This is a genomic window from Aristophania sp. ESL1142, assembly GCF_058107345.1.
Window position 1 is genome coordinate 1,395,857 of sequence record NZ_JBYLUH010000001.1, and the last position, 57,671, is coordinate 1,453,527.

Sequence of the window (57,671 nt, forward strand, 5' to 3'; positions counted from 1 at the left end):
GCGTCCGTGCAGGTGAGATCAGAGCCTTGGAGCTTAATGCCTCCGGGCGGATGTACGCAGAGGGTACCATAGAGCCACAATTTCAGCGCTTTATCCGTAAAGACAGTACGGCAACAATTAGACGGCGTTTTGTGGTAGCCGGAGCCAGCTATATTGAGATGACAAGAGGCTATCATGAAAACCTTGATTGGTCTTATGCTGTTCTTAATGCAAAAGTTGAAGCAAACCCCGCTGATCAGATTACCCAGATTGTTAGTGAGTTAAGGGCGCGTCTTGTTCCTGCCATGACGAATGTTCAGTCTATTACTGAGCAAATTGATGGTTTGGTCAAGGATATGAGAGCTGGAAAGGGAACGCTAGGTGCTTTTGTGACGCAGCGTGAAATTTATGACCGGGCCAATATGCTACTAGGCACATTGAATGACGCCATTAATGATATACAGCCAATCGAACAACAAATACATTCCACTCTCACGGAAGCGCATGGAACTGTGAAGAACATCCATCAGATATCTGGAGAATTAAAAAACTCAACGCCTGATGTGAAAAAAGTCATACATAATACGGCTCTTATGTCTGATGATTTGCCAAGCCTGATTATTGAGGCAGAGGCAAGTGCTACAAGTTTGAGAAAACTTATGGATCAATTACGTTCATTCTGGCTGTTTGGTGGAAGCGGTAAGGAACAGGTTAAACACCGTTTGCCAGCAAAAGAGGTGCGTCCATGAAGCGTATAGTTTTTTTTGGTCTCTCTTTACTTCTTGCTGGTTGTTCGAGTCATAAAACAGTTTGGGAGGACCAAGACTATACCAATGATATGGTGGTCGCGAAAACTGTTATGGGAAATGGTCGGGTAGCTCAGGCGGAGTTTAAATATCGGCAGGCTTTGGATAGAGCGTTTTTGGTAAATGATGCTCAGGCAATTCATGATGCAGGATTTAATCTGGCCACTACGCAGGTGCGGCAGAATCACGTTACCGATGCTCTGAAAACAGTAGATAAGATATTAGGCGCCCTAGAAAATAGAAATTATGCTCAAAATGATGATTTGCATCTGATAAAAGCTGCTGCCTTCTATCGGGTTAAAGATTACAATCATTCATTACAGGAAGCGCGGAAGGCACAATCTTCTCCAGACAGAGATATTTATGAGGAAGCTGTTGCTTTTGAGGGTTATAACGCGGCTTCTTTAAAAGATAATGCTCTTTTGTTGTTGTCTATCCAGAAATTGCAGCATGCTGATAAGGAAAGAAATAAGGCAAACCTTCTGGAATTGGAGACACTCTTGTTCTTGTCTCAAAACCAATGGCAGCCTGCACTGTTAGATGCTCAGAGCCTCGTTATTTCTCGTCGGGAAAATGGCGATAATCCTGCCATGAGGCGTGCTTTGGAGCTGGAAGCACAGGCCTATAGCGGGAATGGAATGAAAATGGATGCTGAGCGTATTCGTCAGCAGATCAAGGACAGCCTTGCTCAGGATGAAGAGATTCAATAATTTTTACTCCCCTCATCGATGATTTGGATTGATGAGGGGAACGTATATTTTATGCCTGTACCTGGCAGGATGGTACTGTGGCCGTCATTCCAAGGAGATCAAGTAGTTTCTGATCCTTGTTTTTAACCGGGTTTGGCGTTGTTAGGAGTTTCTCTCCCCAAAAGATAGAATTGGCACCAGCAAGAAAACAGAGTGCGTGATCTGATTCTGACATACTTTCACGGCCGGCTGCGAGGCGTACATGGCTGGCAGGCATTAAAATGCGTGCGGTGGCAATGACGCGAACAAAGCTAATAATATCAATCGCTTCGTGGTTCTCCAAAGGTGTTCCTTCTACGCGTACAAGAAGATTGATGGGTACGCTTTCAGGATGCTTGGGCAGGTTTGCTAATGTCATTAACAGGCCGACACGGTCAGAATCATCTTCGCCCATACCGATAATGCCACCGCAACAGACATTGATCCCCGAATTTCTTACATGAGAAAGCGTATCTAGACGATCCTGATAAGTGCGGGTTGAGATAATAGAACCGTAAAACTCTTCGGATGTATCAAGATTATGATTGTAATAATCCAGGCCAGCCTCTTTGAGTCGGTCTGATTGGGCCTGTGTTAGCATTCCGATAGTCAGGCAGGTTTCAAGCCCTAAATCCTTGACGGCTTTTACCATTTCACACACTGGATCAAGGTCACGGTCTTTAGGAGCTTTCCAGGCAGCCCCCATGCAGAATCGTTCAGCACCAGAGGCTTTTGCTGCTTTTGCTTCTCTGATAACCCTCTCTAAGGGGAGTAGAGCTTCACGCTCGACGGATTTTTCGTGATGTGCGCTTTGGGGGCAGTAAGCGCAATCTTCTGGGCATCCTCCTGACTTGATTGAAAGCAGTGTGGAAATTTGGATTTTCGTGGGGTCGAAATACTGGCGGTGAATCGTCTGTGCTCTGTAAATCAACTCGGGGAAAGGTAGAGCAAGCAAAGCTGCTACTTCATTGCGCTGCCAGTCATGGCGAAGAGGCGTTTTTGAAGTGGATAAAGCAGGGGAATTGTCAGTCATGAAAAGATTGTCTCCATTTGAGTGCCTACACTTACCCAAAATTGATGTATCATGTCACCCGAAACTCTATGCTAAGAAGAAAAGAGCTGCATCTTTTGTCACTTTAAGCGAGGGCGATATATGAAACACTGGCGTATAGATCAGATGAACTGGGAGGGTTTTGACCCTTCTAAAGTGAATCCAGACATCCTCCCGTTAATCAAAGCGGCCTCTGTGGTAGAGCGTAATGCCCGTGATTATACAGACTATCTCAAACATGTTTTTGTTGGTGATCCCGTATTCAGCCAGATTGCAGAAAATTGGGCAGAAGAGGAAGTGCAGCATGGTGACGCCCTGGGGAAATGGGCCATGCTCGCAGATCCTGAATGGAATTACAAAGAGGCTTTTGAACGCTATCGCGATGCTTACCGGATTGATACCGATGTTTCAGCTTCAATCCGCGGTTCCCGCACAGGTGAACTGATTGCTCGTTGTATGGTGGAAACAGGAACTTCTTCATTTTATACATCCTTAGCTGATGCAACGGATGAGCCGGTTTTAAAAGCGTTATGCAAGCAGATTGCAGCAGATGAATATCGTCACTTTAAATTATTTTATGACCATATGCATCGTTACCTGGAGCGTGAGAAACTCGGCAAGTGGACACGCTTAAAAATTGCCTTAAGTCGTGTAATGGAAAGTGAAGACGACGAGCTAGCTACAGCTTATTATATTACCAATGACGCCTCGACACTTCCTTATGACCATAAGCGCTGTATCGCTTCTTATATGAGCAGGGCAATGAAATTTTATCAGCAAAAACATCTGGATCGCGTTACGGCGATGATTTTCAAGACGTCAGGTATTACGCCTTATTCAAAAGTACAGAAGCTGATTGCACATATCGCTTTTCATCTCATGAAATGGCAACAAAAAGCCTATGCCCGAAAAATTGGTCTTCGTGCCTAAGTAATTCCTTTTATTATTTCGGAGTAATCTGATGAGTTTCTCGCGTTTTATGCGTGGTTTGAAATATAATTGCAGTTTTTTGGCTTTGGGGGCCGGATTTTCACTTTCTGTATCTCTGGCACAGGCTGCAACGAATGGAGCTCAAACGGTGGATATTGTAAAGCCATATCAAAATGGTTGGGGATTTGACCAACATGGTATGAATTTAACGGTGAAACCAGGTGATGATTTTTACCAGTTTGCTAATGGTAATTATGTCGATCATTTAAAGATTCCTGATGATATGAGCAGTTATGGTGCATTCCATATTCTGGCAGAATTATCCTTGGCCCGTCAGAGAACATTATTGGAGCAGATCTCTAAAACAGGCTCTGATGAGCATAGTGAAACGGGAAAGCTTGGGCTTTATTATGCAGGCTTTATAGATCAGGGAACTGTGGACAGGCTTGGAGCAAAACCGCTTCAGAAAGATCTGGATTATTTAAAATCACTCACATCCCAACGTGATATTGCCAAAGTATTTGGCCAGTCTGTACATTCAATGATGTTCAGCACATTCGTTGTTGATATAGAGCAGGATCAACGCGACCCCAGCCGCTATATGTTGCTTGTCGACCAGGGCATGAGCATTGGCGTTAGTGGGGGATTGGGGCTGCCGGATATTTCTTATTATACGGATCCGAAACTTCAGGATAAGAAAAAGGCTTATCAGGAATATATTACCCATATGCTCACTCTTGCTGGATGGGAAAATCCTGCTGCCAGTGCAGATGCTATTGTGGTGCTTGAAACAAATCTTGCGAAGGTGGAGTTGCCTCGCGACCAGACACGTGACCCTCTGAAAACTTTCAACCCAATGACAGTGGGGAAATTAAAACAGCTGGCTCCTGATTTTGATTGGGATATGATGCTGACAGAGATGCATATCCCCGCAAAATATCTTGATATGCGTGAGATTGATGTTCGGGAACCAGAAGCGATTATCGCCATGAGTCGCGTCCTGGCGCATACGGATCTTCCAACACTTAAGGCATGGCTTGCCTTCCATCTGATTGATAATGCGGCCCCTTATCTTTCACAGGATTTTTCAAAAGCCTCCTTCGGGTTTAACGGAAAGACGCTTCTCGGTGTTAAGGAAGAGCCAGCCAGATGGAAAAGGGCCGTAAGGGTTGTCAATCAAGCGATGGGATGGGCTTTAGGGCGCGTTTACGTACAGCATTACTTTCCCGAAGAGGCTAAAACGCAGATTACCTCTCTGGTTGATGATTTGAAAAAAGCTTTCAAAACCCGTCTGGAACAAAATCACTGGATGGATGAAAGCACCAGAAAAGCCGCATTAAACAAGCTCGACCGCTTTAATGTAAAAGTGGGCTACCCTTCAAAATGGTGGGATTATAGTACGCTCATTGTCCAGAAAGATGATGTTTATGGCAATGCGGTAAGAGCTTCAGCCTTTAACTGGAAACATCGTCTTGACCGTCTGGATCGGCCAGTCGACCGTGAAGAATGGGATATGACACCGCAGACAGTCAATGCCTATAATAATCCGACGATGAATGAGGTTGTTTTCCCAGCCGCTATTTTACAGCCGCCATTTTTTGACCCGAAGGGGGATGTGGCCGTTAATTATGGTGCAATCGGGGGCGTTATTGGCCATGAAATGAGTCATGGTTTTGACGATCAGGGTCGTCATTATGACGAGAAAGGTCGTTTGCATGACTGGTGGAGCAAGGCTTCCTCTGATGCTTTTGATCATTTGGCACAGCGTTTGGGAAAAGAATATGCAGAACCTGAAATCTTGCCAGGGCTGCATGTTAATCCGACCATGACAATGGGAGAAAATATTGCTGATTTAGGCGGGCTGAATCTGGCGCTCCAAGCTTATAAGGATTCAGGCCATCAGCATGATGTGGAAATGAAATACGGCTTGACCGGAGTGCAAAGGGTTTTCCTTGGCTGGGCACAGGTCTGGAGAGAGAAGGATCGCCCTGATGCACTTCGTCGCCAGGTGATCTCCAATGAGCACTCTCCTGCTGTAATGCGTGTCAATATACCCGTGCGGAATGTAGGGGACTGGTACACTTCATTTGGTGTCATATCTGGACAGAAACTTTACTTACCGCCGGAAGAACGTGTGACGATCTGGTAACTTTGAAGTGGTATAAAGAGAATGTGAAGCTTATCCGTTACGGTTAAGTGAGCTGAAAAATCACAGGAAGGCTTCACAAAAAGGGACGGGGCGTTTATGGCCTGTTCATTGTTTATTGTTAGGAGAGGCGGCTTTTATGTCCCATCTTTCAATTGGGCATTTATATACGGCCCTTCATGGCGCATGTGCCAGTGCAGTAGCCCGGATTATAGAGGCTCATGGTGTCGATGTATCTTATGTTGATCTGGGAGTAGATGAGCGGAAGGAAGCTTTTGAAACTGCAGAGATAGATTTGCTTGTTTCAGCATGGATGCCACGCGATGAAAATATATTGATTGAGGGATGTGAGGTTATTGGCGATATTTATCGCCCTCAAGCCGTTTTTGCTTCCATAGTGGGGGAAAAAGCTCCCCCCTCCTGCCACGGGAATAATTTTTCCAAAATTATTGCAACTGATGATGTTGAAGATCTAATGCAGTCAGTATGCAGTAAGCGGAGCGATCTGAAGGGGTTGCCACTTGAAATTGTGGGAGAAGCCGCTTTATTCCAGCATATACTGAAAGCAAAGGATATAGGCGACAATCCACTGATCGTTACATGGCAGCCTCATGCGGTCTTTCATACAGATCTGGTACAGATTATAGCCGATGATGAAGGACTTTTGGGAAATGCCCTCAAAGCACAATTTATTCTGCGCCCAGGTTTGCGCGAGGAAATAGATGAAGATCTCTATGACGAACTTGCCGGTATGATGCTGGGTAATCGCGTCATGAATGCGTTGGATTATGCTGTTTCTATCGATGGGAATGATCCAGAGAGTGCTGCTGAGGCATGGCAGAGAGGCCGTTTGATCGGACGTTAGAAGAAATTTTTGTTATTTTAAACTTTTAAGGCAAGGAACTGCATGTCACGTCACGCTTTTGTTTTTCCGGGGCAGGGAAGTCAATTTGTTGGTATGGGATTGGAACTTTACAAAGCCTTTCCTGTTGCCAGAGAAGTCTTTCAAGAAATTGATGATGCACTGGGTCAGAACCTGTCTCATATTATGTTTGAAGGAGATGCTGGGGAGCTGACAGCCACTGAGAATGCCCAGCCTGCACTCTTTGCCATGTCACTTGCGGTTGTCCGTGTGATGGAGTGTGAGGGAAATTTCTCTCTTGCAGATAAGGCAGACTGTGTTGCGGGTCATTCGCTTGGTGAATATTCGGCTCTGGCTGCTGCAGGTGTCTTAAGTCTGGTAGATGGAGCACGTTTGCTTCGTTTGAGAGGTCAGGCCATGCAGCGTGCTGTTCCAGCAGGACAGGGGGGAATGGCAGCGCTGATTGGGGTTGAGCCTGCAAAAGCACGCGAACTTTGCCAGGCAGCTGCATGGGACGGCATCCTTGAACTGGCCAATGATAATGGAGGTGGGCAGATCGTCGTTTCCGGCTCTATGGATGCTATTGATAGAGTGATTATTCTCGCTAAGGACGTAGGTGTAAAACGGGCTGTGAAACTCCCTGTTTCGGCTCCATTCCATTCATCCATGATGGCACCGGCAGCGCAGGAAATGGCGGAGGCTCTCGCTGATACCGTGCTCAATGATGCCCAGATTGATGTGTTCCCAAATGTTACAGTTCGGCCAACACGTGAGGCGGAAGCCTTCCGTAAAAATCTGATTGACCAGGTGACAGGGCAAGTTAGATGGCGTGAAACAGTGTTACATTTTGCAGAATTTGGTATAACACATCAGCATGAATTAGGGGCAGGAAAGGTTTTGACGGGTTTGGGTCGTCGGGTCGCCCCTGATTTGATTGCGGATTTTGCAGGAAATCCTGCAGAAATTGAAGCAATGTTAAAGACACTCTGAGGAATGACGACCATGTTTTCACTTTCCGGTAAACTCGCTCTGGTGACAGGCGCTACAGGAGGTATCGGAGCTGCTATCGCCCGTACATTGCACGCTCAGGGTGCTAGTGTTGTTGTGACGGGGACGAGAGAGTCAGTTTTAGAAGAGCTTGCTCAATCACTTGGTGGTGAGCGTGTTTTTTGTCTGACAGCTAATCTTTCTGAAGCAGAACAGTCTGATAAATTGATTGAACGCGCTGAGGAGCTTGTTGGTCAGCCTCTCGATATTCTGGTTAATAATGCTGGTTTAACGCGTGATACTCTGGCTATTCGCATGAAAGATAAAGATTGGGCGGATGTTATCGCGCTGGATCTTGAAAGCCCTTTCCGTTTGGCACGTTCTGCGCTCAAGGGGATGCTCCGCCGCCGTTCCGGGCGGATTATTTCCATTTCCTCTATTGTTGGTGTGACAGGAAACCCTGGACAGGCAAACTATGTTGCGGCTAAAGCAGGGCTTATTGGTATGAGTAAGGCTTTGGCACAGGAGGCAGGATCAAGGGGTGTGACGGTAAATGTCGTAGCCCCCGGCTTTGTTGAAACACCGATGACGGAAGTCCTTCCTGATTCGGTGAAACAGAAACTTTTAGGTTCAATTCCCCTGGGGCGTATGGGAGCCCCTGAGGATATAGCTTCAGCGGTACTTTATCTTGCTTCAGATGAAGCTGGATGGGTTACCGGTACCACACTCCATGTCAATGGTGGCATGGCGATGGTCTGAAAAACTTGGCTTTGAAGGGCAAAGCATGCTAAGCGCGTGCAGCTTTGTCTGATGGGTCACTTTATTGGTCTGTCACGCAGCGATATGCTATCATTGACAAATCGATAGCGGACAGAGTTTTTCTTAGAGCCCTTTGAGGGTAGAAGGATAAAAGGCAAATGAGCAACGAAATTGCTGATAAAGTTAAGAAAATCGTCGTAGAACATCTCGGCGTAGAAGAAAGTAAAGTTACACCTGAGGCTTCATTCATTGATGACCTTGGTGCAGACAGCCTTGATACCGTTGAACTGGTTATGGCTTTTGAAGAAGCTTTCTCTGTCGAGATTCCTGAAGATGCAGCTGAGAAAATTGCTACAGTTGCCGATGCGATTGATTATATCAGCAAGCAGAAAGCTGCTTGATTTTTAAAGGGGATCGGGGACCTGGTTCCCTTTGAGCTTACCAGCGGAGTCCTCCTTATATAATGGGCTCCGTTATTATTAGATGAGTGAGATGGTGCGTTGATGAGCGGGGCTGATACAAATAAGAAACGTGTTGTTGTCACAGGTATAGGGGTCGTAAGCCCTCTCGCTGTTGGGGCTGAACTTACTTGGAAACGTCTTATTGAGTCTCGTTCGGGTATAGACCGTATTACGCATTTTGATCCTGACAGCCCTTCAGACCTGCCTGCAAAAATTGCAGGACAGGTGCCTGATGGTCCTACAGCTGAAGGTGGTCTGACTCTTTCTGACTGGGTGCCTGTTAAGGATCAGAAAAAGATGGACCGTTTTATCCATCTTGGTCTTGCAGCAGCCATACAAGCTGTTGAGGATTCCGGGTGGAAGCCTGAAGGTGAAGAAGATCGTTGCGCCACTGGCGTCATGATCGGTTCTGGAATTGGCGGCCTGCAAACGATTTATGAAGGATCGCTGACTGTTTCAAGCGGGAAGGCCAGACGTCTTTCGCCATTTTTTATTCCTTCTTCGTTGATTAATTTGATTTCTGGACACTTATCCATCCGTTATGGTTTTAAGGGTCCAAACCATGCTGTTGTAACAGCTTGTGCAACAGGTGTGCATGCTATTGGTGATGCTTCTCGCTTGATACAGCATGGCGACGCCGATGTTATGATTGCCGGTGGTGCTGAGGCAGCGATCTGCGCTTTGGGTATTGCTGGTTTTTGCTCAGCGCGTGCGCTTTCAACAGGTTTCAATGACACACCGCAAAAAGCTTCCCGCCCATGGGATAAAGATCGTGACGGATTTGTCATGGGAGAGGGCGCTGGTGTTGTTGTTCTTGAGGAATATGAGCATGCCCGCAAACGCGGTGCTAAAATTTACGGTGAAATAGGGGGGTATGGCCTCTCTGGTGACGCTTATCACATCACAGCTCCGGCAGAAGGGCACCAAGGTGCTTATAGAGCCATGGTTGCTGCCCTGAAAGATGCGCGCGTCACTCCTGCTGATGTTCAATATGTCAATGCTCATGGTACTTCGACAATGGCCGATGATCTTGAGCTTGAAGCAACTGAGCGTCTTTTTGGTGATAGTGCCCGTAAGCTTGCAATGTCCTCCACAAAATCTGCCATTGGGCATTTATTGGGGGCTGCTGGAGCGGTAGAGGCAATTTTCTGCCTACAGGCAATTCGTGATGGTGTCGCGCCTCCTACATTGAATTTAGATAATCCGCAGACTGAAAGTGTGATTGACCGTGTGGCTCATGAAGCGCAACAGCGCAAGATTGACGTTGCATTATCTAACAGTTTTGGTTTTGGGGGTACGAACGCAAGTATCGTGCTAAAACGTTTCGTTCCTTGAGGTTATTAGAGGCAATGCCAGGAAGGAGGTGTAGCCTGTAATGGTTTCATCACCTTCCCATGAAACTGATACGAACGAAGAATCTCAGAGCAAGCAGGAGGTTCTGGGAAAAAGACGGTCTCTCAGACGGTTTTTGAGGCCGAGCTATGTCCTGTTTGCTTTTGTTTTTTTTATTATCTCTACTCTTATGGCAGGTTATGGGCATTATACTGACCCAGGCCCGTTATCTGAGAGTAAATTTGTCATGATCCCACATGGTGGGGTGAAAAAAGTCGCTACAGTTTTGCAAGAGAATGGGATTCTTAGCTCAGGCAGGATCTCTTCTTTCTTTTTCCAGTTGGTCGTGAAGATCACGGCTCGGGAAGGCGTACTTCAGGCAGCGGAGTTTTCCTTTCCGCAACGTGTTTCTATTGCTCACAGCCTTGAAATCTTACGTCATGGGAAAGCGGTGTCACATAATATCACGATTGCTGAAGGGCTGACAGCGTCTCAGATTGAGAAAGTTTTTCAAGAAACACCTTTTCTGGAAGGGATATTACCCTCAATGACTGAAGGGACGGTCTTTCCGCAGACCTTTTCCTATCAAAGGGGGACAAAGCGCTCCGTTTTGCTGAAACGGATGCAGGATCTTATGTCTGTTACGCTACAGAAAGTCTGGAATAATCGTGACAAGGGAGCTCTTGAAGGACTTGTCAAGACACCTCAGGAGCTGGTTGTTCTGGCATCTTTGATAGAGCGTGAGACCTCAATCGAGGCAGAAAGACCGCGTGTTGCGCGTGTTTTTTTAAATCGTTTGAGAAAGGGGATGAAATTACAGACTGATCCTACTGTTATTTACGCACTGACAGGTGGGAAAAATAATTTAGATCATCCGTTAACTCATGCCGATTTACAGATCGATAATCCCTATAATACGTATCAGATCACAGGACTACCCCCTGGTCCTATTTGTAGCCCTGGTTTGAGCTCGCTTGAAGCTGCAGCCCATCCGGCAGAAGGTGACGAGCTTTATTTCGTCGCGACTGGTCAGGGAGGGCACAATTTTGCCCGAACACTTGGGGAGCAGACACAGCATATTAAAGCATATCGCCGTGTCCTGAATGCATCTCCCCAATAAATTCAAACCTATTTAATATCTTCGCTGGAAATATCATCAGCGTTGGAATCCAGCTTTTTGCCATTTTCCATATGTGTATTATTTTGATTATCCTGAGTGCTGGTTTTACTTTCATCAGGAGCAGAATCGTTTGAGCCTGGATTCATCAAAATACGCCGTAAAGGGTCTGCGGCTGTGTTATTTACGCGCATATTGATGATAATATCTTCAGGCCCGACAATCTGGCCATAATAAGAGTGGTTGGCGGCACTATCGACGGCAAGTTTACTGCCTCCAAGGGCGGCTCCTGCAAAAACACCATTAGCACTTTGTACTGCATAAATGTCACTATGAGTTGCACTTGTGCCGCCTGCCAGAGCACTACTGCTCAGACTTGTAAATGAGGCGCCAGCATTAGCGTCAAACTTGAACTGATGATCCAGTAAAACCTGAATGCCTTTCTGGGTCATGATAAAGAAGATAATCTGAGAGCTTTGATAACCAAGCTGTAGGCCGAATGAACCTGCACTCAGGCTATAGAATGCAGGATCTGACCATGAATTGCGGGCGTCTTTACTGAGTAAGACGCATTTGCCTCCAGAACCTCCAAAGACCACGGACATATGGACGATGGAAGGACAGATCATAACAGCTTTTGAACGCTTCAGATAAGAATGAATCGCTGATGAGGATTTGGTTTTTCCAAACATGCTCTGGACAGTAACAGTAGCCTGATCAACCAGGATCTGCTGTTGGGCAGCTGTCGTCGTATCTTCTGAGGAAGAGCATGCAGATAAAAGAGGAAGCCCGGCAATAAGAAGGAAAGAGGTTTTTTGAAAACAGGAAAAACGGTCCAAGTTCGTGATCTCCACAGCTGGCATGTCGGCAAATGCCTTTATATTATACAAGTTTAACGTCAAAAGCTTGCGAAAGTTTTTCGGCAATTTCTGGTGCTGAAGCCAGAATCGTTGTTTTCTTTTTCAGTCCTCCCATCTTGATAAAAGGAGAGACGCGTGCCCCTGCTTCCTTGAGAATGATTAATGCTGCTGCAACATCCCAGATAAAAATGACTTTTTCAAGGTAACCATCAGAACGCCCACAGGCAACATCGGCTAGGGCCAACGCACCAGACCCAAGAGAGCGTGGCATAGAGCCAAGGTTTAAAAGGGCAGTCGTTTTTTCTTGCCACCATTCCAGGGGTACAAATGGAGACCAGCCTATTTCGACCATGGATTTATTAAGGTCAGTGCTTCTGGCAGCTTGAATGGGTTGACCATTTAAATAAGCTCCTTTTCCCTCAATGGCTGTAAAGACCTCTTTGAGGGCAGGAGCATTAATAATGCCAGCGACAGGATGCTCATTTTTCATAAGACCGAGGGAGATACACCACCGGTTGCGCCCGCGAGCAAAATTTGAAGTACCATCAATGGGGTCCAATACCCACCTGTAAGTTCCCTGAGCCTGTTCCCCTTGCTCTTCTCCAATAAAGCCATCTTCCGGGAAAATAGCTGCAAGACGTTGTGAAATCATTGCTTCAACTGCACGATCAGCTTCTGTGACATAATCCTGATGCCCTTTTAGAGAAGCAGAAGACTCGCCTGGTAGGGGACGCATGGATAATGCGAGCGCAGCAGCTTCTTCAACGATCGCTTTAGCAGCGTAGAAGCGAAGCGTAATTTCTCCTTCTTCTCTTGATGGGATGTTTTTCATTTATTTTCCGTTTTATTTACTAAAATGTTATAGTCACAGATGAAACTGTTTAGAGTATCATGAAGCTTATAAAGCATTTTGATATTCTCTGAAACGCTCAGCTATGAGGAGCTCTCAATGTCGTTTTATAAAGAAGAGAATTGGCACGCTGCTATCGTTCATGCTCCTATGAAAGAGATTATCTCCGACTATGGGTTTGGCTCTCATAATATTACGCTTTTGCCTTCAATAGATGATGGCTGTACCCTTTCTGATCCGTTTGGAATATGGCGTGATGACAAACTTTTTATATTTGTAAAATCTTATAATAAACAGAGTTTAAAAAGTAATATAAGAGTCCTTTCCTATAATAAACAATTTTCTTTGCTTTCTGATCTGCTTGCTTTGGAGGAAGAATGGGAATTATGCCATCCTTATGTTTTTGAACATAAAGGTGAGGTGTATATGCTACCCGGTGCACCTGAAGCAGATGGTTTATTTCTCTATCGTGCGGCAGAATTTCCGCACAAATGGGAGAGAGTAGAGTCTTTTAATTTTCCTTTAAGTGTTATGAATGGGACAATTTTTCCTTATGGCCGTCGTTGGTGGCTTTTTTGGGCGCCGACTGATTCTGTTCATAAAAAACAGGATACGCTTCATATCGCCGTTGCTGAGGAGCTTACCGGACAATGGGCGGATATGGGGCCATTTCTGACAGATCGTGGTGGGGCTGTCCCCGGAGGGACGCCTTTATCTCTTGATGGCGCTGTTTTTCTTCCTGTTCAGCAAAACCGGCGCACATCAGGAGGCGGCCTGAGGCTTCTTCGTTTTGAAAATTTCGGAACAGGACGGCCGCTGCTTATTGGGGAAAGATCTCTCGACTTTCCCTCCAGTCTGGCGATGAATTACCCCGATGGAATGCGGACGCTTTCTTCAGCAGGGCCAATCAGTCTGGTCGATATCAAGAAAGAAACATTATCATTGACGAAACCGATCAGCCTGTTGAAGAATTTTCTGGAAAATAGTGCTAAAATTTTCTCAGAAGCTGTTCAGCAAGTATCAAATCACTGACCTTATCAACGTCAACGGCGGCACGTCCGTCAGAAAGACAGATAAAACGAGCGGAGGCGCCTGTCAGCTGATAAAGGCGTTCTTCCACTCCTTTAAGGCTGAGACGCTTAATAAGCGCTTTAAAAAGGGTTGTTATTCCCAAGGTCAAAGCCATTTTAAGAGGTTTTTTGCGATTTTGCTGAAGCTTTTTCCAGAGAATAATGACATTGATGGCTTTCGATGAGTCCATCCAGAAAAGATTACATCCTGAAAAAGATATATCTGAAAGAGGGATGTAGGTACGTTTTGTACCAGGAACATCGCGTGTAATTGTTTCAGCAGATGCTATAGCCGCTGTCATATCCGCTTTACTGTCACGGCTTTTCTGTAAAAATTCGTGGATCCATTCTGGCTGTAATAAAGCGTGGTCTGCAGTTGTGATTAAACAGGGATTACCAATCTTCTGGACAGCTTGAAGAACGCTTTCGCTGGGTGTGGAAGCTGCCGGCAGAATTTTAATCCTTTCTCCAAGAAAAGATAGACAAGCTGGATTTTCAATTGAGACCCATAAAGGCCCAAGCCCTTCTGTCTTTTCGAGCGTTTCAACCACGCGCTCTATCATAGGCTTTTCTGCGACTGGAAGTAGCGCCTTGTGAGAAACATGACCATGAAGTGCCAAAGGTTCACGTTCTCCATAACGTGAACCTGCAAGGATAATAACTGGTAATGTCATGCTCTTTTTGAGATTTCTTCTTTGGTAGGTGTACGTGCAGGATCTGGTTTATCCCGAGGCGGCGCACCAGTTTTTTTCATTACCCAGGGATAACGTTCTGCTTCTTCAAGGGTATAACCAAGATTAAAGACAAATGGGCTTTTGGGGCGTTCCTTGGCCTCCCGATAGAATGTGTTGAAAAGGCGATCTAGAAGCAGGTAATTTGTAATACCGAAATTGCCTTTTTCATCGTGAAAATGATGAAGAACATGCAACTGTTTTATATAAACCACCCATTTTGAGCGCGGCTTATAGGCGAGATGCTGAATGCAATGAAAAAACTCATAAATGCAGGTCATGACCAAAGCCGTTGCTAGTGCAGACCAGGCCCCACTCCATCCTGAAATCAGGTACCCAATAGGCATGGTCACAATAGCCATTGTCGGGATCGTATTGAAGGGTGAGCCAAATAAAACCTCAAGAAGATGAGGGTCCTGATGGTGATCAAAATGGATACGTTTCCATAAAGAGGCTGTAACAGGATTACGGTAAAAAAGGCGTCCATGTAAAATGTAACGATGTAGCAGGTACCAGACGATAGGATAGATGAAGACCACCAAAGGAACAGGGATGATAGATAACCAGAAATTGCTCATATAATGAATGCTTAAGAAAGCACTTAAAAGAGTGAGAGCAAAATAGAGCAAAATCGTTGGATAAGTGAGATATGCCGCCCATAGCTGCATGAGGTTCATCTTGCCCAGGTCATAACTTCTTCCTTTGCGAAGTAACGTCGTATTTTGTAGGAAGGTCTTAATCGTATTCATCTTTCCTCCAGGCGCAAAATCCAGGCCAGACTAAAAAGGGTAGCAATTAAAGGTCCTGAACAGACCGCCAGAAAAATTGGCAATGTGCCTGCATTGCCAAGAGCAGAAATCATTCCCTGAAGAATGACGATCCCTAACCCGGAAGCCATAACATAGACTGGAAGAGGGTTTCTTAAACCGGCACGAGGCGGAATATAGGTCACAGGGAACGCAATTAAAAGCATAACAGCCATTTGAAATGGCAAAAAAAGTGTTGAGAAAAACGCCATCAGGTAATTGGAGGGGGGTAAATTACTGGGCGATTTCTGCGTTACAGCATGCCAGAGCTGTTTTGGTGTATAGTAAACGTCTTTCATGGTCATATTTAAGATCTGTTTCGGCGTAGCCAAAAGCGGCACGTCACCATCATAGCTTATAACATGGGCCTCTTTTTGATCATGATCAAGGAAAGTTAATAAACCTTTATCACTAGAGACCCAATGAGCAGTTTTCAATGTCAGATCGGTATAATGTAAGCTATTTAAAAGCGCTCCATCATTTGGGGATCGGCGGTAGATTGTCACGGATTTCAGAAATGTACCGTCCTCAAGGACCTGTTCAATATGTACGATATTGTCATGTTCCCTGTACCATAGGTTAGGAACATCACTGTGTGCTATATCAGTAACATTCCACCATTTATTCAAAGCCTGCTCGCAAGGTGGAACGACCCAGAACTGGGCTATGATTGTCAAAAAACTGACAAGAATAGGGGCTGGCAGGAAATGTTTATACATATCCCATGGGGAAAGTCCTGAAGAACGAAGGATCGCAATCTCATTGGATAATGCCATTTGAAGCAGCGTGAATAAAGCACCAATCATGACTGAAAGAGGCATGATTTCAGTCATCATGGCAGGCATATGTAGAATCAGAAATTTGATTAATCCATGGATTCCCAAATGACGTTCTAAAATGTCAGAAGCTTCTTCAAGTAAAGCCAGGATTTCTAGCAGCGCCGTTAATACGATTGCACAGAGTAAGATCCTTCCCAAAAGAGGCCTCAGAAAGGCGCGCGCGAGTACATAGTGGGGGAAGGAATTGCTCACGCTGTTGTCTTCTTTCTGGAGGTTTTTGGATCCCAGTGGATTAACTGTGATTTAGAAAGCAGGGCCAGGACGCAGCCGGTACAGAAAATCACTTCAGGGAGCCAGAGAGTCAACCAGACTGAAGCAGTTCCTTCAGATGCAAGACTGTGACCGAATAATAGAACTTCATCAAACCCAACCAATATAGCAGCCAGTAAGATCTGCCCTAAGGGAGAGCGTTTTCTTTTTTGCCCTATTGCAAAGGCCGCAGCGATTAAAGGGATAAAAGGAATGGCAAGAGCACGCGTTAGTCTGAAATCAAGTTCTGCACGTAATGTCCTGTGAGAAATTTTGTTGTTCCCATATTTCAGGTCATGGATCAGTTCAAATAATGTCAGTTCACGTTCATCCTGTCCTCTCAAACGGAAGGATTTCAGTTTTTTTGCGCGTTCAATGACCTTAGTCACATGTTCGAAATGGGTAACTGTTACAGGAGAATCAATGGTATCAGAGATCTTAATCGTAGTAATCTGGCCATCCCATAAATCAAGCTCTGTTGATTCCAATGCTTCAGAAATGGTTAATATCCCTTTTTTAGCTGTAATAAGCTGCGTGCTACCGTCATTTTTAAGGTCGCGAATAAAGACATGGTGAAGGTAAGACCCACCATGATCGACTATATCTGCCGTAAGCATTGTTTTATTTGAGGTAACAGCAAACATTTTTGACTGCAGATGAGGTGCCCACCCTGTGTGGCGGGCAAAATAAAAACCCTGACGGTAATCATAGCGCGCTATTGGTTGAATATAACCATATAGAAAGACACTCATGCTTCCGAGAATAATACCAACTTTTATATAAGGGAACGTAATACGTATAAGCGGTATTTGCGAGGCGGCAAGAGCATCGATTTCATTACCTTCACTCATTTTATGAATGGTCAGAAAAACGGCAATACAGAGTGCTGCTGGCAAGGCTAGTCCGATATAATGAGGTAAAAGATCAGTCAGGAGGCTGACTAATGTTGCAAGTGAACTGCCCGCACTTGCCAGATGGTTGAATAAAACCAGGAGCCGCTCCAGAAGAAGCGCAATCAGCATTGTAGCTAGAGCGACAATAAAAGGCGGGATAAGCTGTCGGTAAAGATACCGGTCTAGGCTTGGAAGACGCATCAAAAAGGTAATTCCTGTAACGGAGTGATCAACCTTCGGCTGGTGCTCCATTCATGCTCCCATAAAATATGCCCTGTTTCATCAATGCGGGAAAGATGTATCTTCCAACTTTGAGGGAGGGGTATACATTCAATCTTGTTCCATCCTGCTTTGCGCGAAACTCTCTTATCTTTCATAGAAACTGAACTGCTTCCCAGGAGTGGGACAGAGCAGCCTTCCACGTGGGTGAAGGTTGCCTTATGACTGTGGCCATGAAGAACAAGCTCAGCTCCCTTTTCCTTCAGAACAGTAGAGAACGCTTCAATATCCATTAAGGCCTTCACATCATCCATCAATCCGGTTTTTGGGGGATGGTGAATCATTATAATTCGGCAATAGCCAGCTTTTCCAAGATGCTCAAGAATAAAAGACAGTTTTTTTAGCTGTTCAGGGTCTAAACGGCCATAAGCTTTAAAGAGAGGCGTTGGTACAGCCGAGTTAAGCCCTATAATAGCAACATTTTTAATAAATTTCACAAAAGGAAACTGCGGACCAGTCCAAGGCTCCCAGAGAGCAATAGAATTTTCGAATTGCTCCGGCATCATCGTATCATGATTGCCGGGGACAATAATTGGTTTGATTGAAAAACTTTCCAGCCAGTTCCGGGCAGATTCAAATTCTTCCTTCGTGCCAAAATTAGTCAGATCACCGGTGATCAGGATTGAACTGATTTCTTTATGGTTTTCAATAGAATGAATGATCTTTTGCGTGATTTCAAAAAGATGGTGTTGCCGTCTTTTGCCAAGCCAGAGAGCAAGGCTAAAGGCTCGTTTATTAAAAAATTTTTTTGCATGAATCCTGGGAAAAGGTAGATGAGGATCTGAAATATGTGCCAGATTAACAGTAGTGTTTTCTTGAAAATCAGGAAAACTGTTGGGTGAAATTTCGGACATCATCAGAGATTCATGAACCATTAGGAAAATTTAATCCTCTTAATAAGGATGATCCTTTCTATCCTCTTAGGGCAGGTTATGATAGATCATAATGCCATGCTTTTAGAAATGAGGGAGCTTTGTGGCTCTCTTTCTTATTCGCTTTATAGAAAAAAGATTTGATGCTTCGTGAAGACAGCCTTTATTCATAATCCTAAGAGTCTCAGAAATCGCACTGATGGTGAGAAAATTTTCTCAAAGGCGAAAGCATTTTTTGGGGATTTCTGTATTCGTTCTCATCATGGTGAGCATCTTTTTGATGATATAGAACGCCTCTATAAGAATAATATCTCCACGATTGCCATTAATGGTGGAGATGGCTCAGTCAGTTCCTGCTTGACAGCCATTTCTGCCATTTATCCTAAAGAAGCTCTGCCAGATATCGCTGTCATTCCTTCTGGAAATACAAATCTTATTGCTGGGGATGTTGGTTTTGGAGAGCGGCATATCCGCTCATTACAGAAACTTAGGGAGCCTGAGAAACTTTCTTATAAAAGACGTTCTCCAATACGGCTTTCCTGGCCTGGCGATAAAAAACGTCTTCCTATTCTGGGAATGTTTGGTGGATGTGCAGGTTATGCGAGGGCCGTCAGAATTGCCCATTCTCCCACAGTTTTAAAATTTGCACCGCATGATTTGGCTGTGTTCCTGACGATTTTATCAAGTGTTGCGAGTCTTTGTATGGAAAAGACGCGCCATCAATGGTTAAACGGAGACCAGATGAGCTGGTCTGCCACAACGGCTGGTGGCAGTTTGCAACATGGTGACAGAAATTTTCTTTTTTTAGCAACAGGTTTGGAAAAAATACCGCATAATATCTGGCCCTTCTGGGATTCTGATAATGCGAGCAAGGGATTGCACTTTCTCAGTGTTGACTGTTTTCCAAAAAATTTAACCCGCGCTTTATTAAGCCTGTTACGAGGCAAGGCACCAACCTGGCTGCGGGAACATCCTGATTATATAAGCCAAAGAACAGAGTCGATCAGCATCGTGACTGAGAGTGATTTTGTCCTTGATGGTGAAGTTTTTACACCGCCTTTGGATTCACATTTGCTTTTGGAACAAGGGCCAAGTTTCAGGTTTCTCCATGTATGATTTCCTAAGCGAATGTCTTATTAGTGAGTTAACGTCGCCTGTTGATGATGCTGTAACTGCTTTTGCGGATTTTCTGGCAAGACAACTCCCAAAGGCGCCTTTAGGAATCTTGTTTTATGGTTCTCTTTTGAGGCAGACAGATCCTGATGGCATTCTGGATTTTTATATTATTACAGAAAGCTGCAAGGATTTTTCTGGTCCCTTTATGAGTCGCTTCATGAACAGGGTTCTGCCGCCAAATGTGCGTTACGCAGAGATGGATCATGAGGGAAAGATCTATAGGGCCAAGATCGCGACATTATCGTATCGGCAGTTCCTGTCCCGTGCTTCAATAGAAACGGTTGATACCACGATCTGGGCACGTTTCTGTCAGCCTGTAAGATTGATATGGGTCCGTGACACACATTCAGCCGACCAGGTTCTGGAGGCTGTCAGGCGTTGCGTGATCACAGCTTCAGTTTGGGCTGTTCTTTTGGGGCCGGAACAGGCACCCTCTGAGCATTATTGGCATTCCCTTTTTTCAAAAACATATAAGGCTGAGCTAAGGGTAGAGAAGGCTGGAAGAAGCCGTAATATCTTACAGGGGCAGGAAACCCGTTACACAGAATGCCTTTTGTCAGCATGGAAGGCGGCAGGAATTTCTGTCACATATAGTGATGGTATCCTGTATCCTCATATTACCAGTCAAAACCGTGAAAAAGCGGAGCTACGATGGCAGAGCGTTGAAAAATGGGGAAAACCATTAAATATAATACGCCTGGTTAAAGCAGCTTTTACATTTGAAAATGGTCTATCTTACCTCGTCTGGAAAATAGAGCGTCATACGGGCCACAAACCTTATGTCTCAGAGTTTGAGAAAAAACACCCGATTTTGTCTCTTCCAGTCATTTTATGGCATTTCAGGAGAGTACGCTCTTAGAGCCCATTCTCCTGAAAATAGGTCGTTATTTAATAACACTTAGTTCGCGAGCAACTTCACCGAAAGTCTCTACTGCCTGATCAATTTGCCCATAGCTATGGGCTGCCATGACAGAACAGCGAAGTAATGGACGTTCGTCAGGTGTTGCTGGAGGCAGGGAGAGATTTACATAAACACCTTTTTCTAAAAGCCTGTTCCAGAAAGCAACCCCGGTTGGAACGTCTTCAAGCGTGACGGCGATAACAGGAGAAACGAACTGACTTGTCGGAAGTCCCAACGCCTTAAAGCCAGCATGGAGACGTTTTGCATTATCCTGTAATTGCTGTCTGAGATGAGGGCGCGCCTGTATCTCTTCAAAATTTGCCAATGTTGCTGCAATCACTTCGGGAGGAAGAGACGCGGTAAACATATAAGGACGGCAGCACAGACGGATCAGGTCAATTTCGTCATAATCGGTGACGCAATATCCCCCCACTGTCCCAAGAGCTTTAGAGAAAGTTCCGACGATAAAATCGATGTCTTTCTCGCAATTCTGTAACTCCGCAACGCCTCGTCCATGTTCGCCAACAACGCCATAGGAATGTGCTTCATCAACGAGGATAGGCACGTCATGACGCTTTTTGACTTCTACAAATTCCTTGAGGGGCGCAATATTGCCTGTCATCGAATAAATGCCTTCAACGATGATAAGCTTGGCGCCCGGTGTGTTCTGCGCACGTGTCAGGCGACGGTCAAGGTCAGAAGGATCATTATGACGGAAACGAATAACCTGGGCACCAGAAAGCTTTGCCCCGTCATAGATGCTGGCATGACTGTCAGCATCTAAAAAGAGGGTATCATCTTTATTGACCAGGGCAGAGATTGTACCCAGATTAGCCTGGTACCCGGTTGAAAAGACCATGGCATGACGGCGATGGAAAACTTCTGCAAGTTTTTGCTCAAGTTTCTGATGCAGAGAAAGCGTACCATTAGCAATACGGGAGCCGGTTGTCCCGACCCCCATGGAGCGAACGGTTTCTATCGCAGCTTCTTCAGCTCTTTTCGACTGACTTAGGCCAAGATAATTGTTTGTTCCGAAAAGAAGTGTTTCGCGTCCCTCAATAATGCCTACAGACGCAGAGAGTGGCCGTTCTATGACAACAGAAAACGGATTACGTGGACTTAAAGCCTTCAACCCCTCAAATGAAGCTTTAAGGGTAGCCTGCTTATCAAAAAGTGAAGTCATGTTAGCCAGCTTTGATCTCATATAAACAGGTGGCAAGGTCGTTAATCGTACGAATATCAGCAAGTTTGTCCAAAGGAACCGAGACATCAAGCGTATCTTCGATTTCCATAACAAAATTCATGACAGCAAGACTGTCAAAAGCTAGATCTTCCACAATACGGCTATCACCGTTAATGTCACGAGGAACTTTCGGATTAGCAAGAAGTTTCTGTGTAATCATTTCGGCGATGTCAGAGACAGTTTCTGTCATTTTTAGACCTCTGGTTTCAAAACCTGTTTTGTATCAAACTATAATAAGGCTAATCCTGAAAATCGCCAAATTCACCGTTAAGCAACATCTTTTTTGCTTTAGCCCGGGTCAATTTTCCAGATGACGTTTGGGGAAGAGAACGGGGAGGTACCAGGATGACCTTGCATTCCACTCCATGAAGACGACGGAATAGACTTGTGATCTGGTCTGTAAGCGCCTTGCGCGGCTCTTCTTCAGTCAGACGACATTGTACGAGAGCGACAATTTCTTCATCGCTTCCTGCATGATTAAGTGAGAAAACAGCCACATCGCGAGACCGTAATCCTGCAATTTCATGCTCAGCCGACCATTCAAGATCTTGAGGCCATATGTTACGGCCATTGATGATAATCAGATCTTTAGCGCGACCTGTGACAACAATCTGCCCACGTAAGCTATAGCCGAGATCACCCGTATCAAGCCAGCCATCTTCAGAGAGGACAGCTTTTGTTTCTTCCGGGCGGTTAAAATAACCACACATCAAACTAGGGCCACTGACGAAAATCGTCCCAACTTCGCGTTCAGGCAGCACATTGCCTTCAGAATCACGGACTTCTATCTTGTGCCCTGGCAGTGCCTCGCCGCAAAGAACGAATGTGCGTGATATGTCATTTTCTGAAGAAACAGGGCGCGCCATGTTATTTTCTTCAAGATAGCGAAGATCAACAGTGTCTGTTTCAATGCCTGTATTGAGTGGAGCGAAGCTGATAGCCAAGGTTGTCTCAGCCATGCCGTAACTTGCGACGAAAGCGCGACGATCAAATCCCTTACATTCAAAGCAATCAGCAAATTGCTCAAGAATTTGAGGACGGATCATATCGCCGCCAATACCGGCAACTCTCCATGAAGAAAGGTCTATCTCTTCACGTGCCCCACGTTTTGCACATAGTTCAAAACCGAAGGAGGGGCTGTAAGCGAGTGTACCTTTATTGCGTGAAATTAGTTCGAGCCAGACATGAGGGCGTCGTGCAAATTCACGGGTAGGAAGAAGGTCGACCGATAGCTGACATGTCATAGGTGTAAGGAAGAAGCCAACCAACCCCATATCGTGATAAAGAGGCAGCCAGGAAACGCAGCGGTCATCATGAGGCGAATCAGCTGTAAAGACTTTCAGTCCGTCATGAGCAATACTATGGGCATTTGCCATGCCAGCTTTTTGCGTAACACTAACCCCCATAGGGAAACGTGTGCTCCCTGATGAGAATTGCAGATAAGAAAGATTATCTGTTTCTATGTCAGGAAGAGCAACATCGGCTTCAGAAACTTCAAATAGCTGAGCAGGAGAGCCTCCAAATACCAGGTCAATCCCTGCTATAATATCGCTTGTCCAGCTCCCGATAACATCAGGAACGATCACAGCTTTGGCGCCTGCGCTCGCAATCATGCCGCGCAGGGTCTCTATATAGCCGTCCTTACCACCAAAAGCGACGGGTAATGGAAGCGGAGCAGGGACTAAACCAGCATATTGGCAGCCAAAGAAAATTCGTGCGAAATCGCCATCGCTTTCAGCAATAAGGCATACTCTGTCGCCAGGCCGTAAGCCAAGCCCCAGAAGACGTTTTGCTACTGAATGAGCCTGTTTGCGTAAAAGGCTATAGGGAAGGGCTTCTAGCAAAGTCCCCTTACCGGAATAAATATTGAATCCCGTTTGTCCCTGAGCAGCATAATCTAATGCTTCTGGAAAACTGGCGAAATCCCCATAACGGCGTACCAGCCCTGAACGGCTTGGCGTTGCACAAAGAGGACTGGTGGAAGTTTGCTTAGCCTCTGTCAAACCTTGACTAGCTCCCAATTGAACCACTTGAATGGTGGCTCTCATACTGACTTAACTGACTGGACTTTCACCCTCTGGAGGAAAAAGCCAACAACTCATAAACAACGAAAAGTTTAAATTTCCGACACGTCTCTAATACATAACCCTATCAGACCTCAAGGTAGATTAGACGTTTTTCATATTATAAAGTGATGAATCAGTCGATTTAGTGGCTCTAAAGCTATATAAAAACTTTAACATTTTGCAATGTGCCCGGCATTGAAACACGCATATAAGGAAAAGAATTTATCGTGTCATATGACCTGTCTCCTAGAAAAGGCCTTTTAACAGTTAACCTTGCGGCCATACAGAGCAATTATGACATACTCGCACAGCTCTCTCGAAAGGCAGATTGCGCTCCTGTATTAAAGGCAGATGCTTACGGCCTCGGTCTTGAGTCTATAGCGATAACGCTTTCAGATAAAGGCGCTTCGAGTTTTTTTGTAGCGCTTCCTGAAGAAGGTGAGGCTTTAAGAAAAATTCTTCCTTCAGCACAGATCTTTGTTTTGCATGGCTTCATGCCGGGAGAGGCAGGCTGGCTTGCGCATAAGAAGCTTGTTCCGGTCATCAATACAGTTTTGCAGGCATATGAATGGCTGGAATATTGCCGTGTTACAAAAAGGCCTCATCCTGCGGCGCTCCAGCTTGATACAGGTATGTCTCGTTTTGGGTTGAGCGAAAAGGATATGGAGTGTGACTGGCTGAGAAATCTGCCTCTGTGCCTTATTATAAGCCATCTTGCCTGTGCAGATGAGCCGGATCATCCAGCCAATATGGCGCAATTATCTCTTTTTGAAAAAATGGCAGCACCATTTCAGGGTGTTTTGAGGTCACTCTCAGCTTCTTCAGGAATCTTCCTGGGAGAAAAATATCATTTTGATATGGTTAGGCCCGGTGCCGCTTTATATGGAATTGCGCCACAGAAAAACACTATAAATCCTTTATCTCAGGCAGTTTCTCTAGAAGTTCCAGTTTGTCAGATCCGAGAGATCGAAGCCGACTCTTATATAGGTTATGGCTATAGCTGCCAGGTTACTCGCAAAACGCGTCTTGCAATTGTTAGTTTGGGTTACGCTGACGGGTTTTTCAGGCAGTTAAGCGGGAAGGGGATGCTTTGGTTCAATAATGTGGCGCTACCGGTCATGGGGCGTGTCTCTATGGATAGTGTCAGTGTTGATATTACAGCGCTTGAAGAAGACTCATTAAAAGAAGGAGACTATCTCACCGTAATCGGAGCCAGGCAGTCAGTTGATGAAGTGGCGAAACAGGCAGATACTATCGGTTATGAAATCCTGACCGCTTTAGGTACACGTTATACTCGGCGTTATATAAAGCAATAGAAACGTCATCACGTTATAGTGGGGTGAAATAATCAAACTTGACGCATGATATAAAGCCTTGCTACGCCATGATACATGTTCCGGGGGGAGTCCTAATACAGGGCTGAGATGGCATGGTGCCGAACCCTTTGAACCTGATCCGGGTCAGGCCGGCGAAGGAACGGGAAAGCACAGATAGCGTGGCCTCACGCTGACTGGAATTCTTATAAGATCGTCAACCATTGTGCCGGGTCTTTTACTCACACCAGTGATGCGTGGAGGGAAGATCAATGCAGGAATTTACAATTACCACAGGTCCGATCTGTGGATCTCAGAAAATTTATAGTCAGGCTTTTGGGCGGGAAGATATCCTGGTTCCTTTCAGGGATGTTGCTCTGGAAGATGATGAGCAGCCCTTTCAGCGTTTATATGATACGTCAGGCCCCTATACAGAGATTAATGCCGCTCTCTCTCTTGAGGAAGGTCTGCCTAAAATACGGGGAAAGTGGCTTGAAAAACGTGGTTTTGCAAGCCGTATAGAAGAGACCTCTACTTCATATGAAGAGGTACCTTTCTGTCCAGCCCATCATGTGGTCAGGGCAGGTTTTTCGGGCAAAAACGTTACTCAACTCGATTATGCGCGTGCTGGCATTGTCACTGAAGAAATGATTTACGCGGCATGGCGTGAAAATCTTGGTAGGGAAGAAGCGCAGAAAAACGGGCAAAAAGCGTCTTTGCGTGGCGAACATGTTGGAAAGGCCATGCCTGCTTATATCACGCCTGAATATGTGCGTGATGAGATTGCGGCAGGGCGTGCCATTATTCCAGGAAATATCAATCATCCAGAACTGGAACCCATGGTTATAGGGCGTAATTTTCTGGTAAAGATCAACGCGAATATTGGCAATTCAGCCGTTACATCGGGCGTTGCCTCTGAGGTGGAAAAAATGGTCTGGGCAACCCGTTGGGGAGCCGATACAGTTATGGACCTCTCTACCGGCAAGCATATCAGACAGGTGCGTTCATGGATTTTGAGAAATTCCCCAGTGCCGATTGGGACTGTGCCTATTTATGAAGCACTGGAACGTGTCGGCAATGATCCTCTTGCTCTGAACTGGGAAATTTTTCGTAGTGTTTTGATTCATCAGGCTGAGCAGGGCGTCGATTATTTTACAATCCATGCAGGCTTGCGTCTTGCACATATTCCTCTGACAGCCAGGCGTGTGACAGGGATTGTTAGTCGAGGAGGGTCGATTATGGCGCGCTGGTGTCTTGATGGGCACCGTGAGAGCTTTCTGTATGAGCATTTCGACGAAATCTGTGAAATCTGTCATCGATATGACATCGCCCTTTCCTTGGGGGATGGTTTGCGACCGGGCAGTATTGCAGATGCGAATGATGAGGCACAGTTTGCAGAGCTGAAAACATTGGGAGAATTAACCCATATTGCCTGGAAACATGGTTGTCAGGTCATGATTGAAGGACCAGGCCATGTTCCCATGAATCTCATTCGTGAAAACATGGAGAAACAGATAGAATTCTGTGCAGAAGCACCTTTTTATACTCTAGGGCCGCTTACGACAGATATTGCCCCCGGTTACGACCATATTACCTCTGCGATTGGGGCAGCAATGATCGGGTGGTTTGGTACAGCCATGCTCTGCTACGTTACACCGAAAGAACATCTGGGACTGCCAGATCGTAATGACGTCAAAACAGGTGTTATTACCTATAAATTGGCAGCCCATGCGGCTGATCTCGCCAAAGGTCATCCGGCAGCGCAACAGCATGATAATGCCCTTTCAAGAGCGCGTTTCGCCTTCAGATGGGAAGATCAGTTCAATCTTGCGCTTGATCCAGATACTGCACGGGCATTTCATGATGAGACCATGCCAAAAACTGCTCATAAAACAGCCCATTTCTGCTCTATGTGCGGGCCAAAATTCTGCTCTATGAAAATTTCTCAGGATATTCGTGATGATACGGTCCGGCTGGAGGGGATGAAGGAAAAATCTGAAGAGTTCCGGAAGCAGGGAGGGGCTCTTTATGTCGAAGCTGTATGAAGGATCGCCTTCAATAGGAATTATAGGCGGCGGAGTCGCAGGATTTGTCACGGCATTGAGTCTACAGGATGCCGGTTATGGTTCTGTCCACCTTTATGAAAAGACCGAGGCCCTGGGAAAAGATACCTGTTCCTGGTTTGCCGGAGGGATGATTGCGCCATGGTGTGAGCGTGATGGGGCAGATGACCTTGTTCGAGACAGGGGTGTTGAATCCCTGTCATGGTGGGAACGCCATTATAAAGGTTTGAAACAATGCGGGAGTCTTGTCCTTTCAGCAGCACGGGACAGGAGTGAAATCATTCGTTTTGCACGTCGGACGCAGGCGCATGAATCTGTTGATGAAACAGCGATCGGGCAGTTGGAACCAGCTCTCGCAGGTTGTTTCCGAGAAGGGCTTTTTTATCCTGAAGAGGCGCATCTCGATCCGCGTTTTGCCTTGCCTGCTCTGGAAGAGACTTTCCTGAAAAGCGGTGGGAAGGTGACGCGGGGGCACGCAGTGACAGCAGATGACCTCAAAGAAGAGGTGGTTATTGATTGTCGCGGTTTATCAGCGCGAAACGATCTGCCCCGACTGCGTGGGGTAAGAGGAGAAATGATCCGTATCCACTCGACAGAAATAAATTTTACGCGTCCGATTCGACTTCTTCATCCACGGCAGCCTGTTTATGTGGTTCCGCGGTCTGAAGGGATCATTATGATTGGGGCAACGAGTATTGAAAGTGACAGCCAGGTGCCTGTTACTGTCCGCTCAGCCTATGATATGCTTGAAGCTGTTCAGCGTCTTCACCCGGCATTGGGGGAGGCGGATATCATTGAAATGAGTGCTGGCGTTCGTCCAGCCTACCCAGATAATCTTCCTGAGATTGAGAAAAAAGGCCGTATTATTTACGCCAATGGTTTGTACCGCCATGGCTTCCTCCTTTCTCCCTGGTGTGCCCGGAAAGTCGTGGCATGTGTGGATCAACAGATGGGAAGAACGATATGAACACAATTCTCGTCAATGGTGAGCCTTATGCTTTAAGTTCCTCTATCCTCACGCTTCTGGAAGAATTGGAGCTGCGTGATGCTATCGTTGTTACTGCTCTGAATGGTGTTTTTGTACCTGTTACAGAACGGGAAAAAGCTTTTCTGAAAAGAGGGGATGAAGTAGAGATTCTTGCCCCCATGCAGGGAGGATAATATGACGCTAAGCTTGTATGGTGTTGAAGTTTCGTCACGTTTCCTGCTGGGTACAGCCCGGTATCCATCCCCTGCCATGCTGGAAGATGCCATAAAAACTGCAAAGGTCGATATTGTCACGGTTTCATTGAGGCGTGAAAGCCTGGGGCTTAACAACACACCCAAAGGAAGTGGCCAGGCTTTCTGGTCTCTGGTCCGTCAGATGGGAGTACGGGTTTTACCTAATACTGCTGGATGCCAGTCTGTCAGGGAAGCCATTACGACTGCTCATATGGCTCGTGAGATTATGCAGACTGACTGGATCAAGCTTGAGGTCATTGCTGATGATATGGCCTTAAATCCCGATGTGTTCGGACTGGTTGAAGCGGCGCGTATCCTTATAGAAGAGGGATTCTCTGTGTTTCCCTACACTACCTCGGATCTGGGCGTGGGAGAGAAGCTCCTGCAAGCAGGGTGCCAGGTTCTAATGCCTTGGGCAGCGCCGATTGGAAGCGGTCAGGGACTTTCTGACATTAACGCTCTTCAGGCTTATCGCCAGCATTTTTCATCTATACCCTTGATTATTGATGCAGGTATCGGTCGTCCTTCCCAGGCGGTAGAAGCCATGGAGCTTGGTTATGATGCAATATTACTTAATTCAGCTGTAGCACGTGCCGGAAATCCTGTCTTAATGGCACATGCCTTTGCTCAGGCTATTGAAGCAGGGCGGGCTGCTTATAAAGCGGATCCTATAGAGTCTTATTGGGGCGCTGTGCCTTCAAGTCCTCTCGTCGGGAAGGCGTCCCTTTCATGAAAAGAAGTTTGCCGGACACATTTTACCCGATTGCCGGAACGTCTGATGAGGTGGCGGAAGCCGTAAAAGCAGGGGCACGCTTTATCCAGCTGCGTAATAAAAGCAGTGATGAAAATCTGTTGAGAGATGAAATCCGCTCGTCACTGAAAATATGCGCGCGTCACAATGCTGCTCTGGTCGTTAATGACCATTGGGAACTCGCCTTATCGGAAGGTGCTCCTTATATTCACCTTGGTCAGGAAGATATGCTGACAGCTGATATTGCGCTTATTCATCATAAAGGCGTGAAATTAGGGATTAGTACACATGATCACCATGAGCTGGAATGCGCGCGTGCAGTCGAACCTACCTATATTGCTTTAGGCCCTGTATGGGAAACAAGTCTGAAAATAATGCCCTGGGCGCCTCAAGGGTTAAAGCGCGTAAGCGAATGGGCTCGCGTGATTGCACCAATACCTCTTGTTGCAATTGGTGGCATTACAGCAGAACGGGCACTTTCCTGTATTGAAGCGGGGGCTGCTGCTGTTTCTGCTGTAAGTGACATTTTTCTGAAAGGTAATATTTCAGAGCGTGTCAGTGTCTGGCGCAAGGCATTAAACAGCGAGTCCCCTACTCTATGACAGAGCGTTATTCTGCTCAGATATGCCTCCCGGAGATAGGGAAAACGGGGCAGAAGACCTTAGGGGAGGGCTATATTGTCGTTATTGGGGCAGGGGGGTTGGGAGCAACCATTCTTCCTGTTCTCGTCGGAGGGGGAGTCGGGCATATTCATATTCTGGATGACGATGTTGTGGAGGAAGGAAACCTGCATCGTCAGACATTATACCGAATGAGTGATATTGGTTTCAATAAAGCAGAACGCGCCGTACACCATCTCAGGCAGTTAAACCCTGGGGTTTCTTTAATTCCCCATCCTGTGGGGGCACAATATGACGTAATGTTTCCGCTTCTGCGCAGGCTACTGGATGAGGCACCAAAGGAAGGGGGACGCGTTATCGTTCTTGATGCTGCTGATAATTTTGCCACGACATATATGCTGAGTGATTTATGCTGCGACTTCAATATACCGCTTATCAGTGCTTCAGCAATTCGCTGGGGTGGGTATGCAGGCATTTTTTGTGGTAATTTTCCAAGCTATAGGGCTGTTTTTCCTGGTTTTGATAATGGTTTGCAAAACTGCCAGACAGCTGGTGTTCTTGGGCCGGTCGTCGGATTGGTCGGGATGCTTCAGGCGCAGCTTTGTTTCTCCCTTCTTTTGAACATCTCTCCTTCACCGGCGGGGAAGTTGTATCGTTGGGATGCAAAAGAGCTGCGTATGAGCCATTTTTCCTTTATGAAAGCAGAAGAGCCAAAGGATATATGGGCTTTTTTAGCGTATAGTCAATTGAAAAAAGATGATCTTGTAATTGATGTACGTGCTATAGGCGAACAGCCTGAAATTATTCACAAGCATCTTTGCCATATTCCCATTGATGCGCTTTTGGGGCCAACTGATAGGGATTTTCCAAAAGATAATAGGATCGTTCTTTGTTGCCAGAGTGGGGCACGGGCTATGCGTGCGGCATCTTATTTATATGAACAGGGTTATCGCAAATTGGCTATTTTAGCTGTAGGACACCAGAAAATTGTGCATTAGAGCGTGACAATAACAGTTCTGACAATTGCAGGCACGGACCCAACAGGTGGGGCAGGCATTTTAGCTGATGTTAAAACGGTTTCAGCTTTAGGGGGTTATGCTCTTGCAGTGCCAACGGCTGTTATTGCTCAAAATAGCCACCATGTAAGAAAAATTTGGCCTCTTTCAGCCTCTATGATTGCTGTACAGCTTGAATGTGTTGAAGAAGAATTTCCTATTTCAGCCATAAAAATTGGAATGATTCCTGATCTGGAAACCTTACAACCTCTTGTATCTTTTCTTTCCAGGCAAAAAAAATCAGTTCCTATAGTGCTGGATCCGGTCTTAAAAGCCAGTGCAGGGCAGAATTTATGTCCAGACAACCTTGTACCGGCCTTAAAAGAGCAGCTTTTTCCCTATTTAAAAATTATCACACCTAATTTGTCTGAATGTGCAGCTTTCCTTGGAAAATCTATTGCTAAAACACGTCAAGAAATGTGTCTCCAGGCCAAAAATCTTGGGAAAATGGCGAATTTCTGGGTTCTTTTAAAGGGAGGACATCTCGAAAGTGAAGATATGAGTCCAGATTTATTGAGAGGACCTGATGGGGAAGAATACTGGTTCGAAACACCGCGGATTATAACAAAACACGGCCGTGGTACAGGCTGCACATTATCCTCAGCTTTGGCTTTTTATCTTTCTTATTATCCAGTTTATGAAGCTATGGAACATGCGAAAAATTATCTTCAAAAAGCGTTACTGAATGCTGAGAAACTGGCCCTTGTTCAAACACGAGGACCGTTGAATCATTTTGGCTGATCGATCATTTGATAAAAGCCTTTTTTCAGCATTATCAGTTGGCATAATATTTATTATACGACTAATGGACGTAAAGTAGCTTCTGATCAATCATTCAGAAATTAGTCCCCCCCTTCCATGAAAAAAGAAAAAACGAAAAATTTTTCTTGAGAACAATTATTAATTGCACTATTTCTGGTGCCAGGAATTTATTTTTGAAGGTATTTCCATGATCATATGTTCCTGTAACAGCCTTTCTGATCATGATATTGCAGCGGTTATTGATGAAGGCGCTATGCGACTTCCTGAGCTTTATAAGCGTAAAAAATGCCAGATTCAGTGTGGGAATTGCTTAAAAAACGTCAAATGTCTCTTTAAAGAAGAGCTGCAAAAAAGGCGTATTATGGTTGGTAACACGCCCTTAGAGCTTGGTTTACAGTTATTATCTTCAGGAAAATGCGATTAATTCACTCCTGTTCAGGTGCTGGCGCTGAGTTTTTATGGATGTAACGTTCAATGCCGATCTGTTTGATTAAATCGAATTGACGGTCAAGGAAATCTTCGTGTTCTTCTTCGTTTTTAAGGATTGCCAGTAAAAGATCTCTTGAGACGTAATCTCTGACCTGCTCACAATATGCAATGCCTTCACGTAGATCAGCGATAGCTTTTTCTTCTAGCTTGAGATCACATTTTAAGATCTCTTCAACGGACTGGCCAATGAGAATGGAGTTTAAACGCTGTACATTAGGCAATCCACCGAGAAAAAGAATTCTCTCAATCAGCCAGTCAGCATGTTTCATTTCTTCAATAGATTCGGCATATTCTTTTTTGCCAAGAAGCGTCACACCCCAATGTTGCAGCGTGCGAGCGTGAAGAAAATATTGATTGATAGCGGTTAATTCATTGGTCAATTGCGTATTGAGATGTTCAATGACCTTAGGATCTTTGATAGCCATTATCTTTCCTTTATAAAATGATAATTACGACGAAAAGTCATAAAAAAGATTTATTCAAAAATAGGATTCATATCTTCTTTTGTCTACAAAATAATTTTTAATAATATAATAAGACAAGTTAAGAATAATTATCATAATTATTCTTAACTATACTATGTAATTTAGCTGAAAGAATATTTTTATGACACAATCCATTGAAGATGTAGCTCTAGACGAAGAAAATGCTTTTCTTACAGAACAGTCTTTCTTTGGGCATCCTAAAGGATTGTGGGTTCTCGTTCTGACAGAGGCATGGGTAGCTTTTTCCCTTTATGGGATGTTGGCCCTTCTTGTCATATATATGCAGGATTATATTTTACGCCCTGAGCATAGTGTTCATGTCTGGGGTATAACCCCTCTTTTGGCTCTTGTAAAAGGGCTCTATGCACCGACTGGTCTCCCTGCGCTGGCAGCTAGTATTATGGGCTTATTTATGGCCATTGTTGCTGCCTTACCGCTTTTAGGCAGTATTCTTGCTGATCGTTATATCGGACGGACGCGGACAATTATTCTGGGCGCGGTGTTAATGACACTTGGCCATGGATTAATGAGTTTTGAAAGTAGTTTTGTTATAGCGCTTATCTGTCTCTTAATTGGAAATGGATGCAGCGGTAGTATGAAAGCGCAGGTGGGCGCTCTTTATGCTCCCAATGACAAGCGCAGAGCCGACGCCTATCAGCTTTATTCTCTTGGCGTACAGATTGCTGTCATCATATCTCCCCTTCTCTGTTCATTTCTGGGCAAATTAGCATGGCACTGGGGATTTTTATGTGCAGGGACAGGAATGGGATTAGGATTGTTCTGTTATCTTGCTGGCCGGCAATGGCTTCCTCCTGAAGTAGCAAGAACATATCAGAAAAAGCGAAATCCCTTTTCATTAAATGAAAAAAAACGAATCACTCTGCTGATAGGTCTGATTTTTGTGTTTGCTATTGGTGCCCTCCCTAATGAAGAAATCTTTGCTGGTTATCTTCTATGGGGAAAGGAGCATTATCAGTTGACTTTTTGGGGATATGATTTTCCTGTCAGTACATTGCTCTCTCTGGACGGGCTTATAAGCTCAGTGACCGCAGTTGCTGTTTTATGGTTCTGGAGAAAATATGAGAAACATTTCAGATTTGTTCCAGAAATCTGGAAAATTTTCTGGGGAAGTCTGATTGCTGCCTTCGGGCCGGTCTGTCTGGCTTTGGCGCAGCTTTTGTATCCTGTCCTTCACAGCATTAACCTCTGGTGGGGTGTTGCGTTTCATATCATTAATGATATTGGATTTTCCATGGTTTTTGCTGTAGGCATGGCCCTTTATTCACGAATGGCCCCAGCGGCTGTTAATAGTTTACTGGTATCGTTTTTTACGCTTCATCTGGCATTTTCCAATCTTTTGGTTGGAAAAGTGGCGACACTCGTAACCATTCTTCCTGGCACGGAATTCTGGTTACTTCACGCTGGCGCTGCACTTTTCGCCAGTATTCTTTTTCTTTTTTGTGCCTTCTTCTTTCGGCATCTTTTTGTAGAAAATGAAGGGCAGTGAAAGTTTTCTAAGCCACTTCTGTCTGATCCAGATGGGCGGTCGTAATGGTCTTAGCAATTATTTTTCCATTAAGTCTTAAATAATCACGCTGTAATATCTGACGTTTGATGATGGGATAATCTTTCATAAGCTGTTCGAAAACAGGTCGTGGAATCGCCAGAAGATGTGAAAACTGTAAGGAATGTATGGTAGCAGGCATCCTGTTGCCATGAAGCAGGCTTGCTGCGCCGATCAAGTCTCCTGCTCCTAATGTTAATTCTTTTCCATCAAGATGAAATTCCATAAGACCAGCGACCTGGGCATAAATAGTGTTAATTTTTTGTCCTTCTTTAAGCAGAACTTCTCCAGGAGAGAGAAAATTCATTGAAACTTTATCGGCAAGTTTATGTAAAGCCATATCAGGAACACCATTAAAAGCCCGGAAAGCCCTTAATCTTTGTTCGATACCACTTCGTAAGTTAAACCGAAGCGGTGTATCAAGCCGTGCTTTATGACGTTCAATTGACTTATGAAGTTCACGTAGAAGTTCATCAGAGATCAGGCTTTCCTGGGCAAGTGTATTATATTCATCATCTTCAAAACGTAAGGCGACCTGCCTGAGGAGGCGACTTTCCAATGCCTCGGAATAACCGGAATAATGTAATCTCAAAGCTTCAAGGGCATCATCAATCAGCTTTCCCTGCCTGCCTAGAACCTCAGACACGATTTCAGTGATACGCGACCCCAGAATAGGTTCCATCCTTTTATGAACAAAACGGATCAGCGATGTTGAAACCAGATGAGCAATGATAAGCATCTCAAAACGCTCCATCATGCAGTACATCAGGGGACGGTCTATATGAAAATGATGGTGTAGAAACTGTGCTATCTGAAAGCGTAGTGATGGGCTTAGCCGTTTCCTGCGGGCGCGTACATAACCATAACGTCCTTCCAGTCTGGCGCCATCAATCATGGCTTCAGCGGTTCTTAGGAGGGTCTCCATGACACGTCGGCTTGAAAGGCCTTGCATGCGGAAGAAATCTAAAAGAATAGAGCGTTCCTGGTTGGCAATGGTAATCAGGGCAACAGTAACGCGGTTACGGTCACTGAGTGCTGTTTCAAATTCATTGGCCGCCTTCTCTTTCTCAGCGCGTCTTTCAAGCTGACCGATTACACCATTGGTCGTTCTTTTGGGAAAGCCAAGTTCTTTTGAAATTTCCTCAACTTTTTTGGCAACATGTCCCAGCCCAATTCCAATAATCTGATGGCGCATGGCCTCATCAACAGGAGAAAGTTGATCAAGTTTTAGGTATAAAACAAGACGTCTTAACGTCATGCCATTAACCATAAGGGTAAATAAAACGTATCCTGTCGCAACAATCCCGATGAAATGCGTAATGGAACTGTTAATATTGGGATTTTCCGTTACAGCTAAAGCCAGAGCCAGTGTAATAGCCCCTCTCAGCCCTCCCCAGACCATGGTTGTCTTGAAACGTGTTGGTACTGAAGGTGCTAGGTGCGTAAGACTAAGAATGGGAAGAAGGCCAAAAATAACAGCTGCACGTGCTACCAGAGCCGCTGCTGTTACGATCAGGATTAAAACAAAATCCCACCATGTAAGACCAAACATCAGTTTTGGCACCAGCATGGTAGAAAGGATGAACACAAGGGAACTTGCCCAGAAAACAAGCTGCTCCCAAAGTCCTTTAATAAAGGACCATATTTGTGGTCTGAAGGTTGAAGGGCCATAAGCTGAGATGGTCAGACCAGCAGAGGCTGTTGCGACAACGCCAGAGAATCCAAGCATGTCATCACATAATATATACACACCATAAGGCAGAACGATGGTTAATGTCGCTTCTGCTGCGGGGAAACCACTCATGGAGGAAATCAGTAATAATGTCAGGCGGGCGACAGCGACACCAACAATGATTGCACCGATAAACTCGCTTAGAAAATCAAGAATAGCTTCTTCGAAACGAATTTGATGATGAGCTGTAAGAGAGGTTAACAGGATCGAGAATATGGCAATAGCAGCCGCGTCATTTAGCAAAGCCTCCCCTTCAACAAGACGATTTAAGCGTGCAGCGGCCCCGATTTCACGGAAAATACCCGCCACAGCAGATGGGTCAGTCGTTGCGACGATTGCGCCTAGTAGCAGACAGACCGTTATGGACTGTTTTGCAAAGGGATAAAGCGCGAAGCCTATTGTAGCCGTCGAGACGATAACAGCCACGACAGCCAGTAAAAGGACGGTCGCCGTTTCATGAGCGAGGCTGCGCACATCTATATTCATTGCCCCCTGAAATACAAGAAGAGGCAGGAAAATAAGAAGAAAGGCTTCACTATTGATCGGGAAGGAAATGAAAGTTTCTGCGGCTCCTTCAAAAAGATCGAAGCCAAGAGAGTTGACAATAACGGAAGAGACTGTCCCCAGGATAATGCCGATAATGGCAATTAATACCGTGTCAGGTATATGCAGTTTTTTAGCAATAGGCTGAATAAGACTAGCCAAAAAAAGCAGGAAAGCGAGCGTTAAAATGATAGCTGCCAATCCTGTTTCCATTATGCGTTCTCTTTTATAACTGGTTAAGACACGATCCTATCTCCTTATATCATAATCTTTCATTTAAAATGGGTTAGAAAAAATTATCTTTATGTTATTTTTCCAGATATTGGCGTAGAAATTCTATCGGGTGTTGCAATTTAGTCCCCTTCATTCTGCCTGCCTGACAACGACAAGAAAATCCCGTTGCAAGCGTATCTTCCGTAACAAACTGTTCCCAGTTCATGCGAAAGAGCTTTTCAGAAAGAGAAACATTCTGTTTTTCATGTCCAAACAGGCCAGCCATACCGCAACACCCGGTTTGTTTAACGGCTAGTTTCAGGCCAAATGACGCAAAGATTCTTTGCCATTGGGATCCTGTTTCTGGGGTTAATGCCTGGGCTGTGCAATGAGGGATAAGGGTTTTTCCCTGGATATCAGTTTTTTGTTTTCCAAATTGTCGTGGGCAATTATCCAGTTCTTTAAAAAGGAAAGATTCTAGGCTCTGTACGGAATAAGAGTTATCTTTATGGACTTCTCTATATTCTTTCTGAAACATTAACCCTGTTGCAGCATCTAGAAAAAGAACAGGGATTTTATATTCTTCAAAAGGGCGTAAATTCTGGATCATTTTGCGCGCTGTACGTGCAAAAAGTGATCTAAAGCCAAGGACATGGCAGGCTTTACCATTATTCCAGACAGGAGAAAGTCTTACATTATAACCAAGTCTGGTTAAAACAGCATAAGCATCTTCCGCCAATTTTCCATCAAAGCTGCTTGTATAGCTATCCTGTAAAAGCAAAACTTTCTTTTCATCATTGTTTTTCAGCCAATCAGAGGTGAATAAATATGATGAAGGAACATGAACAGGGTCAAAGCGCGGAAGATCAACCAGTCCGATAAAATTGAGGGCATATTTGACAAGGCTCTGATTTAATATCCCATTGATCAAAGAAGGATTAGCACGTCCTAATTTTAGAAAACTTTCCAGAAAGGCGATGCTGTAATCCTTTAGTGGACGGAGCCGGAAGCGGTAAAATTTTTGATAAAAAAGGGACCGTAAATGAGGAATATCAATTTTTATAGGGCATTGCGTTGAACATGCCTTACAGGCCAGACATAAGGAAAGAGAGTGTTTCAGTGTTTTTTCAACTGAACGTAACTTTTGTTTTTTACCCGCATTTTGGGAGATGGATTTTAGACGTAGCCATTCTTTAAGAAGAGCTGTCCTTCCTTTGGGAGAATAAAGCCTGTTTTTTGTCGCCTTATAAGAGGGGCACATAACAGATAATGGTTCCTGGTTAAAGCAGGCGCCATTTCCGTTACATTGAAGCGCTTTGCTGAAGGTTTGTTTCCAGGATGGTTCGATTTGTGCGTCAAGTGATCCACGTAGGGGTATTTCATCAATCTTGATGACTGCATGGCCTTTAAGGGGAACGAGTTTCCCTCTGTTAAAAAGATCATCCGGGTCAAAAGCCGCCTTAATGCGACATAATTCTGGAAAGAGTTTTTCTCCAAAGAATACAGGCAGAAATTCCCCTCTGACCCCTCTTCCATGCTCTCCCCACAAAACACCACCATATTTTTTTGTAAGAGCAACTAGTTTTTCTGTAATAGGCCTTATCAAGGCACGGTCTGATTCCGATTTCATATCCATAAATGGACGGACATGCAGGCACCCCACATCAGCGTGGCCAAACATGCCATAACTTAGATGATAGTTGTCCAGAATAGATCTGAATTCCTGAACATATGCAGGCAATACATCTGGTGGGACAGCAGTATCTTCAATAAAGGGAATAGCCTGTTTTTCACCGACAGGGCGCCCTAGAAGGCCAACCGCAGAAGCACGAAGAGACCAGAGCCTTTCTATGATATTTTCATCTTCTATCAGCTGAAAATCGATCACATCACTTTGTTTCTGGCAGAGTTCCCTGACTTTTTCCATTCCACGCTGAAGTTCAGAGAGGTCGTCCCCAACAAATTCGACAAAATTCAGTCCATTGACTGGTTCTGACGTCGTTCCTCCGAGAACAGGCTCAATGAGACCCCATGATTGATCATCCCGCGCTGTGTTTAAAACGCGGTCATCAAGTATTTCAATCGCAAGGGGGGCGGCAGTCAGGAGCGTATTGATATGGCCAAGTGCTGCTTCAAACTGTTTATAGCGGATGATAACCAGACGTTTGAAACGAGGAAGTTTTTTTACCCGTAATGTTATTTCCTGCGTTAATCCTAATGTCCCTTCTGAGCCTGAGAGCAGACGCATGGGATTGAAAGATCCATCAGGGAAAAGAACATGCTGAAGATTATATCCCGTCAGACCACGATTCATTTTTGGAAAAACGGTCTCAATTTCAGCATCATGCTCCTTGATGACACGTATAATTTCCCGGCATCCCTGCCCTGCCCTGCTTTCCTCGTCTAGAAGTATTTTGGTCTCAGCGGGATTGAAAATTTTTGCCATGAAAATTTCTCCATTAGAGAGAATAATTTTCATAGCCTCCAGATAGTCCGAAGTTTTTCCGTAAAGGCGGGAGCCTTTTCCTGAGGCGTCAGTCCCGACCATTCCACCAATTGTTGCCCTATTTGCGGTTGAAACAGTTGGTGGGAAAAAATAACCTAGTGGCTTCAAATAGGCATTTAGACGAGTCAATATAACACCAGGCTGGACAGTGACAGTTTCCAGCTCTGCATTAAATGAAATAATTTTATCAAGGTAACGGGATACATCGATAATAATATAAGGTGTCAGGGATTGTGCATTGGTTCCAGTGCCCCCTCCACGTGCGGTTAAAGGCAATTTTAATGAGGCGGCAAGCTTAACGATAAGGATGAGGTCATCTTCTGTTTTGGGATAGATAACCGCTTGAGGTTGAAGTTGATAAATGGAGTTATCTGTAGCTGCGATCAAGCGTTCAGCGTAATCAGTGCTGTAATCTCCCTGGAAGCCAGACGCTGCCAGACTTTCAAAAAATTGGGATAACCTGTCACGCACTTTGTTACTCCGTTATCGCTAAACTCGTTAATAGAGTGGAATAAAATAACAAAGAGTTCAATTCTTTTATTTTGTTCGGGTTATCTCATTTGAGAACAGGATACGGACAAAGCCCGCTCAATTCCTAAAGTGGAATCAAGCTGGCTTCGTAAGATTTTATGAGAGGGATTTATCAGAGTTCAGATTTATATTTGGCGATTGCCTCTTTGGCACAGGCTTCATCAATATGACCATCAGGTACCCCTGAAACACCGATGCCACCGATTGTATTGTTCTTCTCATCCTGAAGGATTACACCACCTGGAACAGCGAGCATTTTTGCAATTGTTGTGATCGAACCATCAGCGGGGCCTGTGATTTTGGCATCTAGCAGCTCGCTTGTAGTCTGCTTATGATTGCTCGTGCCCCATGAATAAATTGTATAGGCTTTGCGGAAAGAGACAGGATCTGTATCCATAGGAGCGCCGTCACCACGTAAAAAAGCGATACGTTGTCCAGCGGCGTTTACGACTGATGAGGAAACTGGAAAGCCTCTTTTGGCACAATTCTGTACAGCCTCAGCAACCAGTTTCGTTGCGACAGTAGAGCTGATTGTCGGGACCATTACCACACCGGATGCAGCATAAGCAGACCCCAGGGATGCAGCAGATAGAAGTAAAGCAAAAGCAGTTTTTTTCATATCAATTGTCTCCTTTTTTGCGGTTCCATAATAGAACCACTATAGATATCATTACTATACAAATCGTAGCGAGCACGATGATTAATCGTGCATATTTTACAATCAGGTAATCACTATTTTTTGAAATAGATAGTTTTTTAATATATTTTTCAGTTATCTGTGAATCCTGATTGGAAAATTGAACTCTTACATAATTAGTCAGACTGGCGATCTGTTTATCACTAAGTTTTCCTGAAAAGCCTGGCATGGAGTGCTCTCCATCGACACCTCGATAATGTATTCCTTTGGAGATTACATTGATCAGATTATCAGGCTGCTTCATTCTTACAGTGTCGTTATATAAGAGAGAGGGATGCTCAGCATCCTTGGATCCCTCACCATAAATGCCGTGACAGGCAGCACAGGCCCCCTGGTAAAGCCGCGCACCGTCAAGAGAATGGTCATCAAGGAGCTGTTCCCCTTTGATCTGTGGTTCATCAATGGAGTCAGGATGATCGATTTTTTTGAAAGGACTGCGCTCCAATTTTGAGGAGGGACTGTAGGTAGGAATTACTTTCAGGTAAGCAGTTATGGCGTCTAGATCTTCATTTGTCAGATGAGAAAGACTTTGCTGGACTGCCAGGCCCATTTCACCACCAGCAACGGCATATCGATTATGCCCTTTTGTGAGGAAATCCTTTATGTCCTGCCTACTCCACTCACCAATCCCTTGTTGTGAGGGTGTAATATTAGGCGCACTCCATGGCCAGACGCGCCCTCCTGCAAGATATGAATCATGTTTTTCAGCCAGCATGATGTTGCGCGGTGTATGGCATGTTGAACAATGCTCCAGATGATCAACGAGGTAACGGCCTCGTTCTATCTGTGGAGAATTCGCTTTAATGTCTATTTTATAAGGCTTGTTAAAAAGAAGTTTCCAGATAGGTAGCGTTATCCTGTAAAACGGAAATGGTAGTTCTGTTTTCTCAGTCACATTATCAATGGCTGGAACACCTAACATGAAATAAGAATATAACGCATGGATGTCTTCGTCTGTCAGACCATTATAGGCTGTATAAGGCATAGCCGGGTAAAGTGTGCCCAATGTAGGTGACGTTCCCTTACGCAGAGCATCGGCAAATTGTGTTTCTGTCCATGAGCCGATACCTGTCTTTTTGTCTGGCGTGATATTTGGTGCAAATATATCGCCGGTAGGACTGTGAAGTGCGAGGCCTCCTGCCATCAATCCTTTTTCTTTTGAATCGTGACAGGCTCCACAATCAGCAGCCGTAGCGAGATATTCACCTCGTTTGACAAGTGTGGGGTCTGGAGCAGCTCTGCCAGTTTTGCAGACCGATAAGGTACCCAGGGTGATACTACCTAGAATAATCAGAGAGGATAAGCGGCGCATCTCAAACCTCCCTGGCAATCAAGCGGCCGGCTCTTATGGCTAAAGCCATTCCCATTAAAGTTGGGTTTACAGCTGAAGAGGATGGGAAAACACCAGTTGTCACCAAAAAAAGATTATCATGATCATGAGTGCGTAAATCTTTATTAACAACTGAATCTGCCGGATTATCCCCCATGATGACTGTTCCCATAATGTGGTCTTCTGCGTTCCATATCTCAGGAGGAGATACACGATCAGCATTCATGGCATGCATCATATTGGCATAGTCATTTTCGATCCGGGGTTTCAGGCCTTTGATATAATCATTAAGCCGGTAGCGGATATGTAAGCCTGGCAACCCAAGAGAATCTTTCCAGTCTCTGTTGAGAGAGACACTATTTGATGGTTCAGGCAAATCTTCGGCAAGGCTCTGGATAAAGACATAACGGGAAATGTCATGTCGTATTTTGTTATCAAGAGCGGCGCCAAGCCATTTCTTCTGCTTTAGAATGTTCCCTGTAATATCAGGTGTCCAGTTGATATTCAGGATATCATAGTGAAGAGATGCTATTTTGTTCCTGTCAGACATATTACGCCTGTCCAGAATGGCACCACTAATGAAAGGCCCTCGTCCCTGCCAGAGTTCTTCATCAGCCATAAAACTAAAATTCAGCCCGGGATGGCACATCAGATTACGGCCAACCATCGAAGATCGATTGGCAATTTCATTTAATAATAACAGTTTGGGCGTTTCGTAACCGTGACCAGCAATGACAAACTCTTTTGCCGTAAGTGTTGTTCTTTCTCCCTTCGGTGTTCTGTAAGAAACTGCCTTTATTTTATTGTGTTCACCTTTGATAATCTGATCAACAACAGCATTTGTTATCAGCTTGGCTCCGTGATCCATCGCATCTTTTAAACTCATAATGCCGGAATAGCGGGCCCCGATCGGGCAATTAGGCTGGCACATATTATTTCCAATACAGCCGGGCCGTTCCTTATAAGGTTGTGAAATACGGGCGCAGCTTGCATGTAAGACCCTTATGCCAACAGAGGCCAATCTCGCCTGGAGACGTTGTGTCATATAGCTTTTTGCTTCAGGCGGTAATGGGAAAGGCTTTGAGCGGGGGGGATAATGAAGACGATTGCCACCAGACTGGTCGTCTGAATCTACGCCATTGACACCTATATAATATTCAGCTTCAGTCAGATAAGGTTCTATCTCTTCATAACTGATAGGCCAGTCACGCCCTACACCATAAAGCGTTTTCAATTTCATATCTTCTGGCAAAAAACGCCAGGTTGACCCTGTCCAGTGACGTGACGTCCCTCCTGCAATGCGGAGTGTACCACCGGGAAGATTTGTAACGCCATCTGCATCGGCGGTGAAATAGCCTTTTGTCTGCGAGTTGGGGGCCCAGGATACCTCCCCGAAAGGATCATTCCAATTTCCCTTACGCGGGCTGGAACGGTAATTTTCTGTCACTTTCCAGTCAGCAAGCTTCGGGCCAGCCTCAATTATAACAACGCTTTTCCCGGCTTTTGTAAGTTCCAACGCGACAAATGTCCCTAAGAAACCAGAGCCAACAATAATAACATCTGCATCAAAGTTATTCATGGTCATATTCTATATCAGGAAGGTTTAATTTCGGTTTCGCCAAGGGCATATGCTTTCCACCCTTTATCAGCCGGAACGATCTCTCCATCTGCCCCTGGTTGCTGGACGCTCCAGTCCTTAATGCTTTCGTTCATGGGAGGGGCTTTAAGATCATTAGGCGGATTTATCCACCAGTCACGTGCCTTCGGTGGGTAACCAGGACGTGGTAGTTCATTTTGTACAAGCTCATAGGACTGAGCGTGTAAATATGTCATGAACTCTGCGTCATCATCATTCAGCATATTCCCCTTCGGGGTGCCGACAAAGCCGAGATACCAAGGTTTTGCGATTTCAAAGGCAAATGCAGTTTCTTCCTCTGAAAGCTTTTCCAATAGACTGTTACGATCCATTGATGAGGAAAATATCTTGTTTAGGCGTTCCAGTTTTGAAGAAAAATTATCTATACGTTTCATCAGGGCGCTCTCAATACGCCGTGAAATGGCACTATTAAGATGCCTGTTTCCTGTAATGATCTGACTGATTTTCAGAAATTTATCTGCTTCATCATCTGATATAGAAGCAAAAGAAGGCGCAATAAACATGGCAGAAGGAGCCACAGTTGCTAAGGCAAGAAGCAATTGCCTTCGGGAAACAGACATAGCATTACCTCTGAAATATTATTCACGATATAAAGATGATGTTATTCCTGTTTCTTTAAAAAGTTAATCTATTTTATAAGTTATTTGAGTCTCATTATGTAAAATTATGGTGATATAAACTTAATATATGCAAGAAAATACATGTAATGTATAAATTAAATAATTACGATTAAATAATTAACAAATTATTATTTATAAAAACAGATGCAGGCCAGTATGATTTTCTGAAATATACTGGCCTGCAATATGTTACAGATTATGGCAAAGCGTATGCTATGACGTAATCACCTCGGTTTTTGTTGGTTCCTGTGCGTGTTCCGCCTCCTGCTACAACGATGATATATTGTTTGTTGTCAGCGCCTATATAGCTCACTGGAGAACCCTGAGCCCCTACAGGCAAGCGTGCACGCCATATGACTTTTCCTGTCTGGTTATCAAAAGCACGCAGGTAATAATCCAGAGACCCTTCAAAGAAAGTCAGGCCACCAGCTGTCACCAGAGGTCCACCCATAGTGGGCATACCGACTGGGACATCAAGATTGGGGTGTAGCCCTTTTTTGAAAATCCCGTACATCGTAGCGTCTTTGATACTCCCTATGGGGACACTCCAGAGTTTTTTCTGCGTGTTGAGGTCAATAGCCGTTAAAGAACCATAAGGAGGTTTGAAGCATGGTGCTCCCAGTGGAGAAAGGAACATACGGCGCGCAACACCCCACGGAGTTCCTGTCTGAGTGGAATATTCACCTTCAGTACTAGGGGCAAGGCCTGCATGAGCAGCTTCATCCTGTTTGAGAAAACGACCGACCATGGCCATACGAATATCATTCACATAGAGAATTCCAGTCGTTGGGTCAAAAGCGCCACCGCCCCAGTTTTGTCCACCATAATATCCCGGCCAGATCAGCGTATCTTTCTCTTATCTGAAAGAGGAGTCCATGGCCCTTCCCAGCGAAGATTGTCAAAGGTTGCCCGGCAATAAAGCTGGTCAAAGATTGTCGCGCCCCACATATCCTTACTTTGTAATGGGGTTGTCCCCACTGAAATTGCCGAGAATGGTTGATGATCCGCAACCTGCATCCCAGGCATGACATCGGTCGGAACTGGACGGTTTTCGACAGGAACAACAGGTTCACCTGTACGGCGATCAAGAACAAATACCTCACCTCTTTTTGTCCCCTGGATCAGGACAGGACGTTTTGAACCATCCTGCTGGGGCATATCATAGAGGATAGGTTGTGAGCTGACATCATAGTCAAACTGGTCAATATTTGCTGTACGGAAATGCCAGCGCTCTCTTCCGGTTTTGATGTCAACAGCGACAATCGCATCATTATATTCGTTGGAATATGGATGGCGATTCCCTGTCCAGAAATCTGGTGTCTGGTTTCCTGTAGGGAAATAAGCCAGCCCTAATTTGGGATCATAAGCGGCTGTCCCCCAAAAATTAGGGGATTCTGGTGCGTAATGTTCTCCCGCGGGAAGCGGTGTGCTGTCAGAAGCACCACGGGATGGATCCCATGCCCAGATCAGTTTCCCTGATTGGGCATCATAGCCGCGCACAACGCCGGAAGGCTCACCAACAGATAAATTGTCATTCATCTTTCCGCCAACCATGATGATGCCATCGGCGACGAGTGGTGCAGATGTAACGTAATAAGAACCTTCTTCGGGGGCGTCGTTCAACCCTTCCTTTAGGTCTATAAAGCCTTCATGTCCAAAATCATGACAAAGTTGGCCATTATCTGCGTCAACTTCAAAAAGCCTGCCATCGACTGTCGTGCTGACGATTCTTTTGGAATGACAGTTTGAAGATTGGTTTTCTGACGCAGCCTGAATACTTGTTTCGTTTGAGGAGTTCAGATCCGTATAGCTGACGCCGCGGCATCGCTTCCATGCCTGATTACTTTCAGTAATCTTCACATGCGGGTCATAACGCCACTTTTCCTTTCCTGTTACAGGATCAAGCGCAATGACTTTGTTGAGTGGTGTACAGATATAAAGGGTATTATTGACCTTGATCGGATTAAGTTGATATTCAGAGCCGTCAATAGCCATATCACCTGTTCGATAAGTCCAGGCAATTTTCAGTTTATTGACATTCTCCCGATTGATTTGTGCAAATTTGGCAAATTTGGTACCACTTAATGTGCTTCCCCATGCTGGCCAGTCCTGCCCTGTTTCTTTACCAGCGTCTTTATCCAGGATTTTGGCCTCCTCTCCATTTGAGGAGATTTCCGCATGAGGCTGAAAGACCTCATAAAGCGTTCCGCCAAAAATAACAGCCAGGAAAGCACCTAGCATGCCTGCAATTTTCCCATTAACGACTGGAGTGCCATCTTTTTTTCTCAACCATGGAGAAATAATGACAACGCCAATAGCAATGGCGAGGAAGACGTTAATCCGAGGGAATATCTGCCAGAAATGATTTCCGCCTTCCCAGATAGCCCAGATAACGCTGATGACCAGCAAGATTAACGCAAGGAACAACGTCCAGCTTTTCCGTAATATTGTTCCAATTCCGACGGATATTAAACCTATACCAAGAATTAAATAGGCTACTGTATCCCCATGGCTGATAAGGTAAATCCCTCCGCCAGCCAGGCATAGTCCTGCAACTGTTATAAGAACACCAATAGCACTGATGATAAAAAGGATTGCTTTATTGTCTTTCATATAAATGTCCCTTTTATTCTCTTGTCATTGGTAGAGGGTATAAAGAAAATTATACAAATAAAATTAACGTTCCTGTGTATCACGGGAACGTTATAGAATATGATGAAGAGATTATCCTTTATTAAAAGAACACATATCTCTTTTAAACAGCGTGTTATATTAAAATAAAAAGACCATATTCTCGGTGGTATCGATATGGAAATATGATCTTTTATATCTGTTATGGTTTCAGATTTATTCTACAGTCACGGATTTTGCCAGATTACGTGGCTGATCGACATCTGTCCCTTTTAGTAAGGCAACCTCATAAGCAAGATATTGCACTGGTACAGCGTAAAGAATAGGTGCAACGAACGCATCAACATTAGGCATGATGACAATTTCATCAGCAATTTTTTCCAACATGATTGCGCCTGCTTCATCTGTAAAGGCCAAAATGCGTCCCCCTCTGGCTTTGGCTTCCTGCAGATTTGAAACCATTTTATCAAATAAAATGGTAGAAGGTGCGATTGCAACCACAGGGACAGTATGATCAATCAGACTTATAGGACCGTGCTTTAATTCCCCTGCGGGATAGGCTTCCGCATGGATATAGGTGATCTCTTTTAGCTTTAGGGCACCTTCCTGCGCTATAGGCATACAGCTTCCTCTACCGAGATAAAGGACATCCTTCGCCTGAGCGATATGACGTGCCATCGCTTTGATCGGATTGATATTGGCCAGAACTTCTACAACTTTTGAGGGAAGATCAAGTAGCTGATTGGTGTAATTCTGCTCCTGCTTTTCGGTAATGGTGCCCCGTAAACGTGCAAAAGCTAGTGTCATGGCAGCTATTACAGATAATTGTGCGGTGAAGGCTTTTGTTGAAGCGACTGAAATTTCAGGACCAGCATCCATACCTAATACAACATCACTTTCGCGTCCCATTGTCGATTGCTCAACATTAAGGATTGAAACAATATGTTGTTTCTGTGTTTTCAGTGACCGCAAAACCCCTAGAGTATCTGCTGTTTCCCCGGATTGAGAAATGAGCAGAGCCATGCCCTGGTCAGGCTGTGGCACTTCGCGATAACGCAACTCGGAGGCAACGTCACTATTAACAGGCAGGCGTGCTATGGATTCAAGCCAATAACGCCCGACAAGTCCTGCATAATAGGCTGATCCGCACGCTGTAATTGTAATACGAGGAAGTGTTGCGGGATTGAAAGGTAAAGCCGGGAGGGCAATACGCCTTGTTGCAGGGTTAGTAATGCGTTTTAAAGTCTGACCAATTGCAACAGGGTGTTCATGGAGTTCTTTTTCCATAAAATGGCTGAAGCCATCTTTGCCAATCACACCAGATGAAAGCGCCGCTGTCTGGATGGGACGTTCGACTTTTTTGCCATCATAATCAAAAATTTCGACATTCTTGCGTGTAAGGACACACCAGTCCCCATCATCAAGATAGGTAATTTTACGCGATAAGGGAGCCAGAGCCAGACTGTCTGAGCCAAGAAACATTTCCCCGTCCCCATGCCCAATAGCCAGTGGTGCTCCATGACGCGCCCCTATTAACAGATCATCATATCCTTCAAAAATCATAGCAAGTGCATAGGCCCCTTCCAGTCTTCTCAAAGTCTGAAAAGCTGCTTTACGTGGGTCATGACATTCAGAGAGATAGAGATCCAGAAGGTGAGCGATGACCTCAGAATCAGTTTCAGTAGAAAAATGGCGTCCCTTTTCTTCTAGTTCTTTTTTCAGGGAAGCAAAATTTTCTATAATACCATTATGGACAATAGCAACCTTGCCTGCCTTATGGGGATGCGCATTATTTGTTGTGGGAGAACCATGTGTTGCCCACCTTGTGTGACCGATTGCAAGTGTGCCTTCAAGCGGTGTTTCATTAAGCGCTTTTTCAAGATTATCCAGTTTACCTGCGGCTCTGCAACGCATGATCTGCCCTGATAAGGAAATCGTGGCAATGCCAGCGGAATCATAACCGCGATATTCAAGACGCCTTAATGCCTCAAAAACCAGAGGAGTTGCCTGACGATGTCCGATAACGCCACAAATACCACACATATCAGTTCTTTTCCTTCTTGGTTTTAAGGGCTTGTTTATAAGCCAGACCATGGCCTTTTAATATAATCTGACGGGCACGTCCAAAGGCCATGGCCTCGTCAGGTACATTTTCAGTCAGGACACTTCCGGCAGCTGTGAGACTATTTTCTCCAATTCTGATCGGGGCGATCATAATTGTATTAGAACCTATGAAACTATCGGAACCGATTGAAGTTTTATGTTTAAAGATGCCGTCATAATTACATGTGATGGAGCCGGCACCAATATTTGTATTTTCCCCGATGTCGCAGTCACCGAGGTAAGAGAGATGGTTTGCCTTGCTTCCTTTTCCAAGGGTTGTATTTTTTAATTCCACAAAATTTCCGACATGCGTATTTTCTGCACAAATAGTGCCAGGCCGCAAACGAGCAAAGGGGCCGATAATGGCATTTTTTTCAATAGTACAGCCCTCAAGATGAGAGAAAGCACGAATATGAGCGCCTTCTTTTATAGTAACATTCGGGCCGATAAAAACATGTGGCTCAATGAAAACATCCTGCTCAATTACTGTATCAGCACTCAGATATGTGCTTGAAGGATCCTGAAGCGTCACACCATCATTCATGGCTTTTTGCCGATAGCGGCTTTGAAGAATCTGTTCGGCCTGAGCCAGCTCAGAACGTGAGTTGATCCCGACAAGCTCTTCAGGTGAAGCTTCAAGGCAGAAAACAGGCCCTTCTTTTGCAGCTAGGGCAACAATATCAGTCAGATAAAGCTCATTTTGAGCATTATTGGATGTAAGCTTTTTAAGCCAGACTTTTAAGGAAGACGCTTTAGCACAAAGCATCCCTGCATTACAGAGCGTAATGGCACGCTCTTTTGGAGTGGCATCTTTATACTCAACAATACGTTCAATCGTGCCTGCTTCATTTTTAATGAGACGCCCATAATGTGACGGATCCTGGAGAGTCATCCCCATAACTGTCAAAGGTGCCTGATGCTGGCGTCTCAATGAGACAAGGGCGGTAAGGCTTTCTGATGTCACAAGGGGATTATCGGCATAAAGAATGAGAATATCCCCTTCATCTTTCAGAAATTCAGAAGCAATAAGGGCTGCATGGCCCGTTCCATTTCGCTCTGTTTGAATCACGGTTTTGAAAGGATGCACTTCCTGCGCTAACGCATCCATATCAGGCCCAATGACAACGAGGATATCATCATTTAGGGAACGGGCAGTATTAATCAGATGGGTGACTAGAGGGCGCCCGCCCAGAAGCTGCATGGCTTTAGGACGGGTTGATTTCATACGTGTGCCTTTACCGGCGGCTAAAATAACAGTCGTCAAAGAGGGGGTCATAATATGTATCTTCGAGATATTTTATCATAATATGTGTGAGGCGAGGTCGTTCTACTTATGTGAAGAGTCAGCCTCTTTTTTTGCCGGAAGTTCCATCTCTGCTGTGGCAGGTTCAGACTGCAAGACCATTTCAATATCTCCTGCTTTGGGATGATGAAACTGTATTTTTACCGGCACGATACCATAATCCTTGAGCGTCAAGAACCAGGCTTTTCCGGGTTGTGGCGTGTTTAAAAGCTGCTTGTGGTGTGAATGTACAGGAAAGCCCGCTATTTGATAACCGATAAAATCACAACGCTTGGCCATCTGCCCAGAATAAGAAGAAGCATGCGTTTCAGGGATTTTGTCATCCACAGGGCCTTGAGACTCAATATGGGTCAGGCGTAGTCCGTCATATAATGTACCGGATAGGTCACATTTCCCTGTGACAGCCAGGCTTTGAAATAAGGTGGCAAGTCCGCTGAGAATATCCATAGATGTTTTCAGCTTATCCTCAGGCAGTGGATCACGCTCTTTATCCTTGGGTGTCAAAAGCGTTAGATGAGGACCATCTTGTTCAAATTTTATATGAGCGTGACGTTGTTTCTTGCGGGATAAACCAAAGGAATCATATTCCAGAGGCTGTGTTTTTCCGTTTTCAAAACGTCCCAATGTTTCAGCATGAATATCAAGTGTTAAAAACCAGCTTGCCAGTCCGACAGTATAAAGCCTCGCTTTTCCACCATATCCCCAGGGGCGAAGCACATAAGCGCCTTCAGCATCCAGTATGTGAAGACCATGGACAAACACAGCATAGCGTAACGTAACTGCGCTATCTTTTGTCTTGGCAAAAGACGTGTCAGATGGCTTCTGTGCCTGCTCAGTCGTTGCAGGAACAGAAGCTGCAGACTGCGCAAATGAAAGACCATAACTGCTGGAAAGAAGGAGTGTCGCCGCGCCAAGCCGGAAAAAACGCTTACAGAAAGACGGTGCCTTATACGTCAAGATTAGCGACCTTTAAGGCATTATCGACGATAAACTCACGACGTGGTTCAACAACATCACCCATTAATGTTGAGAAAACCTGCCCAGCTTCTTCAATATCACCAATTTTAACCTGCAAAAGAGTCCTGGTTGCTGGATCAAGCGTTGTATGCCAGAGCTGTTCATCATTCATTTCCCCTAGACCTTTAAAGCGGTTAAAGGTTAGTCCGCGACGCCCTTGAGCTAAAACCTGTGTAATCAGATCTCCAGGACCTGCTACTTGGGTCTCTTTTTCATCCATCGTCAAAATGGCAGGTTTTTCAAAAAGTTCTGCGAGATGTGCACCTTGCGCTGCTAAACGTCTGGCTTCCCCTGAGCGTAGGAGTGAATTTTCAAAGGTATGAATTTCATTCACACCACGCACAGAGCGTGCACATGTCAGGCTATGGGAATCTGTTGTAACTTTCCAGCCACGTTCAGTCTCCTTGGAATGATCATCAAGACGTTTCTGAAATTCCGTCAGATGTGCTTCCCTCTGATCCATATCAGCAGTCAGAACACCAGCATTTGCTGCCTGCTCAACAACCCAGAGCGGGATACGTGAAGAAAGAGCATGAAGATCATGTGAAATTAAAGAAAGACGTTTGACTTCGTCAATCAATGCAGTCCCCGTGAAGCTTTGCCCTGTGCAGAACTGCAAGGAACCCTTAGCAAGAGCCTTATCGAACAGATAATCTTCAAGGGCTGCATCATCTTTAAGATAATGCTCTTCCTGTCCCCTTTTTGCCCTGTAAAGGGGGGGTTGTGCAATATAAAGATAACCTTGTTCAATCAGTTCAGGCATCTGCCGGAAGAAGAAGGTGAGAAGTAATGTCCGGATATGAGAGCCATCAACATCAGCATCAGTCATGATAACGATTTTATGATAACGAAGTTTTTCGGCAGAAAATCCACCTTGTTCAACTTCGCCGCGCCCGATGCCAGTTCCTAATGCTGTGATGAGGGTGCCGATCTCAGCCGAACTGAGCATACGGTCAAAACGGGCACGTTCAACATTCAGAATTTTTCCACGTAATGGAAGAATTGCCTGAAAACGTCTGTCCCGCCCCTGCTTGGCCGTCCCACCTGCTGAGTCACCCTCCACGATGAAGATCTCTGCTTTTGAAGCATCACGTTCCTGACAGTCAGCGAGTTTCCCTGGTAGGGAAGAAACGTCCAAGACTCCTTTGCGTCGTGTTAATTCACGTGCTTTACGGGCAGCTTCCCTGGCACTCGCAGCATCAATAACCTTGGAGATAATATTACGCGCTTCTTTAGGATGCGTCTCCAGCCAATGGCTGATAACATCTGCCACAATAGAATGAACAACAGGCTGGACCTCTGAGGAAACAAGCTTATCTTTTGTTTGAGAGGAGAATTTAGGGTCGGGTACTTTAACGGAAAGGACGGCCGTCATCCCTTCACGCATATCTTCACCCGTCATTGCAGAGGCTTCTTTTTTGAAATTCTCTGAAGCATATTTCCCGATGGCACGTGTCAGGGCCTGACGATATCCTGCCAGATGGGTACCACCATCACGCTGGGGAATATTATTGGTAAAGCAAAGCATTGTTTCATGAAAACTGTCATTCCATGAAAGTGCAAATTCAACCTTGATACCGCTTGTCTCTTCTTCAACCTCACCTGTAATAGGCGGCGTAATCAGAGAATTTTTTGAATTATCGAGCCACTGAACAAAAGCACTTAACCCTCCTTCATAATGGAAAGTCATTTCTTTTGGTTCAGCTCCCCGTTCATCACGGAGAATGATCTTCATTCCGGAATTCAGGAATGCGAGCTCTCTGACACGACGCTCAAGAATGGAAAGTTCAAAATTCGTTTTAGTGAATGTCTCAGAACTTGGCTTGAAAGTCACTAATGTGCCGCGTTCTTCTGTAGAGTCTCCAATGACCTTTAAAGGCGCATCACGTTCACCATGCTGGAAACGGATAAAATGTTCTTTTCCTTGGCGCCAGATGCGAACTTCCATCCATTCCGAAAGGGCATTGACAACAGCGGCCCCAACGCCGTGCAAGCCACCGGAGACTTTATAGGAATTCTGATTGAATTTGCCCCCTGCATGAAGTTTGGTCAAAACGACTTCTGCAGCACTTATACCCTCTTCTTCATGCAGGTCTGTTGGAATGCCGCGTCCGTTATCACGGACAGAGATTGAACCATCGCCATTGAGCGTAAGAATACAATATGTAGCAAAGCCTGCTTGCGCTTCATCAACCGCGTTATCAATGATTTCAAAAACCATATGGTGCAGACCGGAACCATCATCCGTATCGCCGATATACATGCCCGGTCTTTTACGGACGGCATCCAGCCCTTTGAGGACTGATATAGAAGAGGCTCCATAATCTTCAGCATTTTGTGTGTTTGCTGGCTGGTTTTGAGTCTCTGTCATGCCTGCTGATCGCTCCAAATATCGGTCTCGAAAATCTCTCTTAATATAATGACATTATGAATAATGTGCCAGAGCCTAAATCACCCTCTATCTCTTCGTGAAAACGACTCACTTGGGCCGGTAAAAAGATGCTTTTTCGAGTGATCCATCACTGATCGTGAAGAAATCAGCTTTATTGCTCAAAGTGGCAAAATCATTCTGCTCTGTGCCAGTGATAAATATGGAATTCCCAAACTCACCAAGTGTTGTCAGTAAAGCATTACGTTTTTTTGTATCTAGATGAACAAGAGGTTCATCAAGGAGAATAAAAGGTAATTCTCCCCAGGTTTGTGAGACAAGAAAGGCATGATGAAGGATTATTCCCAGGAGCATGATTTTTTGCTGTCCGGAGCTTGATAAATAGGCAGAACGGTTTGTTTTTCTGTCTCTTAAAGAAAAATCACTTTTATGTACGCCTGAAGAAGTAATGGCTTTTTTTGCATCAATAAATCGGGTTTGTTTTAATTTATGCCTAAGCCAGTCTTCAACATAAAGGGCTGGTTTTTTTTGCAGAAGATCAGCTATTTCACAATGAATATCTATATAAGTAGCTGGAAATTCACTATCAAATGAAGAAAGATTATTCATTCTTTCAATAAATGATAAACGCGTTGCTGTTGCTGCCACTGCATGACGACTGATTGATTCTTCGATAGCATCCAGCCAGAGGGGATCATGATGTGGGTCAGATAAAAGACGGTTGCGACTCATGACAGAGCGTTCATGGGCAGCCATTTGAGAAACGTGATCAGGGTAAAGTGTCATTACGAGGCGATCAAAAAAACGCCGTCTACCGGATATACTTTCGGTAAAAAGTTTGTCCATCTGTGGTGTAAGCCAGACACATCGAAAAAGCGATGCCACCACATTCTGACTTCTAACCGGTTCTCCATCTAAAAGGAAAAGTCTTTTTTTTATTTTCTGTGGGGTAGGACCTGGAAGCACTCCTGTTGAAAGGAGGAAGGATTGTTCATGATCTGAAATTTTTCCGGCTATCCCCCATTCTAAAGTGCCGTTGCGGCAGAACTGTTGCAGGGAAGCATTCCGCAATCCACGCCCAGGGGCCAGAAGTGAAACAGCTTCCAGAAGGTTTGTCTTGCCACTGCCATTTTCTCCTGTAAGCACAGCAATGGGAGCCTGTGGCTCCCATATGCAGCGTTCATAATTACGAAAATTAGTCAGGGTAAGACGGGCAAGCCTCAATAGGAAGTCTTACACTCGGATAGGCATCAGAACAAAAAGGGCTGATGGCTCCTGTGTATCCTGTATCAAGGTTGGAGACGCGCTATCGGCAAAAAGAAAATCTGCTTCAGCATCAATCTGGTCTGTAATGTCAGTCAGATAACGGGCCTGGAACCCGATTTCCAGAGGTTCAGCTTCGTAGGTCACACTATTTTCATCAAGCTCTTCCTGCGCCATACCCTGATCTGGACTGGTCGCAGATAAAATCAGATGATTTTGCCCTAAAGCCAGTTTGATAGGACGTGAACGCTCAAGACTGATCGCAGCAACACGTCCGATTGCAATGCCCAGAGCCTGTTTGGATACGCGTAATTTACGTTTATTATTACGTGGAATGACGCGTTCATATTCCGGGAATGTACCGTCAACCAGCTTGGATGTCAGCATCACTGAGCCGATTTTAAATTGAATTCGCGTCTCCGAAAGAGCGACGATAACTTCAGCATCATTTTCGTCAAGGAGCTTACGTAATTCTGCGACGGTCTTGCGGGGGATGATAACACCCGGCATCGCCTTTGCTCCAGAAGGAAGCTCTGTATCAAACAGGGCTAATCTATGTCCATCAGTCGCAACGGAACGTAAGGTCTTTTCCTTATCCTTGGTTCCCACATGGAGATAAATACCATTAAGATAATAGCGTGTTTCCTCATTCGACATTGCGAATTTGGTGCGGTCAATCAAGGCACGCAAAGTTGGTACGGGAAGTGTAAAATTATGTGGCAGGTCCCCTGCAACCATGGCTGGGAAATCGTCAACCGGAAGAACATTCAGTTCTGTTGCAAAACGCCCAGCCTTCAATCCCAGAGGGTTTTCAGGAGCGGTTTGCTCAAATTCAATCGTATCAGCGCCTGCAAGTTTGCGGACAATTTCGTAAAGCACTGATGCAGGAACCGTAACAGAACCAGCCTCTCCTCCAGGTGCACTGATTTCCTCGACAATGGCAATTTCCATGTCGGTCCCGGTTAGTTTCAAGGTTGTACCATCATAATTGAGAAGTACATTGGCAAGGATGGGGATTGTATTACGCTTTTCAGCAACACCATGGATGTGGGCAAGTGCACGTAGCAGGGGTGCCTGTTCAGCCTTAAATCTCATGTCTAGTCCCAAATCCTTACATAAAATAGAGTGTTTGATATTAGCAGAATGTGTTTATGAAGCAAATGCCTCTTAAAACATGAATATTAACTTTCAAGCATACGCTTCAAGAGTTCAACACTTTCAGCGAAAGAAGGATCCTGCTCCATTAGCTCGGCAACACGGGCGACTGCATGCATTACGGTTGTGTGGTCACGATTGCCAAATTTCCGACCAATTTCAGGTAAGCTTCTGCTTGTCAGATTTTTTGCAAGATACATAGCAACCTGCCGTGGCCGGGCAACAGCTCGTGCGCGCCGTGCTGAGGACATATCCGTTAATCTGATATTCCAATGTTCTGCGACTTTGCGTTGTATTTCATCAATCGTTACGCGGCGCTCATGGGCTTTGAGCATATCTTTCAGCACATCCTGAGTCGATTCCAATGTTACAGGACGTCCAACAAGGTCCGCGTGTGCAATAAGACGGTTTAAGGCACCTTCTAGCTCACGTACGTTGGAAGTGATTTTATGTGCCAGATATTCCATGACTTTTGCAGGCACTGGTGTGCCGGATGCACGAGCTTTTGCTTCAAGGATAGATAGACGTAATTCAAAGGTCGTTGCATGAATGTCAGCGACCATACCGCAGCCTAATCTTGTACGCAGTCTGTCCTCCAGCCCGGAAAGGTCGGACGGGCTTTTATCTGCACTGACAATGATTTGTCTTCCTGCATCGACGAGGGCATTAAATGTGTGAAAAAACTCTTCCTGCGTGTTGTCCTTGCCAATCAGAAACTGCAAATCGTCAATCATCAGAACATCGACCGATCGTAGCTGCTCTTTAAATTCCATAGTGGATTGAGAGCGGATTGAGGCAATGAAACGATACATGAATTTTTCTGCTGACATATAGGCAACAGAAACGGTTCCTGTATTGATTAGTTCAGAGCCGATCGCGTGCATAAGATGTGTTTTGCCAAGCCCTACCCCACCATAAAGAAATAGTGGATTAAAACCAGGGCTTGAGGGTTTTTCTGCAACGCGACGTGCGCAGGCATAGGCAAACTCATTGGGTTTGCCAACGACAAAACTGTCAAAAGTAAAACGGGGGTCAAGCGGTGCAGCGAGGTCATTACGACTCTCCTGTACATGCAGAAGCGATGAATCTGCTGCCATATCAGTTGCAGATTCAAGGGCGGGCTCTATGGAAAGATTGTCTTTATCGCTCTGTATTCCATCAGCTTGTGTTGTGGGGGCGCCTTTTCTAACCTGAAGCTCGACGCGTTGAACGATTGGGGTTTCGTGGCGCCATAATGTCTGCAGCCGTTCACCATATTGTTCGCGTACCCAGTCTCTTAAAAAACGGGAGGGCAGATAAAGAACAATCTCGTTTTCATCGAGTGGGCCTAAAATAATCTGCTGAAGCCAGGTTCGGTATTCGACTTCCCCCACTTCGCTTTTGAGTCTGTCACGAACGCGGACCCAGGCAGCCTCTAAAAGAGACTGTGCAGAAGAGGGCATGACTTCCTGTAATTGAGTCTTTTCCACCTTCTGAATCTCCGCTTCTCATGTGATGATGACCGGCAAGCGACTCCCGATTATCGCCCGTTTCATCGTCACTTAAATAATATGAACTCTAACTCTGATGATTGTATGATTAGTCTGTGGCACTATGAGACGCAAGCTATCCCTCTCCCGTTTTTTATAGCGTAAGAAGAAAGTGGGATAAAAAACGCCCCCATGG

At 45.0% G+C, this 57,671-nt stretch carries 50 protein-coding genes and 1 riboswitch (1 of these 51 cut by a window edge); of the genes, 23 read left to right on the forward strand and 27 right to left on the reverse strand.

The features are described from left to right. Both AC3B6P_RS06545 and AC3B6P_RS06550 read left to right on the forward strand, forming a co-directional pair. On the forward strand, window positions 1–728 hold the 3' portion of the coding sequence (locus tag AC3B6P_RS06545) for an MlaD family protein (protein WP_489805288.1). Its footprint begins 229 nt before the window's first position; only the last 728 of its 957 coding nucleotides appear in the window; the start codon falls outside the window, past its left edge; it ends in the stop codon at window positions 726–728. Next, complete coding sequence (locus tag AC3B6P_RS06550) at window positions 725–1,495, forward strand: hypothetical protein (protein ID WP_489805289.1); 771 nt, start codon at window positions 725–727, stop codon at window positions 1,493–1,495. Before AC3B6P_RS06545 ends, AC3B6P_RS06550 begins: the two co-directional genes overlap by 4 nt. 49 nt (window positions 1,496–1,544) lie before the next feature. Here the strand turns inward: AC3B6P_RS06550 and bioB are convergent, their stop codons facing one another. After that, the gene (gene bioB, locus AC3B6P_RS06555) at window positions 1,545–2,546 is read right to left on the reverse strand and encodes a biotin synthase BioB (protein ID WP_489805290.1); all 1,002 of its coding nucleotides are present in this window, start codon (window positions 2,544–2,546) and stop codon (window positions 1,545–1,547) included. A 120-nt stretch (window positions 2,547–2,666) separates the two neighbouring features. On the opposite strand from bioB, the gene AC3B6P_RS06560 reads away from it, so the two are divergent. The 8 genes from AC3B6P_RS06560 to mltG all read left to right on the forward strand — a co-directional run bounded on the left by AC3B6P_RS06560 (window position 2,667) and on the right by mltG (window position 11,161). Continuing rightward, the gene (locus tag AC3B6P_RS06560; protein WP_489805291.1) at window positions 2,667–3,494 is read left to right on the forward strand and encodes an acyl-ACP desaturase; all 828 of its coding nucleotides are present in this window, start codon (window positions 2,667–2,669) and stop codon (window positions 3,492–3,494) included. 31 nt (window positions 3,495–3,525) lie between these two features. Beyond that, window positions 3,526–5,643, forward strand: a complete 2,118-nt coding sequence (locus AC3B6P_RS06565) for a M13 family metallopeptidase (RefSeq protein ID WP_489805292.1) — start codon at window positions 3,526–3,528, stop codon at window positions 5,641–5,643. Window positions 5,644–5,779: 136 nt separating this feature from the next. Then, entirely contained in the window at window positions 5,780–6,505 is a 726-nt protein-coding gene (locus AC3B6P_RS06570) for a glycine betaine ABC transporter substrate-binding protein (RefSeq protein WP_489805293.1), read from the forward strand. 42 nt (window positions 6,506–6,547) lie between these two features. Continuing rightward, the gene (gene fabD, locus AC3B6P_RS06575; RefSeq protein ID WP_489805294.1) at window positions 6,548–7,492 is read left to right on the forward strand and encodes an ACP S-malonyltransferase; all 945 of its coding nucleotides are present in this window, start codon (window positions 6,548–6,550) and stop codon (window positions 7,490–7,492) included. Between the two features lie 12 nt (window positions 7,493–7,504). Then, window positions 7,505–8,248, forward strand: a complete 744-nt coding sequence (gene fabG, locus AC3B6P_RS06580; RefSeq protein WP_489805295.1) for a 3-oxoacyl-[acyl-carrier-protein] reductase — start codon at window positions 7,505–7,507, stop codon at window positions 8,246–8,248. A 158-nt stretch (window positions 8,249–8,406) separates the two neighbouring features. Then, window positions 8,407–8,649 carry an acyl carrier protein gene (locus tag AC3B6P_RS06585; protein ID WP_489805296.1) on the forward strand — a complete coding sequence of 81 codons (243 nt, stop codon included), beginning with the start codon at window positions 8,407–8,409 and terminating at the stop codon, window positions 8,647–8,649. A gap of 102 nt (window positions 8,650–8,751) precedes the next feature. After that, complete coding sequence (gene fabF / locus AC3B6P_RS06590) at window positions 8,752–10,044, forward strand: beta-ketoacyl-ACP synthase II (RefSeq protein WP_489805297.1); 1,293 nt, start codon at window positions 8,752–8,754, stop codon at window positions 10,042–10,044. Window positions 10,045–10,084: 40 nt separating this feature from the next. Continuing rightward, window positions 10,085–11,161, forward strand: a complete 1,077-nt coding sequence (gene mltG / locus AC3B6P_RS06595; RefSeq protein WP_489805298.1) for an endolytic transglycosylase MltG — start codon at window positions 10,085–10,087, stop codon at window positions 11,159–11,161. Between the two features lie 8 nt (window positions 11,162–11,169). Here the strand turns inward: mltG and AC3B6P_RS06600 are convergent, their stop codons facing one another. Further along, window positions 11,170–12,021, reverse strand: a complete 852-nt coding sequence (locus AC3B6P_RS06600) for a lipid-binding SYLF domain-containing protein (RefSeq protein WP_489805299.1) — start codon at window positions 12,019–12,021, stop codon at window positions 11,170–11,172. A gap of 19 nt (window positions 12,022–12,040) precedes the next feature. Further along, window positions 12,041–12,850 carry an inositol monophosphatase family protein gene (locus tag AC3B6P_RS06605; RefSeq protein ID WP_489805300.1) on the reverse strand — a complete coding sequence of 270 codons (810 nt, stop codon included), beginning with the start codon at window positions 12,848–12,850 and terminating at the stop codon, window positions 12,041–12,043. Window positions 12,851–12,967: 117 nt separating this feature from the next. On the opposite strand from AC3B6P_RS06605, the gene AC3B6P_RS06610 reads away from it, so the two are divergent. After that, window positions 12,968–13,900 (forward strand): glucosamine inositolphosphorylceramide transferase family protein, encoded by a 933-nt coding sequence (locus tag AC3B6P_RS06610; protein ID WP_489805301.1) that lies wholly within the window; start codon window positions 12,968–12,970, stop codon window positions 13,898–13,900. Here the strand turns inward: AC3B6P_RS06610 and AC3B6P_RS06615 are convergent. The 5 genes from AC3B6P_RS06615 to AC3B6P_RS06635 are packed head-to-tail and all read right to left on the reverse strand — an operon-like array spanning window position 13,857 to window position 18,610. Then, window positions 13,857–14,612, reverse strand: coding sequence for a nucleotidyltransferase family protein (locus AC3B6P_RS06615; RefSeq protein ID WP_489805302.1), 756 nt, complete (start codon window positions 14,610–14,612; stop codon window positions 13,857–13,859). The two genes, AC3B6P_RS06610 and AC3B6P_RS06615, sit on opposite strands and share 44 nt — an antisense overlap. Continuing rightward, window positions 14,609–15,418, reverse strand: a complete 810-nt coding sequence (locus AC3B6P_RS06620; RefSeq protein ID WP_489805303.1) for a sterol desaturase family protein — start codon at window positions 15,416–15,418, stop codon at window positions 14,609–14,611. Before AC3B6P_RS06620 ends, AC3B6P_RS06615 begins: the two co-directional genes overlap by 4 nt. Continuing rightward, window positions 15,415–16,506, reverse strand: coding sequence for an LptF/LptG family permease (locus AC3B6P_RS06625; RefSeq protein ID WP_489805304.1), 1,092 nt, complete (start codon window positions 16,504–16,506; stop codon window positions 15,415–15,417). Before AC3B6P_RS06625 ends, AC3B6P_RS06620 begins: the two co-directional genes overlap by 4 nt. Beyond that, window positions 16,503–17,708, reverse strand: coding sequence for an LptF/LptG family permease (locus AC3B6P_RS06630; RefSeq protein ID WP_489805305.1), 1,206 nt, complete (start codon window positions 17,706–17,708; stop codon window positions 16,503–16,505). Before AC3B6P_RS06630 ends, AC3B6P_RS06625 begins: the two co-directional genes overlap by 4 nt. Next, a complete protein-coding gene (locus AC3B6P_RS06635) occupies window positions 17,657–18,610 on the reverse strand; it encodes a metallophosphoesterase family protein (RefSeq protein ID WP_489805306.1) in 954 nt (317 codons plus the stop codon). Before AC3B6P_RS06635 ends, AC3B6P_RS06630 begins: the two co-directional genes overlap by 52 nt. Window positions 18,611–18,757: 147 nt before the next feature. On the opposite strand from AC3B6P_RS06635, the gene AC3B6P_RS06640 reads away from it, so the two are divergent. Next, window positions 18,758–19,723 (forward strand): diacylglycerol/lipid kinase family protein, encoded by a 966-nt coding sequence (locus AC3B6P_RS06640; protein ID WP_489805307.1) that lies wholly within the window; start codon window positions 18,758–18,760, stop codon window positions 19,721–19,723. Then, on the forward strand, window positions 19,716–20,642 hold the full coding sequence (locus AC3B6P_RS06645; protein ID WP_489805308.1) for a hypothetical protein: 927 nt from the start codon (window positions 19,716–19,718) through the stop codon (window positions 20,640–20,642). The genes AC3B6P_RS06640 and AC3B6P_RS06645 overlap by 8 nt, the downstream gene beginning before the upstream one ends. Before the next feature lie 25 nt (window positions 20,643–20,667). Here AC3B6P_RS06645 and spt read toward each other — a convergent pair whose 3' ends face one another. From spt to AC3B6P_RS06660, 3 genes are read right to left on the reverse strand one after another with little or no spacing between them, the layout of a single operon-like run. Next, entirely contained in the window at window positions 20,668–21,867 is a 1,200-nt protein-coding gene (spt, locus tag AC3B6P_RS06650) for a serine palmitoyltransferase (protein ID WP_489805309.1), read from the reverse strand. Between the two features lies 1 nt (window position 21,868). After that, window positions 21,869–22,117: an acyl carrier protein gene (locus tag AC3B6P_RS06655; RefSeq protein ID WP_489805310.1), complete on the reverse strand. Its 249-nt coding sequence runs from the start codon at window positions 22,115–22,117 to the stop codon at window positions 21,869–21,871. Window positions 22,118–22,166: 49 nt separating this feature from the next. Beyond that, on the reverse strand, window positions 22,167–23,975 hold the full coding sequence (locus tag AC3B6P_RS06660; protein ID WP_489805311.1) for a fatty acyl-AMP ligase: 1,809 nt from the start codon (window positions 23,973–23,975) through the stop codon (window positions 22,167–22,169). A 245-nt stretch (window positions 23,976–24,220) separates the two neighbouring features. On the opposite strand from AC3B6P_RS06660, the gene alr reads away from it, so the two are divergent. From alr to AC3B6P_RS06705, 9 genes are all read left to right on the forward strand, one after another. Then, entirely contained in the window at window positions 24,221–25,309 is a 1,089-nt protein-coding gene (gene alr / locus AC3B6P_RS06665) for an alanine racemase (RefSeq protein ID WP_489805312.1), read from the forward strand. Between the two features lie 73 nt (window positions 25,310–25,382). Then, window positions 25,383–25,487: riboswitch (TPP riboswitch) on the forward strand. A gap of 91 nt (window positions 25,488–25,578) precedes the next feature. Next, the gene (gene thiC, locus AC3B6P_RS06670) at window positions 25,579–27,351 is read left to right on the forward strand and encodes a phosphomethylpyrimidine synthase ThiC (protein WP_489805313.1); all 1,773 of its coding nucleotides are present in this window, start codon (window positions 25,579–25,581) and stop codon (window positions 27,349–27,351) included. Beyond that, complete coding sequence (gene thiO / locus AC3B6P_RS06675; RefSeq protein WP_489805314.1) at window positions 27,335–28,336, forward strand: glycine oxidase ThiO; 1,002 nt, start codon at window positions 27,335–27,337, stop codon at window positions 28,334–28,336. The genes thiC and thiO overlap by 17 nt, the downstream gene beginning before the upstream one ends. Continuing rightward, window positions 28,333–28,530 carry a sulfur carrier protein ThiS gene (thiS, locus tag AC3B6P_RS06680; protein WP_489805315.1) on the forward strand — a complete coding sequence of 66 codons (198 nt, stop codon included), beginning with the start codon at window positions 28,333–28,335 and terminating at the stop codon, window positions 28,528–28,530. The genes thiO and thiS overlap by 4 nt, the downstream gene beginning before the upstream one ends. A gap of 1 nt (window position 28,531) precedes the next feature. Next, window positions 28,532–29,323 carry a thiazole synthase gene (locus AC3B6P_RS06685; RefSeq protein WP_489805316.1) on the forward strand — a complete coding sequence of 264 codons (792 nt, stop codon included), beginning with the start codon at window positions 28,532–28,534 and terminating at the stop codon, window positions 29,321–29,323. Further along, window positions 29,320–29,943 carry a thiamine phosphate synthase gene (locus tag AC3B6P_RS06690; protein WP_489805317.1) on the forward strand — a complete coding sequence of 208 codons (624 nt, stop codon included), beginning with the start codon at window positions 29,320–29,322 and terminating at the stop codon, window positions 29,941–29,943. Before AC3B6P_RS06685 ends, AC3B6P_RS06690 begins: the two co-directional genes overlap by 4 nt. Next, complete coding sequence (locus AC3B6P_RS06695) at window positions 29,940–30,959, forward strand: ThiF family adenylyltransferase (RefSeq protein WP_489805318.1); 1,020 nt, start codon at window positions 29,940–29,942, stop codon at window positions 30,957–30,959. Before AC3B6P_RS06690 ends, AC3B6P_RS06695 begins: the two co-directional genes overlap by 4 nt. Window positions 30,960–30,962: 3 nt before the next feature. After that, window positions 30,963–31,757, forward strand: a complete 795-nt coding sequence (gene thiD / locus AC3B6P_RS06700; protein WP_489805319.1) for a bifunctional hydroxymethylpyrimidine kinase/phosphomethylpyrimidine kinase — start codon at window positions 30,963–30,965, stop codon at window positions 31,755–31,757. Window positions 31,758–31,965: 208 nt separating this feature from the next. Then, the gene (locus AC3B6P_RS06705; RefSeq protein ID WP_489805320.1) at window positions 31,966–32,202 is read left to right on the forward strand and encodes a (2Fe-2S)-binding protein; all 237 of its coding nucleotides are present in this window, start codon (window positions 31,966–31,968) and stop codon (window positions 32,200–32,202) included. A 1-nt stretch (window position 32,203) separates the two neighbouring features. Here AC3B6P_RS06705 and bfr read toward each other — a convergent pair whose 3' ends face one another. After that, window positions 32,204–32,692, reverse strand: coding sequence for a bacterioferritin (bfr, locus tag AC3B6P_RS06710; RefSeq protein ID WP_489805321.1), 489 nt, complete (start codon window positions 32,690–32,692; stop codon window positions 32,204–32,206). A 181-nt stretch (window positions 32,693–32,873) separates the two neighbouring features. On the opposite strand from bfr, the gene AC3B6P_RS06715 reads away from it, so the two are divergent. Next, on the forward strand, window positions 32,874–34,259 hold the full coding sequence (locus AC3B6P_RS06715) for a peptide MFS transporter (RefSeq protein ID WP_489805322.1): 1,386 nt from the start codon (window positions 32,874–32,876) through the stop codon (window positions 34,257–34,259). A 7-nt stretch (window positions 34,260–34,266) separates the two neighbouring features. Here the strand turns inward: AC3B6P_RS06715 and AC3B6P_RS06720 are convergent, their stop codons facing one another. The 15 genes from AC3B6P_RS06720 to dnaA form a co-directional block, all read right to left on the reverse strand. Continuing rightward, on the reverse strand, window positions 34,267–36,804 hold the full coding sequence (locus AC3B6P_RS06720; protein ID WP_489805323.1) for a cation:proton antiporter: 2,538 nt from the start codon (window positions 36,802–36,804) through the stop codon (window positions 34,267–34,269). A gap of 94 nt (window positions 36,805–36,898) precedes the next feature. Then, window positions 36,899–39,781: an FAD-binding and (Fe-S)-binding domain-containing protein gene (locus AC3B6P_RS06725; protein WP_489805324.1), complete on the reverse strand. Its 2,883-nt coding sequence runs from the start codon at window positions 39,779–39,781 to the stop codon at window positions 36,899–36,901. Between the two features lie 172 nt (window positions 39,782–39,953). Further along, window positions 39,954–40,460 (reverse strand): GlcG/HbpS family heme-binding protein, encoded by a 507-nt coding sequence (locus AC3B6P_RS06730; RefSeq protein ID WP_489805325.1) that lies wholly within the window; start codon window positions 40,458–40,460, stop codon window positions 39,954–39,956. Between the two features lies 1 nt (window position 40,461). After that, window positions 40,462–41,850, reverse strand: coding sequence for a c-type cytochrome (locus AC3B6P_RS06735; protein ID WP_489805326.1), 1,389 nt, complete (start codon window positions 41,848–41,850; stop codon window positions 40,462–40,464). 1 nt (window position 41,851) lies between these two features. Then, entirely contained in the window at window positions 41,852–43,447 is a 1,596-nt protein-coding gene (locus AC3B6P_RS06740) for a GMC family oxidoreductase (RefSeq protein ID WP_489805327.1), read from the reverse strand. Between the two features lie 14 nt (window positions 43,448–43,461). After that, window positions 43,462–44,085 (reverse strand): sugar dehydrogenase complex small subunit, encoded by a 624-nt coding sequence (locus tag AC3B6P_RS06745; protein ID WP_489805328.1) that lies wholly within the window; start codon window positions 44,083–44,085, stop codon window positions 43,462–43,464. 256 nt (window positions 44,086–44,341) lie between these two features. Then, entirely contained in the window at window positions 44,342–44,989 is a 648-nt protein-coding gene (locus AC3B6P_RS06750) for a hypothetical protein (RefSeq protein ID WP_489805561.1), read from the reverse strand. Next, a complete protein-coding gene (locus AC3B6P_RS06755) occupies window positions 44,986–46,758 on the reverse strand; it encodes an outer membrane protein assembly factor BamB family protein (protein WP_489805329.1) in 1,773 nt (590 codons plus the stop codon). The genes AC3B6P_RS06750 and AC3B6P_RS06755 overlap by 4 nt, the downstream gene beginning before the upstream one ends. 234 nt (window positions 46,759–46,992) lie before the next feature. Beyond that, window positions 46,993–48,819, reverse strand: a complete 1,827-nt coding sequence (gene glmS, locus AC3B6P_RS06760; RefSeq protein WP_489805330.1) for a glutamine--fructose-6-phosphate transaminase (isomerizing) — start codon at window positions 48,817–48,819, stop codon at window positions 46,993–46,995. A gap of 1 nt (window position 48,820) precedes the next feature. Beyond that, complete coding sequence (gene glmU / locus AC3B6P_RS06765) at window positions 48,821–50,155, reverse strand: bifunctional UDP-N-acetylglucosamine diphosphorylase/glucosamine-1-phosphate N-acetyltransferase GlmU (protein WP_489805331.1); 1,335 nt, start codon at window positions 50,153–50,155, stop codon at window positions 48,821–48,823. A gap of 51 nt (window positions 50,156–50,206) precedes the next feature. Beyond that, window positions 50,207–51,139, reverse strand: a complete 933-nt coding sequence (locus AC3B6P_RS06770) for a DUF3108 domain-containing protein (RefSeq protein ID WP_489805332.1) — start codon at window positions 51,137–51,139, stop codon at window positions 50,207–50,209. Further along, entirely contained in the window at window positions 51,129–53,570 is a 2,442-nt protein-coding gene (gyrB, locus tag AC3B6P_RS06775; protein WP_489805333.1) for a DNA topoisomerase (ATP-hydrolyzing) subunit B, read from the reverse strand. The genes AC3B6P_RS06770 and gyrB overlap by 11 nt, the downstream gene beginning before the upstream one ends. A gap of 108 nt (window positions 53,571–53,678) precedes the next feature. Continuing rightward, window positions 53,679–54,812, reverse strand: a complete 1,134-nt coding sequence (gene recF, locus AC3B6P_RS06780; RefSeq protein ID WP_489805334.1) for a DNA replication/repair protein RecF — start codon at window positions 54,810–54,812, stop codon at window positions 53,679–53,681. Between the two features lie 9 nt (window positions 54,813–54,821). Continuing rightward, complete coding sequence (dnaN, locus tag AC3B6P_RS06785) at window positions 54,822–55,946, reverse strand: DNA polymerase III subunit beta (protein WP_489805335.1); 1,125 nt, start codon at window positions 55,944–55,946, stop codon at window positions 54,822–54,824. 86 nt (window positions 55,947–56,032) lie between these two features. Next, a complete protein-coding gene (gene dnaA / locus AC3B6P_RS06790) occupies window positions 56,033–57,448 on the reverse strand; it encodes a chromosomal replication initiator protein DnaA (protein ID WP_489805562.1) in 1,416 nt (471 codons plus the stop codon). Window positions 57,449–57,671: the final 223 nt, after the last annotated feature.

Coding starts and splice junctions, on each gene's coding strand:
- glmU (WP_489805331.1), bottom strand. CDS start 50,155: ATGACCCCCTCTTTGACGACTGTTATTTTAGCCGCCGGTAAAGGCACA.
- AC3B6P_RS06690 (WP_489805317.1), top strand. CDS start 29,320: ATGAAAAGAAGTTTGCCGGACACATTTTACCCGATTGCCGGAACGTCT.
- AC3B6P_RS06605 (WP_489805300.1), bottom strand. CDS start 12,850: ATGAAAAACATCCCATCAAGAGAAGAAGGAGAAATTACGCTTCGCTTC.
- AC3B6P_RS06735 (WP_489805326.1), bottom strand. CDS start 41,850: ATGCGCCGCTTATCCTCTCTGATTATTCTAGGTAGTATCACCCTGGGT.
- AC3B6P_RS06635 (WP_489805306.1), bottom strand. CDS start 18,610: ATGGTTCATGAATCTCTGATGATGTCCGAAATTTCACCCAACAGTTTT.
- AC3B6P_RS06645 (WP_489805308.1), top strand. CDS start 19,716: ATGTATGATTTCCTAAGCGAATGTCTTATTAGTGAGTTAACGTCGCCT.
- spt (WP_489805309.1), bottom strand. CDS start 21,867: ATGACTTCACTTTTTGATAAGCAGGCTACCCTTAAAGCTTCATTTGAG.
- AC3B6P_RS06620 (WP_489805303.1), bottom strand. CDS start 15,418: ATGAATACGATTAAGACCTTCCTACAAAATACGACGTTACTTCGCAAA.
- AC3B6P_RS06720 (WP_489805323.1), bottom strand. CDS start 36,804: ATGGAAACAGGATTGGCAGCTATCATTTTAACGCTCGCTTTCCTGCTT.
- AC3B6P_RS06695 (WP_489805318.1), top strand. CDS start 29,940: ATGACAGAGCGTTATTCTGCTCAGATATGCCTCCCGGAGATAGGGAAA.
- AC3B6P_RS06570 (WP_489805293.1), top strand. CDS start 5,780: ATGTCCCATCTTTCAATTGGGCATTTATATACGGCCCTTCATGGCGCA.
- gyrB (WP_489805333.1), bottom strand. CDS start 53,570: ATGACAGAGACTCAAAACCAGCCAGCAAACACACAAAATGCTGAAGAT.
- fabF (WP_489805297.1), top strand. CDS start 8,752: ATGAGCGGGGCTGATACAAATAAGAAACGTGTTGTTGTCACAGGTATA.
- bioB (WP_489805290.1), bottom strand. CDS start 2,546: ATGACTGACAATTCCCCTGCTTTATCCACTTCAAAAACGCCTCTTCGC.
- AC3B6P_RS06615 (WP_489805302.1), bottom strand. CDS start 14,612: ATGACATTACCAGTTATTATCCTTGCAGGTTCACGTTATGGAGAACGT.
- thiO (WP_489805314.1), top strand. CDS start 27,335: ATGTCGAAGCTGTATGAAGGATCGCCTTCAATAGGAATTATAGGCGGC.
- fabG (WP_489805295.1), top strand. CDS start 7,505: ATGTTTTCACTTTCCGGTAAACTCGCTCTGGTGACAGGCGCTACAGGA.
- AC3B6P_RS06585 (WP_489805296.1), top strand. CDS start 8,407: ATGAGCAACGAAATTGCTGATAAAGTTAAGAAAATCGTCGTAGAACAT.
- bfr (WP_489805321.1), bottom strand. CDS start 32,692: ATGGCTATCAAAGATCCTAAGGTCATTGAACATCTCAATACGCAATTG.
- AC3B6P_RS06740 (WP_489805327.1), bottom strand. CDS start 43,447: ATGAATAACTTTGATGCAGATGTTATTATTGTTGGCTCTGGTTTCTTA.
- AC3B6P_RS06630 (WP_489805305.1), bottom strand. CDS start 17,708: ATGGAGCACCAGCCGAAGGTTGATCACTCCGTTACAGGAATTACCTTT.
- AC3B6P_RS06655 (WP_489805310.1), bottom strand. CDS start 22,117: ATGACAGAAACTGTCTCTGACATCGCCGAAATGATTACACAGAAACTT.
- AC3B6P_RS06715 (WP_489805322.1), top strand. CDS start 32,874: ATGACACAATCCATTGAAGATGTAGCTCTAGACGAAGAAAATGCTTTT.
- thiS (WP_489805315.1), top strand. CDS start 28,333: ATGAACACAATTCTCGTCAATGGTGAGCCTTATGCTTTAAGTTCCTCT.
- fabD (WP_489805294.1), top strand. CDS start 6,548: ATGTCACGTCACGCTTTTGTTTTTCCGGGGCAGGGAAGTCAATTTGTT.
- mltG (WP_489805298.1), top strand. CDS start 10,085: ATGGTTTCATCACCTTCCCATGAAACTGATACGAACGAAGAATCTCAG.
- thiC (WP_489805313.1), top strand. CDS start 25,579: ATGCAGGAATTTACAATTACCACAGGTCCGATCTGTGGATCTCAGAAA.
- AC3B6P_RS06705 (WP_489805320.1), top strand. CDS start 31,966: ATGATCATATGTTCCTGTAACAGCCTTTCTGATCATGATATTGCAGCG.
- AC3B6P_RS06685 (WP_489805316.1), top strand. CDS start 28,532: ATGACGCTAAGCTTGTATGGTGTTGAAGTTTCGTCACGTTTCCTGCTG.
- glmS (WP_489805330.1), bottom strand. CDS start 48,819: ATGTGTGGTATTTGTGGCGTTATCGGACATCGTCAGGCAACTCCTCTG.
- dnaA (WP_489805562.1), bottom strand. CDS start 57,448: ATGCCCTCTTCTGCACAGTCTCTTTTAGAGGCTGCCTGGGTCCGCGTT.
- AC3B6P_RS06550 (WP_489805289.1), top strand. CDS start 725: ATGAAGCGTATAGTTTTTTTTGGTCTCTCTTTACTTCTTGCTGGTTGT.
- AC3B6P_RS06565 (WP_489805292.1), top strand. CDS start 3,526: ATGAGTTTCTCGCGTTTTATGCGTGGTTTGAAATATAATTGCAGTTTT.
- AC3B6P_RS06745 (WP_489805328.1), bottom strand. CDS start 44,085: ATGTCTGTTTCCCGAAGGCAATTGCTTCTTGCCTTAGCAACTGTGGCT.
- AC3B6P_RS06600 (WP_489805299.1), bottom strand. CDS start 12,021: ATGCCAGCTGTGGAGATCACGAACTTGGACCGTTTTTCCTGTTTTCAA.
- dnaN (WP_489805335.1), bottom strand. CDS start 55,946: ATGAGATTTAAGGCTGAACAGGCACCCCTGCTACGTGCACTTGCCCAC.
- AC3B6P_RS06560 (WP_489805291.1), top strand. CDS start 2,667: ATGAAACACTGGCGTATAGATCAGATGAACTGGGAGGGTTTTGACCCT.
- AC3B6P_RS06610 (WP_489805301.1), top strand. CDS start 12,968: ATGTCGTTTTATAAAGAAGAGAATTGGCACGCTGCTATCGTTCATGCT.
- AC3B6P_RS06755 (WP_489805329.1), bottom strand. CDS start 46,758: ATGAAAGACAATAAAGCAATCCTTTTTATCATCAGTGCTATTGGTGTT.
- AC3B6P_RS06660 (WP_489805311.1), bottom strand. CDS start 23,975: ATGAGAGCCACCATTCAAGTGGTTCAATTGGGAGCTAGTCAAGGTTTG.
- AC3B6P_RS06730 (WP_489805325.1), bottom strand. CDS start 40,460: ATGAAAAAAACTGCTTTTGCTTTACTTCTATCTGCTGCATCCCTGGGG.